The sequence below is a fragment of the Clostridium sediminicola genome (genome assembly GCF_050402865.1).
GTDB lineage: Bacteria > Bacillota > Clostridia > Clostridiales > Clostridiaceae > Clostridium_AF > Clostridium_AF sediminicola.
Genome location: NZ_BAABMF010000006.1, coordinates 1 through 57671, shown reverse-complemented (window position 1 = coordinate 57671; position 57671 = coordinate 1). Strand labels below are relative to the sequence as shown.

The following is a 57671-nucleotide window of genomic DNA, read 5'->3' as shown; positions in this document are numbered from 1 at the left end:
TCCTCTAGTTCTTTAGAAGAAAAATCTGAGAATATATCAAGTGTTTTTAATAATTGAAAGTAATTTTCTATTTTCATGTAAACCCCTCCCTAATAGACAAACTGATTCTAAATTTGCGTTAGCTAAAAAAATATCACAGAAAAATTATACCATTATTAAAAAAGAGTTACCATGGTAACTGTGTTAATCTATGAAATATTCTATCATTAACTTAATATAGAAAATGATTATGTTTAAAATAGTATTGAATTTTCCAGTTTACAATTCACAGGTGACAGATGCTAGGTGACAGTGTTCAGTTTACAGTTGACAGTAGTGGATACTTTCACTGACGTGAAAGGTTTTAATTTTAAAAAAATTAATAATTCCTTTTGCATCAGCAAAAGATCATTTACTGTCAACTGTATACTGTCAACTGATAACTAAAAGAAGGGGAGAGTTATATGGATATTTTCACAATTAGTTTATGGATTATAACGGGGAGTGCTTTCGCATTTTCAATGAAAAAGGATAAGAAAAAAACTTTGAATTCTATAAAAATGGCTAGAAGTATGATGGGAAACATGGTAGGTGAGATAGTTGGAATATTATTTTTGATAGGAATAATGCTAACATTTGTGCCACCAGAAACTATCAAAACGGTTTTGGGACAGTCTAATGTTTTTATTTCTACGATAGTTTCGGCTTTAGTTGGTAGTGTTACATTAATTCCAGCTTTTGTAGCATTTCCTTTAGTTGGTTCCTTCGTTGATATTGGGGCAAGTATAGTTCCAGCAGTAGCATTTTTGACAACATTAACAATGGTAGGAGTTGTTACTTTTCCACTGGAAAAAAAAGAATTTGGACTTAAATTTACATTAGTGAGGAATGGGTTAAGTTTTATATTTGCAGTAATTATTGCATTAGTTATGGGGGTGTTGATTTAAGATGAAAATGTCTCAGAGTCTAAAGTTACAAAGCTTTAAGAAGAATAAATTACTTATTTTTGTAGTATTAATATATATAGGTATGTTTATGGTTATGAGAGAAAAAGCTGTTCAATCTTTTCATAATAGTATGTATTATGTCATAGAAATGATAGAAATAATACCCGTTATTTTCATATTAACATCATTAATAGAAGCATGGGTTCCCAAGAAAGTAATCATGAATAGCTTTGGGAAAAATTCAGGGGCAAAGGGATGTATATATTCATTTTTGATAGGTAGCTTATCAGCAGGTCCGATATATGCAGCTTTCCCTATATGTAAAATGCTGTTGAAAAAAGGTGCAAGCATTATGAATATTGTAATCATTTTAAGTGCTTGGGCAGTTATAAAAGTGCCTATGTTAGCAAATGAAGCAAAATTTCTAGGTATCAAATTTATGGGTTTTAGATGGATACTTACGCTAATTTCAATAACAATAATGGGGTATGTGGTTTCAAAAATAATTGGAGACGGTTCACAAATTTTAGCAGAAAATAAGCAAAAAATTGGGGACGGTTCAGAAATTCTTGAAAAGGACAGGGGTTCTCGTATATTGATTGATAGGCAGTACTGTATTGGTTGTGGAGTTTGTGTTAGACTAGCGCCGAAGAAATTTAAGGTACAGGATGGGAAGGCAATTCTTATTGATGATTTGTATACAGAAGATATGAAGTTAAAGATAAAAAAAGTAGTTGATAATTGCCCTACTCATGCAATTTCATATATATAAAAATAAAATGCTAATATAAAAATTTTCATAGCCTTTAAAAGGACCTTGTTTACCCCTATTTGAAATTGAAGATTTGCAAAAATTCAAAAATGAAAATGGAGGTATAAAAACGAGGAAAAAAAGTGCATCAAGATATGTGAGAGTACTGTGGCTATTGATTATTTTATTTGTTATAGTTTCGGGCTTTAGACAATTTTTTATGGATCCGACAGAAATTCTAGAGGTATCTTATTTTGATGGTTTTGGCACTTTACGTATTAATAAAATAGATAAACTTCCAGCGGATAAATCCCTTGGTTTGGGAAAATTTATAACAAAAAAAGTAGATAATGATAGAAAATATTCATGGTATGTTAATCAAGGAGATACAGGGAAATTTTCTAGTACAAATTGTGGGCCAGCTTGTGCTGAAATGATTGGGAAGTGGATAGATAAAGATTTTCAAGGCACAGCAGAAGAAGCAAGAAAATTAGATTATTGCGATGAAGGTGGTTGGTTTACTGAGAATATACAAAATTATTTAGCAACGTATGAAATAGAATCTAGGATTGTAGCGAATGTATCTAAGGAAAAGATAATTATTAACCTCCAAAATGGAAATATTGTAGTTTTAGCTTTAAAAATTGGTGACATTTCTTTAAATGATCCGAAAAAGAACAGTGAACATACTGGAAGATTTTATGAAGCAGATGGAGGACATTTTATAATAGTTAAGGGTTATATAGTAGTTGATGAAGTTACTTATTTCAAAGTATATGATCCTAACAGCTGGGAATATGTTTATGGTGATGATTCCCCAATGGGAAAAGATAGATACTTTTTGGCTGATGAAGTGGTAGAAGCATCAAAAGTTTGGTATGATGAATTGTTACTGATAAGGCCAAAATAACAATAAATAAAATAGAAATGGTATAAATGAAAGATATATATCTAAAATTGCTAACGAAGTTATTTGTTAGCAATTTTTTTATAATATCTATGTTTTTACAACATAAAATACTTAAATATGATAATCGTTTACCATTTCAATGTGGCAATTAGTTTATAAGTTTTGGCATTTAATATAAACATTTTCAATGATATAATGAACCTACAATCTTAATTATCGATAATTAATTGTAGTATTAGAGAAGTGTGCTTTTCAACAAAAGAATATACTATATTATATTATGAGGTGAAAACATGAGAGATATGAAAGAAAAATTACAATCGTTTTCAGGTTCAATGATGATTCCTATTATTTTACTTGTAATAGTAGGTTTTTATGTAAGTATTGCTAGTTCATTCACAGGATATATTCTGACAGAGGGAACGCTTTTATATACATTATTCTCTGTTATTTCTAGTATAGGTTTTATGATTATGAGATATTTACCGTTTTGGTTTGCAGTTGGTGTTGCATTTGGTTTGGCTAAAAGAGAAAAAGGTTGGGCTGCTTTTAGTGGACTTATAATGTTTATGTCTTTTAATACAGTTATAAGCACTTATGCAGGTGCGCAAGGGTGGAATGCTGATACTACAACAGTTACTCACTTGGTTGAAAATTTAGGATGGGCGATGGAAAAAGCTCAAAACTATAATGCTTTATGGAAAGACGTTGCAGGGATTTTTACATTTGATATGGGAATTTTCAGTGGTATACTTACAGGTATTGTTACTGCAGCTATTCATAATAAATGGTACAAGAAAGAGTTACCAAATGTATTTTCATTCTTTAGTGGTCCAAGATTTGTAGTTATATTAATTACATTATTTGCAATTCCATTAGGGATAACTACTTATTATGTTTGGCCAGTAATTGCGGCTGGTTTGCAAGGGCTTACTAAGTTAATAACTACATCAGGATTGTTTGGAACTTTTCTTTTCGGAGCAATGGATAAAGCGTTATTGCCATTTGGAATTCATCATTTAATTGCGTTCCCAATAGAATATACACGTGTTGGTGGAGTAATGGAAATCGGTGGAATTGTTTATGAAGGAGTTAGAAATATTATTATTGGTCAAGCTGGTTCACCAGAAGCAACTGGCTATATAGTACGTAACTTTACTACAGGTAGAATTTTGTTCCAATTTGGTGGACTTCCAGGAGCAGCAGCGGCAATATATGCAACTGCAAAACCTAAAAATAAAAAAATGGTAGCATCTATAGTTATCCCTGCAGTAATCACTGCAATGTTTGTAGGAATTACTGAACCTATTGAATATACATTCTTATTTGTAAATCCTTTATTGTATTATTTAATACATGTACCATTAGCAGGGATTGCATATATATTAACTGAAATTACAAATGTATCTATCAATGGACACGCTGTGTTTTTTATGATACCAAACTTATTCCAACCGCATAAAGTACATGCATTGTCACTTTTAATATTAGTACCAGCTTATTTTGCAACATACTTCTTCGCATTTAAGTGGGCGATTCTTAAATTTAATATTCTTACACCAGGAAGAAAAGATGATGATAAAAATGTTAAATTATATTCTAAGAGTGATTATAAAGAAAAACAAAAAAACGATAAAGAGAATTCAGATAATTTAACCATTAATATAATTAAAAATTTTGGAGGAAGAGATAATATTGAAAGTGTTACTAATTGTGCGACTCGGTTAAGAGTTACGGTTAAGGATTCTTCATTAGTATCAGAAGACTCCATTTGGATCGAAAGTTTACAGGCTAAAGGGGTAGTGAGAAACAATAAAGGTTTTCAAATTATTTATGGTCCAAGAGTAATGACAATTGCAACAAATGTAAAGGATGAATTAAATATTAATTAAATTATAAATAAGAGGCATTCTTTCGAGAAAGCCTCTTATCTCGCTATAATTTATTTTATAATAAGGTGGGTGAATAATGACTGATATTGTCATGAAAAAGTTACAAGCTTATAGATTGGATATGAAAAAAGATATAGCTGAATTAATTGCTATTAACTCCGTAAGAGATTTAACGACCAAGAAAGATAATGCTCCATTTGGTGCTGGCATTAGACGGTGTTTTGATAAAGTGATAGAATTTGCTAAAAGGGAAGGCTTTAATGTAAAAGATTTTGATGGATATGCAATGCATATTGAATATGGACAAGGACTAGAAGTTCTTGGTATTCTATGTCACTTAGATATAGTAGGTATTGAAAACCGAGAAAAATGGAATAGTAATCCATTTGGTTTAATTGAAAACAATGGGTTCTGGTATGGTAGAGGCATCAATGATAACAAAGGTCCAGTGGTTGGCTGTTTGTACTTATTAAAGATTTTAAAAGAGCTAAATTATCATCCGAATAAAAAGATTAGACTTATTATTGGGGGAGCAGAAGAAACTACTTGGGAATGTATGACGCATTATTTTAAATATAATGAAATGCCGACTTATGGCTTTTCACCAGATGGGGACTTCCCAATTATTAATTGCGAAAAGGGTATTGGATACTATCATTACCATGGAAAAAAGAGAGCAATCAATAATGGGGTTTTTAACATTATTTCAATTAAATCTAATGAAGATATAACTAGAGTATGTTCACATGTTGAGATTTGTATAGAAACACAGCTAGCTGATAAGTTAGTAAATTCTATTTCATATAAAAATATAAATATTAGTATTGATAATAATAGAGTAACGCTTATTTATGAGGGAACATCAGCTATTGGTAGAAATCCTCATAAGGGCGATAATGCAATTTTTCAATTTGTACGAGATTTCAAAGAAATAGATGGTTTAGATTCACGAGGAAGAGAATTGGTTGATTTTTTATATCGATATTTTGTAGATTCCATTTATGGCGAAAAACTTGGACTTTATTATAAAGATGAAGAAACAGGACATACTACAAATAATCTTTCTTATGTATTATTAACTCAAAATGATTTTAAAGTTTCATTTGATTATAGATATCCAAAGGGTATAGACTATGTAAAGATTATGGAAAGGCTCAAAGAAATAGGAATTGAAAATGAATTAGAGTTAGTGACTATAAAGGAAATGCCTCTACTTTATGTATCACCTGATAGTGAGTTGATTAGCGCTTTGAAGACAGCTTATCAAAATATAACAGGTGATATACCACAATTGTATTCAAAGGGAGCAGCTAGTTATGCTAGAGCATTAACACAAGCAGTTGCATTTGGACCTACATTTCCATCTGAAATAGCCAACTCACATAAACCAAATGAATGTATCAAAGTAGATGATTTTATGAAAGCATTGAGCATATATGCTGAAGCGGTAAGACTACTAAGCTAGTGCTGTTAATATACTTATAAATGAATATTTTCAAAATTTTTAAAAATGAATTCAAATTATACGAGGTGATATTATGACTGCAAGAGTTTTTCAAATTATCAATATGTTAATTAATACAAATGATATTATGACGATTGATTACATTGCCAAGGAATTGAATTTTTCAAATAAAACTATTAGAAATGATCTGAAGAGTGTGGAAAATTTGTTAGCAGAAAATGATTTGAAGCTTATTAAAAAAACAGGAACTGGCATTTATATTGAAGGTGACGAAAAAAATAAATTAAAGATGATTTGTAATATTAAATCGTATAAACAAGTAAATTTACAATATTCATCTAGGGATAGGCAGTTATATATTTTAAATCAACTTTTGGCAAACAATAAAAAAACAACAACTAGTAGTTTGCAAAATGAACTTTATATTAGTAGACCATGTGTTTATAAAGATTTGGAAAAAGTTAAAGAATGGTTAATGGAAAAAGACATTGACTTGATATTTGATAAGGGAAAAGGATTCGTACTTCATGCTGGTGAGAAAAGAATTAGAAAGGCTATTTTTGATCTTTTTCTTATAAGTGAAGATTATGATGAAATAGTTGATATGCTTGAAAGAAAAAACAACTCTGATAATGTTAATTATGCTTCTATAAATTATTTTTCCTATTCACAAAAAGAAGATATTTTATGGATTGATTATGAAAAAGTGAAAAAAATTATTTCAGGTCTTGAAGAAAAGTTGAATGTTAAGTTTATAGGTACTGATTTAACGAGGTTAACAATTAAATATTCTTTGGCTATTACAAGGATGCTAGATGGCAAATTTGTAGATATGAAGGATTCTACTTTAAAAGGACTTCAGGAATTGAGTGAGTATGAAAAAATGTTCGAAGTAGCTAAAGAAATTGAAGAAGAATTTGATATTGAAGTATCAGAAGAGGAAATAGGATATCTATTTGGTATTACAATAGTATCAAAAACTCATTTGGAGGATATTGATTGGAATATAGATGAAAAAACATTAGTAATTAATAAAATTGTTACTCAAGAAATAGTTGAGTTAACAAAAGAAAGTTATAATATATCGGATGAAGTTAACTTTTATAATGGATTAAATCATCACTTAAAGTCTGTTACAAATAAAATTAAATATGGCTTGGATTTTGATAATACACTTGTTGATGAAATTAAAAAGAATTACCCAGATCCTTTTGATATTGCAATGAAGAGCAAATCTATATTTGAAGAATACTATAGTTTTGAAATTCCATTAGAAGAGGTAGGGTTTATTGCTTTGCACATTGCAGCAGCAATAGAGCGTAGTAAAAAACCTCTTTCTACTTATGTGATTTACCATTCAAGTTATAGTGAGATTAAGTTGATGATAGAAATTCTTAAAAATAATTTTAATCAACTTAAAGTTGAGAAAGTGATACCTATTTCTATGATAGATGATATTAATAAGAATGAAGTGGATTTAGTTATTACAACACAGAAATTAGAAGAAGAATTAGATAATAATACGGTGATTTTACCTACAGCATTAGTCTATGATGATATGCAGAAATTCTCCAAGATACTTCGAAATATCTACGAAGAGCAAAATGATAAAGATTTAAAAAAGTACCATAAGTAATGGTAATTACATTTACAGTAGAGAAATAATTATCATGATATACTATGAATATAGACAAAAGAAAATATAAAAAATATGGAATATAAAAATAAGGAGTGATAATATGAAGCACATAAAAATTGCTGCAGGACTAGCTCATGTTAATTATGGACATATTGCTGGTGTTGTAAAGGAAGCTGTAGATGCTGGTGCAGATTATGTACATTCAGATGCTGCAGATATGCATGATTTGAAAAATCTACAAATAATGGGTGGTCACCAAATTATAGAAGGAATTAGACCAGTTACTGATAAGATGATTGAATGTCATATTTATACAGAAACTTGTGATAGATTGTTTATAGAAAAACTTGCAGACGTTGGAACTGATATGTTGATATTACCAGCTGAACACTTTCTTGGTGCACAATTAGCATATATTATGAATTATTGCCGTGAATTTGGTATGAAATTTGGATTAACAGTTGGATGCTATACACCTTTATCTTTTGTTGAAGAATCAATTTATGATATTGATAGATTACACATAGTTACTCATGGAGTAGATGAAACAGATGGTAAGGACAACTGGGGATGGCGTAGAAGTGCAGTTGATCTTGTAAAAAGAGCTAGAAAATTGATTGATGAAAAGAATCCAAAATGTGAATTAGCAATAGATGGTGGATTAAGATATAACAATATGGAGCCATTAATTGAATGTAATCCAGATGTAGTTATACTTTCATCAGCAATCTTTAAACATCCTGATGGTATTGCAGCAGGAGTAAAATCTTGTAGAGAAGCGATAGATGAAGCAGCTAAAAAATTTAATTTATAGAGATAAATTTTTAAGGTGGTAATGAAGAAATGTTTAAAAAACTTTTTAAGAAAAATGAAAAATTATCTTGGTTGGTGCCTTTAACTGGTACGGTTAAATCAATTACTGCTGCGCCAGATACAGCTATTGCAAAAAGAATGTTAGGAGATGGCTTTTGTGTTGATCCTACAAATGGAAAAGTATATTCTCCTGTTAATGGAAGCATAGTGATGGTTTTCCCTACTAAGCATGCCATTGGTATCCAGGCAGATACTGGTCATGAAATATTAATACATGTTGGAATAGATACTGTTAACCTTAATGGCGAAGGCTTTGAAATTTATGTCCAAGCAGGAGATAAGGTACAAGCAGGAGATTTATTGCTTGATGTTGATATTGATAGTATAAAAGATAAAATACCATCTTTAGTTACTGCCGTTGTTATTACTAACTTAGAAGGTAAAACTGTTGAATTATCAAAACTTGGTGAAGCAAAACAAGGGGATGCTATTACTTTAGAAATTATTTAAGTGTTAGTTATCTTTTGACCATGCAAACATAAGTAAACATAGATTTAAATTTCATAATCTAATTGTAAAAATTAGAATGGAATTTAAATCTTTTTTAATTTCTAAATTTTAGTAATAATGTAGTTGATCTTAATAAAAAATACTCATATTAGGAAAATTATTGAAAAATGATTGACAAAATAATAAAGGCGTGTTAATATTATTACAACAAGTAAATAAATTAACATTATGTAATTAAATTAACGTTAGGAGGGGTTATAATGAAATTTATGACGGCAGAACCATTTAGAATTAAAATGGTGGAAAGAGTTAAGAAGAGTACAAAGGAACAACGTCAAGAATGGCTTAAAGAGGCTGGGTACAATGCATTTAAACTGAAAGCGGAAAATGTGTACATCGATTGTATTACAGATAGTGGAACATCAGCAATGAGTACTGAGCAGTGGTCAGCATTGATGCTTGGTGATGAATCATATGCTGGATGTAAAAGTTTTTACAAGTTCGAGGAATCAGTTAAAGATATATTTGGCATGCCATATGTTCAACCAACTCATCAGGGACGAGCTGCAGATTATATTATGTCCCAAATATACGCAAAAAAAGGAAAATACGCTATAGGAAATATGCATTTTGATACATTTAGAGGAAATGCAGAAATTTTAGGAGCCTTAGCAGTAGATTACGTTATAGATGAAGGTATGGATGCAGCAAGTGATCCTCATCCTTTTAAAGGAAATATTGATATAAATAAAATGCAAAGTTTAATAGATGAAAAAGGCCAAGAAAGTATATCTATAGTTATTATAACAGTAACATGCAATAACAATGGCGGACAACCAGTATCAATGCAAAATATAAGAGAAGTTAGCGCTTTAGCTAAAAAACATAATATCCCAGTTGTAATTGATAGTGCAAGATTTGCAGAGAATGCATATTTTATTCAACAAAGAGAAGAAGGATATAAAAATAAATCAATAAAAGAAATCACAAGAGAAATGTTTTCATATTGTGAGACAGCTACAATGAGTTCTAAAAAAGATGGATTAGTTAATATGGGTGGTTTTTTAGTAACAAGAAACAAAGATGTCTTTACAATGGCAAATACAATGGCAATTGTACACGAAGGATTTTTGACTTATGGAGGAATGTCCGGAAGAGATTTGGAAGCACTAGCTGTTGGTCTTCAAGAGGGATGCGATGAGCAATATCTAGAATATCGAATTAAGCAAGTAGAGTATCTTGGTAATAAACTTAAGGAACTAGGCATTCCTATAGTAGAACCTACTGGGGGTCATGGAGTATATGTTGATGGAAGAAGATTTTTTCCACAAATTCCACAGAGTGAGTTTCCATCACAAAGGCTTGTAACTGCACTTTATGAAGAAGCGGGAGTAAGAGCGGTTGAATTAGGAGCTTGCGCTTTTGGATCAAAAGATCCTGTTACCAAAGAACCAATTTGGCCTGAACTTGAAACTATGAGAATAGCAATTTCTAGAAGGGTTTATACCAATGATCATATGGATGTAATTGCAAATGCTCTTGGTGAAATCTATAAAAATAGAGATGAATATAGAGGATTGAAATTAGTATATGAAGGACCAGTTACAGCTTTAAGACATTTCACTGCTGGATTTGAGTTACTATAAATTCAAATTGTATTTCGACATAATGTTAAAGATTCTAGTTGAAAAGTTGATTTATACGTGTCCAAAGTTCGTTTATATTTAGAAATTTTGATACACGTATAAATCTAGTTTTGTTTTGGAATCTTTATAAATAGCGCTGAAGGAGACATTATATGAGACAATAGTTAACCATCATAGGAGAGAGAACCAATTGTCTAAAAGTAACGACAAGGTGTATGGTTTAAATCATATATATTCTGGAAGGAGGCTTTTTATGGAAATACACAGAAAAGAAAAATCTAATATTGGAACAGAAAGGGAACAATGGTCTTCAAGACTTGGTTTTGTTCTAGCTTCAATAGGGGGTGCTATTGGATTAGGGAATGTATGGAAATTTCCTTATACTGCTGGTAAATATGGAGGCGCTTCATTCATCGTAGTATACCTGATAGCTTTAATTTTTATTGCAACCCCATTATTAATAACAGAGTTTGCAATTGGAAGAAAAACGAAATTGAATTATACCGGAGCTCTCAAAAAACTATTTCCTGGTAAAAAATTATATTTATTTGGAATTGTTGGTGTTATAGTTTTAGTAATTCTATTATCATTTTATTTTGGAGTTGCAGGTTGGACAATAGCATACTTTTTTAAATCAATTTTTGGAACATATGCAGGAGCAGCACCAGATCAAGTAGGTTCACAATTTGGAGCTTTTTTAAATAATCCAATGGAATTGTTCTTTTGGCAATTTTTGATGGTAGTAATCACAGGATTTATTGTAGTTAAAGGAATTCAGAGTGGTATTGAAAAAGTATGTAAAATTCTTTTGCCTATACTATTTATTATGATTATTGGTTTGGTAATCAAGGCTGTAAGTTTACCAGGAGCAGGTGCTGGACTAGAATTCTACTTAAAACCTGATTTGAAAGCTCTTACACCTGAAGCAATATTAGCAGCCATTGGACAGGCATTCTTTACACTAGGGGTAGGTTGCGGTAATTTGGTTATATACGGAAGTTATCTAAACAGGAAGAAAACGATTGCAAGCAGTTCTATGATGGTAGCTATGGGTGATACTTTGGCGGCTATTTTAATGGGTTTCATTATATTTCCTGCAGTATTTGCTTTTGGTATTGAGCCTTCTGCTGGACCTCCACTCGTGTTTATTACATTACCTATTATCTTTGCTCAAATGAAGTTTGGTATGATATTTGGTGCAATATTTTATTTATTATTATTCTTTGCTTGTTTAACATCTACAATATGTATATTAGAAGCCATAATTGGATATTTTGTAGATGAATGGGGATGGAATAGGAAAAAAACTGTTTTCATAGGATGTAGTTTTATTTTCACCTTAGGAATTTTTCAGATGTTATCATTTGGTCCGTGGGCAGATGCTAAATTATTTGGAAAAACAATTTTTGAATTATCTGATTACCTAATAACTAATATTTTGCTTCCAGGTGGTGGATTGTTTATGTTGATCCTAGCTGGACATATTATGAATACTTCGGAATTACTTGAAGAGATTAATATTGGGGAAGGTATGAAAGTGAAAAATTACTATAAAATAACAATAAAATATATCGCTCCAATTGCAGTAACAGTAGTTTTTCTACAACTGTTGGGAATAATAAAATTCTAGATACGATTAACAATATATGGAGGTACAATGGTATAATACTATTGTGCCTTTTTATGTTATAATTTACTAGTAATGAATAAAGTTTATCTTTAAATAGAGGGGGAATTCACGTGAATAACTTATCATCATACTTACCAATTGTAAAATTTATGTCGGATTTCTTGGGAGCAGAAGCAGAAGTTTTATTATGTGATGCAGAAAAGAAGCAAGTGATATATGTAGAAAATCCACTTTGTTCTGAAACAAAAATTGGAAGTGAAATTGGTGATTTGGAACAAAAATTTATAGATCAGAATATTTATAAGGAAAAAGATTTTATTGGAAATTATAGAGCTTTTTCAAAAGAGAGAAAGAAATTAAGATCTTCAACTCTTTTTATTAAAGATGACCTTGGTGAGTTGAAAGGTTTGATAACAATTAACTTTAATGTAGATCAGTATTTAGAGTTAAGAGGATTGATTGATAAAATTATTAATGGTAATTCAAAGAATGCTGTTTTAACTGGCGAAAAGAACTTTTACGAAAGTTATAATATGTCATTTGAAGATATGATGAATTCTACCATAAGTGAAGCATTGAAAAAGTTTGATGTTTCTCCAGAGAGATTGTCATACGATGAAAAGATGGAGCTAATAAAAATTTTAGATGAAAAAGGAACATTTTTGATTAAGGGATCGGTAGCCGAGTTAGCTAGAGCATTAAACACTACTGAAACTACAATTTATAGATATATCAATAAATTGGATTAAACACTTTAATGCATATTTTGGTTAAACCACAAAAAGTAAGTTGAACTAATATCAACCACAATTTGTGGATTAACCATAGTTTGAGTAATCAAAATTATTTAGTAATTAGAAAAACCGTATAAAAGAATATATAGCGTAAAAGTTATCGTAACAAGCTTTAGAAATTCTTATTTAAGAAAATAAATTAGAATTTCTTAGTTAAGTGAAGTAGCTTTCTAGCTATATATGCCTTTGTTCTTTTAGCTAAAGATTAAGTTTGTCATAATTATTTAAGAATTTAATTAAGTCTTCTCTTATTATATCTGAGCCATTTTCTAAATTTGATTCGATGTTTATTGAAAGTACAGGATCATGTAGAGATAGTCTCATTAGGCACCAGCCATATTGATTTGCACAACTAATACGAATTCCTTCATAATTATTAGGTACAATACCCCAGCCATCAATGTTCGAAATGTAATCTTCAAAAGATTTAATTATATTATTTCCGTATTCAGTGAAATTATTGCAGTTTATCTTAATTCTAATTTCTTGGGATGACAAAGGTTCATTCAATGAACAAATTAAATCATGTAGATGTAAACCTTCCTTCTTTAGTTGAATCATTTTAATGAGTAACTTTACCACTATATAAGCACCATCATCTAAGAAGTAATTTTCTTTAAATGCAGCATGTCCACTTGTTTCAATGGCTAAATGAGTTTCTCTATTGCTTTCATTTAATCTTATAGCTTCATTAATAACATTTTTATAACCCCGCTTAAATCTATGATGAATTCCACCTAATGATTCAATATAAGTTGTAAGTCCATCAGAAGTTACTGAATCAGTTACTATTGTTGTATTTGGATATTGCTGAAGTATAATATTAGAAATCAGAGCAATAAGTTTATTTCTATTAATTATTTTTCCATTACAACCAACAATGGCAGCTCTATCAACATCTGAATCAAAAATTATTCCTAAATCAGCTTGATTCTCTAAAACACATTTCTTTATTGACAGCATAGCGTCTTTATCTTCAGGGTTTGGAATGTGATTTGGAAAAGAACCATCTGGTTCTAAAAATTGACTACCTTCTATATTGGCACCTAAAGATAATAATACTTTTTTTGCAAAAAAACCTCCGGCGCCATTTCCGGCATCAACAACAACCTTAGTGTTTAACAATGGTTTTTCTTCCCCAGTATCAACTTTTATTTTATTTATTAATAATTCGGAGTACTTAGATATTAAATCAAAATTTGTGACAAGAGTTTTAGTTTGTACTTGAGTATTGCCACAAGCTTCTGTATTATCTAATTTTTCAGTTAAAAGAAGGAGTTCTTTTATTTGATTTTTTTCTAAGCCGCCTTTTTTAGTAAAAAATTTAAATCCATTTCTATTAAAAGGAAGATGGGAAGCTGTAATCATAATAGCCCCGTCAGCTTTTATTCCATCAATAATAGTACTCATGAACATAGCAGGAGTAGAAGCAAGCCCACAGTCGAAAACTGTACAATTTTCATTTATGATACCTCCGATAAGGCTTTGTTTTAAAGGAAAAGCGGATAGTCTACTATCGTGGCCTACCGCTATTTTTATTGTAGATTTCTTTGTTTTTGATTTTAACCATTTAGCAAAACTTGCACCAATTAATTTAGCATGTGCAGGAGTTAAATTGACTTCTTCATTAATGTCACCATGCAAAGCAATTCCTCTTATATCCGTTCCATTTTGTAAATATAATAAATCTTGTTTCATTTGTATTACCTCCGTTTTAACCATATTGCTGTGATTAATTTGATTATAATATAGCTAAAATCCTAGTTTCAATAGAATGAATATAAGGAAAATTTCCTCATTGATATGGCAAATATAATAATTAATTTTTTACCATTTTGATATGGAAATAAAATTATAAGAAAATATTTCGAAAAAGTAGTATCCTTTATAGGTAAAGACAAAATGATACGACAGTGGAGGTAAAGTTATGGAATTAAATAAAAGATATCATGAACAGGGGATTTTATTAGATTACTTATATATTACTTCAGGAAGTTTTCTAATGGCTTTGGCGGTTAATTTATTTCTAAAAGAACATACATTAGCACCGGGGGGAATAACAGGTTTTTCTATTGTTTTGAACAGAGTTTTAGGGATACCTATTGATTTTGTTTATTTTGGCATAAGTATTCCTTTATTGATTTTAGGTATTAAATTTTTGGGAAAATCTTTTGGAATAAAGACTTTGTATATGACAGTTGCAGCTCCGGTATTCTTAAGAATTATACCTCAAACACATGTTACAAATAATATTGTGGTAGCATGTATTGGAGGGGGACTGCTTGTAGGAATAGGTATAGGCACAGCATTATTAAGAGGATGTACAACTGGAGGAACTGATTTAGCAGCAACCTTATTAAATAAAGTAATCCCAGTTATTAAAATACCTGTTTTCCTATTTATGTTTGATGGTTTAGTGGTTATAAGTTCGGGACTAGTAAGTGGTGATTATAGAACTGCTATTTATTCAATGATTTCTTTATTAGTCATTATAAAGACCATTGATTTTATGTTGAAAAAATTCTCGCAATAGTATAAATTTTGATTTAAATGAAACTTATTTTGAATTATAATATTAAATTGAAGGTAGGGGGTATATTGGAAAGAAATATTAAATTATTTGTAACAGATATGGATGGAACTTTATTAAATGATGAACATAAAATAAGTAGAGAAAATTTGATCGCACTTAAAGAGCTAAAGGAGATAGGAATAGATATTTTAGTTGCAACAGGAAGAGCAAATGCAGAAGTTAAAGCATATATAAGGGAATTAGGAATAGATGCTCCGGTTATTTGTTGTAATGGAGGCTATATTACTAACGTGATGACTAAAGAACATATAAGTATAAATGATATAAGTAAAGAATCTGTTTTTAAAACAATGGAATTATGTAGAAAATACAGGATGTCCTATATACTATACGGAGATGAAAATATTTACGTAGATGAGATATCTGAGTTTGTTTTAATGATACAAAACTATAATAAAACACTTCAAGATGAAGACAAAATACCATTGGTCATTGTTGATGATATTAATAAGGTAATAAATAGTGAAGAAAGAGTTGTGAAAATACTTATATCGTGTGAAGGACATGATTTATTCGGAATTGTTGAAAAAGAATTAGAAAAAATAGAAAATACCACAACCTATAAATCTATCGAAAAATCAAAGGTTATTATTGATATTGTGAGTCATGGAGTATCAAAAGGAAATGGAATAAAACAGTATGCGGATTTAAAAGGAATAAAGAAAAATGAAATTATGGCAATAGGAAATGATTTTAATGACATAAGTATGTTAGAGTGCGCAGGCTTTTCTGTTGCAATGGGAAATGCTGAGGAAATAGTTAAATCAAAAGCAGATTATATAACGAAGGATAATAACAATCATGGAGTAGCTCATGCAATAAGAGAACAATTAAGAGAGGGGGGAGTTTATGGACAAGGGTATTAAATTATTTGTTACAGATATGGATGGAACTTTATTGAATAGTGATCATAAAATAAGTAAAGAAAATATTGAGGCATTAAAAGAACTAAAAGAAAAAGGAACAGAGATTATGGTTGCAACAGGTAGAGTAGATACCATGGTTAAGGCATATATAAGACAATTAGGCCTGAAAGCGCCTGTTATATCGTGTAATGGAGGGTTGATCAGAAATATACTAACGAAAGAAACCTTGTATATAAATGAAATAAATAGGGATTCAATATTAAAGGTTCTTCAAATAAGTAAAAAATATAAAGTTCCTTATTTGATTTATGGAGAACATAATGTTTATGTAGATGAGATCACTCCAAGAGTTAAGTTTTTTCAGAAATATAATGAAACTCTTAACGATGAAGATAGAGTACCCATTGTTATAGTTGATAATATTAATGAAGTTATTAACAATGAAGAAAGACTTATAAAAGTTTTAATTGTATGTGAAGATGATAATATAATTAAAATGATGGGGGAAGAGTTAAGTGAAATAGAAGATATCGTAGCTTATAAATCAGCTAAAAATCTTTTTGATATTATGTGTAAGGGAGTATCAAAAGGGAATGCAATAAAACATTACGCAAAATTTAAAGGAATAAAGCATTCAGAAATTGTTGCAATAGGAGACAATCATAATGATATAAGTATGTTAGATGTAGCAGGTATTTCTATTGCTGTAGAAAATGCAGAAGATGTAGTTAAATCAAAAGCAGATTATGTTGCTAAGAATAATAATGATCATGGAGTAGCACATGCAATAAGAGAATATTTATTATATTAATATGAGTTAACTTTAATCGGCATTTTGAATCCATATAAATTAAAGAAAACAGAGAGAGTTTAAGACCTCCCGTCGTGAAACACGACGGGAGGTCTTTTTAGATATTTTTAGAAAAGATATTTGTTTTAATGTATTTAGTCATATTGACAATAGATAAACTTATTGATAAAATAATATCGTACCCTGATATCGAATCACGATATCGTAAAACGAAATTAATAAATAAATATCTTACTATAAAAGGAGAAACAAATGAAAGAGAAGATACTAAGAAAATTATTTTTAGGATTTATACAAATACATATATTATATCATGCCAAAAATGAACCCATATATGGCATATGGATGATGAAAGAGTTAGAAGAGCACGGATATAAGATTAGCCCAGGGACACTATACCCCTTGTTGAACAGAATGCAAAAGGAAGATCTATTATCTAAGACTGAAAAAAATGTTGATGGTAGAATAATAAAGTTTTATAGAACAACAAAGCTCGGAGAAGAAATTTTAAAGGAAGCAACAGAAAAAGCAACTCAATTGACACATGAAGTTAAGGCAAAAGGAGGAAATAATATTGATTAAATTTAAAGATATAAATTTAAGTTTTGATGATAAGACAATATTCAAAGATTTTAATATGAACATTAAGGAAGGAGAAAAAGTGCTTTTGAATGCTCCTTCAGGCAAAGGTAAGTCAACATTATTTAAATTACTTTTAGGCTTTGAGAAATGTGATAAAGGGGAAATATTGTTCAATGGAAAGAGACTAGGAAAAAATAACCTTGTATATTTTCGTAAAAATATAGGGTATGTAAGTCAAGATGTAGATTTGAGAGATAAAAATGTTTGGGATTTTATTCTTGAGATATTTTCTTATAAAAACAATAAACATATAAAAATTACTAAAGAGAAAGTTTTAGATATTGTTAAATATCTTAATCTTCCAGCTAATATTATTGAAAAAGAAGTAAATCAACTTTCAGGAGGAGAAAGACAAAGGTTAGGTTTGATTATATGTATATTGTTAGATAGGCAGGTATGGCTTTTAGATGAAATTACTTCTGGTTTAGATAAAGATATGAAGGAAAGAGTTGTAGATTACGTATTAAAGCAGGATAAGACGGTTTTAATAATTTCTCATGATAAGATTTGGAGTAAAAATGATGTTGTTAGAATAAGGGAGTGGTAAAAACATGAATGCAAATGAGGTTTCTTATTTATCCATACTAAGTTTGTTTTTCTTAATAATACCTGTTATTATAATAAATTATAAATTGAACATCCGCATAAACAAGAAGATTTTTTATGCTATAGGAAGAATGGTAATACAACTTAGTTTAGTAGGTATTTTTCTTCAATATATTTTTAACATTAACAATGCTTTTATAAATTTTTCTTACTTAGTTTTTATGATAGTAATTGCTAGTTTTTCAACAATTAAATCTTGTGGTTTTAAGATAAAAAGATTTATTATTCCATTATTATTAGCTTTTATAATTCCAAGTATAAATGTCTTATTATTTTTCAATGCCTTTGTTATAAGATTAGATAATTTATTTAATGCTCAATATATGATTACTATTGGAGGAATGATATTAGGAAACTGTTTAAGTGGAAATATAATATGCATAAATAATTTTTATAAAGCTATAAAACAAAATAAAAACGAGTACTTTTATACGTTAAGTCTTACTGGAAATAAAATAGAAGCATTAACACCTTATTTTAAAAATGCAATCTTAGCTTCGATAAACCCCACAATTGCATCTATAGAAACAATAGGATTAGTATCTTTGCCAGGAATGATGACGGGGCAGATTTTAGGTGGTTCAATACCATTAACTGCAATAAAATATCAAATAGCCATAATGATAGCTATTTTAATAGCAAGGTATTTCAGTGCTGTTTTATCAATATTATTTACAGCTTTTAAGGCATTTGATGAGTATGATGTTTTAATAGTTTAACTTTATTTTAGTTATAAAGTATGAGTTGCAAGTGGCAAGTTATACAACAAAAAATAAAAAAAGCTTAAGTTATATTTTTTATATAATTCAAGCTTTTTATTTTATTTATCTTTATGTGTAATATATTTAATGATGTATTTAGTAGGATTCTTTAATAATATTTTGTAAATCTTCTTTTGAGCCAAATGGTAAGAAATTCAATATCGGACAGTTAATAATTTCGTTAAATTGTTCCTCAGAAACATTAAAATCTTTTAGAGTTACAGATAAATTTATTTTTTTCAAGAAGTCAACAATTGCATCACTAGAGTTTTCAGCAGCTTTTTCATCTGAAACATTATTTAATGATGGATTGAATATTCTAGCAACCTTTGCGAATTTGGCTATGTTGTTTTTATACTCATGTTTCATAAAAGCTGGGAAGACTATTGCTAAAGCTTCGCCGTGAGAAATATGAGCCACACCACCAATTATTTCACTTAATGGATGAGGTGCAGCAGCACCAGCATTAGCTAAACAAGTTCCAGCTAATGTATCAGCTAAAGCTAGATTAGTTCTGTAATCAATATTACTACCATCTTTTAAAGCTTTTGGTAAGTTTTCTTTTATCAATTCAATTGCATTTAAAGACTGGTATTCTGTGAAGTACGAAGCTCTTGGATTTATATAGCTTTCAAATGCATGACAGAAAGCATCAAATCCAGTTGCAGCAGTTAATCTGGGAGGTAATGTTGTCATTAATTCTGGGTCAACAATACATTCATCTGAAAAATTATTTGGATGAAATATTGTGTTTTTATTATTTCCTTCAGAAATTACAGCTGCTTGTGTTACTTGTGATCCAGTTCCAGATGTAGTTGAAACAGCAATCAAAGGCAAACCTTGGTTTGAAAGCGGTTTATAATTTCCGAATGGATTTGTATAATTCTCAAAAATATGGTTCCAATCAATTTTCTTCAAACCATAAGTTAAAGCAACAACTTTTGCTGTATCTATAGAAGATCCTCCACCTACTGCTAGTACAAAGTCAACATTGTGTTCTTTTGCTAATAAGAAGCCTTTTTCAATAACTTCTGTTGAAGGATTAGGGGTAACTCCATCATAATGTATAACTCCAATTCCATCTTTTGATAGAAGATTAATAACTCTAGTATATAAAGAATCCAAGGGAGCCTCATTAATAGTTGTAATTAATAAGCATTTAGTACCATACACTTTAGCTATTTGTCCTATTTCATTTAATTTACCAGGGCCAAAGTGTATTTTGCTTGGTTGATAAAAAGTAAAATTCATTGTATTACCTCCTTATATTTTGGTGGGTTAACCATGATATATATTTACTATTAATTACAATTATATGTAGTGAGGTGTTAAAATTCAACGGCATGAATATAATAATAATTCACTTAAAGATGTGGTAAAGAGTAAACAGTAAATAGTTATGAATTACCGTTTTAATATGGAAATATAATTTTAAAAAAGTTTCCCCAAAACGTAGTATTCTAAGAATATGAATATAAATGGGAGATGAATTATATGAAATTTTTAATAGATTCAGCAAATGTGAAAGAAATAGATAGTGCTTTATTAATGGGAGTTCAGGGAGTTACTGCAAATCCTTCAATGTATGCCAAAGAAAAGGTTAATTTTTATGACTTTTTAGCTACTATGAGACAAAAGACAGAAGACATTTTAACTGCAGAAGTAATTGGAACTGATATAGAAGTAATGCGTGAGGATGTAGATAGAATTTTAGAGATATCTAATGATATTATTATAAAAATAAATTTTTCGGAAATTGGATTACGACTTGTAAAAGAGTTAAGAAGAAAAGGTGTCAAAACAGCAGTTACATTAATTTTTGATTTAAATCAAGCAATGCTTGCTATTAATGCTGGTGCAGATTATATCTTTCCTTTTATAGGTAGAAATGAAGGTATTGGTGTTGATGGATTAAAATTGATAAAAGATATTTGTGGTGTAATAAAAGAAAAAGGGTATAATACAAAGGTTGTAGCAGCTAGTATAAAAAATTTATATCATCTAGAAGAGATAGCAAAGCTAGGAGCAGATTATGCGGCAGTACCTTATAATTTATTAAAAGAAGCATGTTATCATTCTCTTACAGTATCAGGGGTAGAACAATTTCAAGTAGATTGGGATAAAGTAGATAAGAATTATAATAAGTAATCAATTTCATTGATTATACTTAGGTATGAAAATATAATAAGATTATAAAAATGCATAATTTAATATTCCTTAGACGAATAATAAGAGGTAGTTAGCTGTTAATCTTAAAAGAATTAAAGCTAACTACCTTAATTTTCTTTTTTGATTCCATTTAATAAAATTGAGTAGATTAATAATAACATAGTGAAAGAAGCAATTGCACCAGCAATCCAAAATTTATTTGCTAATATTATTGAACCAATTGAAACACCTAATTCAATTGTGTTAGATATTTTCCAAATCATATGTAGTTCCTCCTAAATAATAATATAAGAATAATTATAAGACCATAAATACGGACTTTCAAATGCGATTTTAGCTCATTAATCGTCATCTAAGGCGATTCTGGGTGTTTTAAACATTTACATATAAACAATTTGTTAATATTTAATGAATTGCTACTAAATCTATGTTTATATTTATATGATAAATCTAAACAAATGCAAAATTTTCTAACTATTATCCTTTTTTTTATATTATTTGTATAATTATTTTTCTATAACGAAAAATAATTATACGAACAATAAGGGAAGGTGATTTATTTGAAAAAACTTTTATATATCCCAGTGAACTCAAAACCAGAAGAATTATCTACAAGCAAAAAGGTAGGAAGAGAATTTGTAAACAGGTTTATGCAAAAGAACCCAGATTACGAACTCATGGAATTAGATCTATACAATGAATTTATACCAGAAATTAATTATAAACTTTTTAAAAGAAGAGCTGAACTTGTAACTGGCGAAGAATATGAAGCTTTGACTGATAATGAACGCAAAGAAGTTGATAGAATAAATCAATTATGTGATCAATTTTTAAGTGCTGATACTTATGTAATTGCCGCGCCAATGTGGAGTGTTATGTTTCCATCAAGGCTTAAAAGATATCTTGACTGTATTATCCAACATAATAAAGTTATTAAGGTGGATCCTGAAGAAGTAAAAGGTCTTTTGGATGATAAAGAGAGAAATATGGTTTATATTCAATCATCTGGAGGCGATTTTCCAATAATTTTAGGCTGGAAATATAATCATGGGGTGAACTATTGTCATGATATATTTAAATTTTTAGGTATAAATAAATTTGAAAAAATATTGGTTGAAGGAGTTGATGATCCTAAAATTGGTAAAGAAGTTGCTATAGAGAAAGCCTATAAAGAAATGGATAATGTAATAAACAAAATTTCTAGACAATTAGTATCATCAAATAGATAAAAAGTGGTATATTTTACTACTTTTTTCTTTGTTTGATGGTATAATGTTTGTATGTATAGCCGATATATAATGATATAATATTTATATACTTGCAAAATTTTATGAGGTGATTTTTTGATAACTAAGGGTAAGAAACCTGTTACAATAATTGGAGGAATATTTGATAAAAAACTAGAGAAAGAGTTTTTTGAAAGTGAAATAAGCAGTTTTAAGAAACATATACAGATTATACTATTAATAATTTCTATAGCATATATCGCATATGGAACTTTAAATAACGTTTTAGATGGTAAAGCAATTCTAAATATAACCACATATATGAGGATTGCTATTTTATTGTGTAGTATTTCTTTGATAATTGTGATAGAAAAATCTAAAAATTATAATGGTTTAAAAAAATGGTTTACATTTTATGAAGTGATTTTTTGTGTGGTTTACTTAGTAAGTACATATTTAAACGGATTTTCAGATTATTTTATTCATTGTTTTGAAGTTATTGTTATTATGATAGGAATTTTTTTGCTACCCAATAAATGGATAAATTCTTTAATAGTTTCATTGATGTTTGCAATATCTTATTTTATTTTTTCTTATGCAGTAATAGGAGATATCGAGGTTATGCATTTTTTGGCAACAATATCTTATGTTACGATAAACATTTTATTTATTGGTGTATTAACATTTAGAATTTCAAGCTATAAAAGGGTTCAATATTTAACGGAAAAGAAATTCTCGCAGGTTTCAATAATTGATCAATTAAGTGAAATAAGTAATAGATTTAAATTTGATGAGGAATATAGAAGATTATTTAATTATTATAAAAATCATAAAGGAAATCTTGCTATAGTTATGTTTGAAATAGATCATTTCAAAAAAATAAACCTAGAATTGGGACAATCTGTAGGAGATAAAGTTTTAAGAGAAATTACAAAGATGGTAAAGGTTTTTATAAGAGGTAATGATGTATTTGCTAGATGGGGTGAAGAAGAGTTTGTAATACTACTGTCTGGTGTAGATACAAGAATAGCTTTGAATGTAACTAAACGTATAAAAGAGGGTATTTGGGACCATTATTTTAGTAATGTAGGAACTATAACATGTTGTTTTGGTGTGGCGTCCCCTCAAGAAGGAGAGAGTATGGAAGACTTATTAGTTAGAGTTAATAAATATCTAAAAAGAGCTAAAAAAGAGGGCGGTAACGAAATTATTTTTAACTAATTATGACTTTATATATAGGAGATTATTATGAGAAAAAGACAAAACATATTTAGTAAAATATTATTTATATTAATGTTTTTATTACTTATAACTTCAGGTATAGGATTTAAATATTATTTTATGGAACCTATTGAAGTAGAAAAAATATCCTATATTGATGATTATAAGACTATAAATGTACAGTTTAGCACTGGTATAGTTTTAGATGAAAAGACCAAAAATAATATAAAAGTTCTGGATTCCAGTGGTAATTCAGTTGCTCTTAGCTATAGTTTAGTTTCAGATAGTGAAAATTTAGTTATTAAACCAGCTGAAAGTAATTATAATTTAGGAGAAAAATACACTTTTCAAGTTGACGATGTTCAAGGAAGATATTTCGGTAAGTTAAATGAGCAGATCAAAACAGAATTTTTAATAGATAAATTACCCATTGAACAATCTTTAGGTCTTGGAAAATATATGACTGAAAAGGTTAGCAATGATAAAGAATATGATTGGTATGTTGACCAAGCAAACACAGGAAAATATTCTAGTACAAACTGTGGACCAGCTAGTGCAGAAATGCTTGGTAAATGGGCAGATGAAAATTTCCAAGGATATGCTGAGGATGCTAGGAATTTACACTATGGCGATGATGGTGGATGGTTTACTGAAGATGTTCAAAATTATCTCAAAAGCTATGGTATAGAATCAAAAATGCATTTAAATGTAACAAAAGAATTTATAATTTCACAATTAGATAAAGGTAATATAATGCTATTAGGAATAAAATCAGGAGAAATATCTATAAATGAAGATTCCTATGAAGAGCATGTTGATAGATTTTATTGGGGTTCCAGTGGACATTTTATTATAGTAAAAGGATATATAGTAGTTGATGATAAGATGTATTTTGAAGTATACGACCCAAATAGTTGGAATGAAACTTATTCAGATGGAACATATAAAGGAAAAGACAGATATTACAAAGAAGAAGAAGTAATCAGAGCATCTAAAGTATGGTATGATAAGTTGTTAATTATAGAAAAAAATAATAATTTATAAATTATTATTTTTATTATTAATTTTAGCTTTATTTCTATTTATATATATAAATAATACAAAAAACTAAAATATATTTATTGTTTGGCGAATACTAATAATGTATAATGAAGTCATAATAGAATATTGAATAATCTTGGTACTTTTTATAAGTTTAATAGGGAAAGCAGTGAGAGTCTGCTACAGCCCCCGTTACTGTAAACAAAGACGAATCCCGGGACCACTGAACTTTTAGTTTGGGAAGGTGGGAGGAGAGTGATGTGTAAGTCAGGAGACCTGCCAGCGATTATTAAGAACAGATACTTCGGAGGGAAGTGAGTTTCACAGCTATAGTTATTAAAAAATATAATTATGGTATAAGTCATAGAATACAAACCTCTGTTTATAGCAGAGGTTTTTTGTTTTGGGAAATCAAAACTTAGACAGTTTACAGCAGAGAATTTTGCGCAGCAAAATTGATATTTATGGGGTGTTATCATGATTCAAATTATAGGTTTGAGACATAACCTAGATATTTCAATAAGAGAAAAACTTTCAATATTAAATAAGCAAATTGAGGGAGCTTTAGATAGCATAAATAAGTTTTCAAAAGGCTCTGTAATTCTTAGCACATGTAATAGAACGGAAATTTATTTTGATTCTGATGTAATAGGAGAAAGAGCTGTTGATAAAGTTTTTGAAGAATTGAATTGGGATAAAAGTCTTAAAGAATATACATTTTTTCGTGAAGAGGAAAGAGCAGTTCATCACTTAATGGAAGTGACATGTGGATTTCATTCAAAAATACTTGGAGAAGATCAAATACTCTCACAAGTAAAGACTGCTTTTGAGATATCAAAGAAAAATAAGAGTATCAGTAAAGCATTACATAGGCTTTTTCAGCTAGCAATAACTTGTGGAAAAGAATTTAGATGGAAAAGTGGTATGTACAGAATTCCAATATCATCTTCCTCTATTGTAGCTAAAGAGAGTTACAAAAGAAATGTGTCAAAATACATGTTAATTGGTTATGGTGAGGTAGGTAAGCTTGTTGAAAAATACCTGACCAATGATAGATTAGAGAAATTATATATAGTTGTAAGAAATAAAGAAATCTATAAATCACAGGATTCAAGAATAGAATATATCTCATTTCATGAAAAAGTTCAAAATTATAATAATGTTCAGTGCATAATAAGTTGTACATCATCGCCACATATAATTGTAAAGAAAGACGAATTACCCCATAAAAAATTCCTTGTTTTTGATATGGCAATTCCTAGAGATGTGGAAGAGGAAGTAAAAGAACTTCAGAAAGTAGAAGTAATTGATATAGATAGAATTTCTCTTATGGATAATGAGAACAAGCAAAAAAGAAAAGAAATAATGGAGCAAAACAGAGAAATATTAGATAAATATATTCACGAATATAGAGACTATGAACTAATAATGGATATAGTTCCTTATATAAAAGATATGAAAAACCTTAGTGAATCTGTAAGTCAGCGAAGATTCAATACTTTTAAAAATAAAAAGTATACAAAGAATCCAGATGAGTTAGCAAAAACAATGATAAAAAGTACATCAGATTTTTATATAAATCGAGCCATAGAAGTACTAAAAGAGGAACAATTGAAAGGTAGTGGCGAAGAATGCTTGAACATAATAGAAAAGATATTCTTTCCTCAAAAATAGATTATGCCACAATTTCATTAATATCAAATGGCATGAGAGTATTAATAATCGGTGCAGGAAAAGCAGCTCTTATAAAAGCCAAAACATTATTGAAAAAAACATGCTCAGTAACGGTTATATCTAAAAAAATTTCAGAAGAGTTTTATGAATTATCTCAAAATAATAATTTACAAATTATAAAAGATGAATATAGAAAAAGTTATATTAATGATAAGCATCTTATAATTATTGCGATTAACGATGATAAAAAACTTAAAGAAATTATAGAGGATTGCGAAAACCTTTCAAAATTATATTTAAATTGTACAGATTTTAAAAAGGGAAACTTTATAATGCCTATGAGTGGAGAAACTGAGAATATCGGATATAGTATTCACACAAAGGGAGGAAGTCCTAGAATTAGCAGATACTTAAATAAAGTAATCAAAGATAATTTAATGGAGTACGATGATTTTGTTGGTTATGCAGTAGGACTTAGAAAGAAAGCCAAAGAGAGTGAGTTCAAAAAAGAAATATTAGAGTTTATATCAAGTGAAGATTTTAAATACATGTTTTCAAAAGAAAAAGCGGATTTAGTTTTGAAAATGTTCTATGGAGGGAAAAATTTTGAATATAAAATTGGCGACCAGAAAGAGTAAGTTAGCACAGGTTCAAACTGAATATGTTATGGGGCTATTAAAGGAGAATTTTGATTTAGATAGTGAAAAACTCTTGATAGTTACAGAAGGCGATAAAAGATTAGATGTGTCTTTAAATAAGATTGGTGGTAAGGGATTATTTACAAAAGATATTGAATTAGCTCTTATAAATGAAGAAGGGGATGCAGCTATTCACAGTATGAAAGATGTTCCTTATGAAATGAATGAAATATTTGAACTTGCAGCTATGCCTGAAAGAGAAGATGTTAGAGATGTGTTTATAGGAAATAAGGGCATTCATTTTAGAGAATTACCACAGGGTGCTGTAATCGGAACTAGTAGCCTTAGACGAGAAAAACAATTAAAAATGTTAAGACCAGATATCAAAACAGTACCTATTAGAGGAAATGTTCAAACCAGACTAAAAAAAATTGAGACGGAAAATCTTCATGGAATTATACTAGCGGCGGCAGGACTTAAAAGATTAGGAATGGAAGATGTTATAACAGATTATTTTCACCCAATGGATATGGTTCCAGCAATCGGACAAGGAGCTTTAGGAATCCAAATAGTTTCAAAAAGTAAAAATGCAGATATATTTAGAAAACTAGATAATAATAAAGTTAGAATCTGTGTTGAAGCGGAAAGAGCATATATGAGAGAACTTAATGGTGGATGCCATATTTGTATAGGAGCTCATGCTACCCTTCATGGAGATAAAATGAATATCATAGGTATTTATGAATTGAATGGAGAAGTAGTTAAAAAACGAATATCTGGACACAAAGATAATGGCAAAGAACTTGGACGCGAACTTGCAAGAAAAATATTAGAAGGTTAAGGAGATAGATATGAGCAAAGTTTACCTTATGGGTGTTGGCCCTGGAGATGAAGAACTAATGACACTAAAATCAGCTAGAATTCTAGGTGAGTGTACTGCGGTAATGTACGATAGACTAGCTGGCGGTAATATTTTAAAACATATTAATGAAGATTGCGAAGTTTATTATGTAGGGAAAGAACCTGGTGCTCATTATAAGACTCAGGATGAAATAAATGACTTAATGGTTGAATTAGCTAAGAAAGGTCATATTGTAGGAAGAGTTAAAGGGGGAGACCCTTATGTATTTGGAAGAGGTGGCGAAGAAGCTTTAAGACTTATAGATGAAGGTATAGAGTTTGAAGTAGTTCCAGGGATCACTTCTGCTATTGCAGTTTTAAATTATGCAGGAATACCAATTACTCATAGAGGCTTGGCACAAAGTTTTCATGTATTCACAGGAATGAGTGCTAAAAAGCTAAACATCAACTGGGATGCAGTGGCAACTTGTGAAGGAACCTTAGTATTCTTAATGGGACTAGGAAGCTTGGATGGAATAATTGAGCAATTAGTTTCAAGAGGTAAAGACGAAAAAACTCCTTGTGCTGTAATTATGAGAGGTACAACGGCAAAGCAAAAAAAAGTTGTAGGAGACTTAACAAATATAAGCGTAAAAGTAAAAGAAGCAGGATTACAATCTCCTTGTATAATCGTGGTTGGGGATGTTGTTAAATTAAATTCAGAATTAAATTGGAAAGAAAAACAACCTTTATTTGGACTAAATGTTTGCGTAACAAGAACAAAAGAGCAAGCAAAGTCTTTAACAGAGAAATTAATAAAACTTGGAGCAGAAGTTACAGAAATAAATTCTATCAAAATACAAAGGACAGCTGAAAATCTTGAGGAGTACATATATAGATTAGAAAATTATGATCATATAATTTTTACTAGTGTTAATGGGGTAAATGCCTTCTTTGATTATCTAAAAGAAGTAAACTATGATATTAGAAAAATTAAAGCTATATTTTCATCAATTGGACCTGCTACAACTAAGGCTATAAAAGACAGAGGAATAATCCCAGAAATAGAAGCAGAACATTTTGTTGCAGAGTCACTGTTCGAAAGCTTGAAGACTGAAGTTGAGAGCGGAGAGAAAATATTAATTCCAAGAGCAAAAATTGCAAGACCATATTTAGTAGATGAATTAAGAGATTTAGAATGTCACGTTGATGAAGTACCAGTTTATGATACTTTAATGGGAGACTTAGTGAACAAAAGAGCATTTGAAGATGTAGATATTGTTCTATACACAAGTCCTTCAACAGTAAGAAATATGATTAAAATGATTGGATTAGAAGAACTTAAAAAGAAAAATTCACTAGCAATTGGACCAATAACAAATAAAGAGCTAATGGATAATGGAATAGAAGCCTTTGTTTGCGAGGAATACAGTAGTGAAGGGTTGATAGAAAAACTATTAGAAATTAAGAAAAACTGTAGAGGATAGAAATTAGTCCACAGAGATTAAAAAGAAATGCACAATTAAGGAGGATTTTCTTACAGAAAATCTACAACAATTGTGCATTGAATAGAACTGGAGGTAAGAAATTTGTTTAGTAGAAATAGAAGGTTAAGAGAAACAAGTGCAATTAGAGCAATGGTTAGAGAGAATAAATTAAGTCCTGATGATTTTATTTTGCCTATTTTTGTTGTTGAGGGCGAGGGAATTAAGGAAGAAATTACTACAATACCTGGCAATTATCATTATTCTATAGATATGCTTGATGGGATTGTAAAAGAGGTTAATGAAGCTGGTGTTAAAGGGGTAATAATATTTGGAATCCCAGATACAAAAGACGAGATTGCTTCTTCTGCTTTTGATCAAAACGGAATTGTTCAAAAAGCTGTAAGAAAAATAAAAGAATTGAGTCCAGAGCTTTATGTAATTACAGATGTTTGTATGTGTCAATATACTAGCCATGGTCATTGTGGAATAATTGATGGTCACAAAGTTGACAATGATAAGTCACTACCATACTTAGTTAAAATCGCATTATCACATGCACAGGCTGGAGCAGATATGGTGGCACCATCAGATATGATGGATGGTAGAGTTTACGCTATGAGAAAAGAATTAGATGAAAATGGATATAGTCATGTTCCTATAATGAGTTATAGTGCAAAATATTCTTCTGCATTTTATGGTCCATTCAGAGAAGCTGCTCATTCAGCACCAGGCTTTGGAGATAGAAAAACTTATCAAATGGATCCAGCTAATTCAAGAGAAGCTATAAGAGAAATGGAAGATGATATAGCAGAAGGTGCAGATATAATTATGGTGAAACCGGCCTTATCATACTTAGATATTATAAGACAGGCAAGAGATAGATTCGATTTTCCAATAGCAGCTTATAGTGTAAGTGGAGAATATTCAATGGTAAAAGCAGCTGCAGTACTGGGTTTGATTGATGAAAAACAAGTTGCTCTTGAAATGCTTCTTTCAATTAAAAGAGCGGGAGCAGATATGATAATTACTTATTATTCATTACAAGCTTCAAAATGGTTGAAGGAGGACTAAAGAATGAATTCACATGAAATATTTGAAGAATCAAAACAATATATGCCAGGGGGAGTAAATAGCCCAGTTAGAGCATTTAAAGATATGGAAATAAATCCACCAGTTATTAAAAAAGGTGAAGGTGCTTATATATTTGATGAAGATGGAAATAAATATATAGATTTCGTTGGTGCTTGGGGACCAATGATACTTGGACATTGTGATAAAGATGTAGTAAAAGCAATAAAAGAAACAGCAGAAAATGCAATTGCTTTTGGTACACCTACTGAACTTGAATTAAAACTTGCAAAGCATATGTGTACTACATTAGATAACTTTGATATGGTGAGAATGGTTAACTCAGGAACAGAAGCAACAATGAGTGCTGTTAAACTTGCAAGAGGATACACAGGAAGAGACAAAATCATAAAATTTGCAGGATGTTATCATGGTCACTTTGACGGATTCTTAATTAGCGCAGGTTCTGGAGTTATGACAGAAGGAATTCCAGGAAGTGCAGGAGTACCAGAAGAAAGCATAAAAAATACAGTAATAGCAAATTACAATGATATAGAAAATATAGAATTAATCTTCGAAAAATTAGGAGATGAAATAGCGGGAGTAATCCTTGAACCTGTTGCAGGAAATATGGGAGTAATTCCAGCTAAAAAAGAATTCTTACAAAGACTTAGAGAATTATGTGACAAAAACGGAAGTGTACTTATATTCGACGAAGTAATGTGCGGATTTAGAGTAGCCTATAAAGGAGCTCAAAGCATATACGGAATAAAACCAGACTTAACTACATTCGCAAAAATCATGGGTGGTGGACTTCCATGTGGTGCTTACGGTGGAAAGAGAGAAATCATGGAGAAATTATCTCCAATGGGACCAGTTTACCAAGCAGGTACAATGTCAGGAAACCCAATAGTAATGGCAGCAGGACTGGCTACATTAACTAAACTATACGAGAATCCTGATCTATATGTGAAGTTAGAAGCATTAGGAGATAAATTAGAAAAAGGTGCAATGAAAATTGCAAAAGAGAAAAATCTTCCTCTATTCATAAATAGAGTTGGCGCAATGATGACTATGTTCTTCAACGAAGAAGGAAAAGTTGAAAACTACGAAGACGCTAAGAAATGTGATACAGATATGTTCAAGAAATTCTTCTTACATATGCTAAAAGAAGGAATAAACATAGCACCATCACAGTTTGAAGCAATGTTTATAAATACTACGCATACGGATGAGGATATAGATGCATTTTTAGCTGCAATGGATAAGTTTGAGGTATAAAAAAGATTAAAAGGAATAGTGACAAGTGACAAGAACTTGTCACTCTTAACTTGTCACTTGTCACTAAATTTTTGGGGGTTTTAGAGGATGAAAAAAGCAATACTAGTGGTTAGCTTTGGAACTACACATGATGATACTATGAAATTAACCATAGGAAGAATAGAAGATAGAATAAGAGAAGAGTTTCCAGATTACGAAATAAGAAGAGCTTTTACAGCTCATATAATTATAAATGTTTTAAAGAAGAGAGATGGAATACACGTAGATACTCCGGAAGAGGCTCTTGAGAAATTAAAGAATGAAGGCTATGATGAAGTATTTATGCAACCTCTTCACGTTATTCCTGGAACAGAGTTTGATTATATAAAACTTATAGCACATCAACATACTCATATGGGAACTTTCAAGAAAATCAGAGTTGGAAGACCGGCATTATACTTCAAAGGAATCGACGAAGAAGCTCCTGATGATTATCAGATTGTTATAGATGCTATAAAAGGAACTATCAATAAAGAAGATAATTTCATTTTTATGGGTCACGGAACAATGCATTTTGCCAATGCTTGCTATTCTTGTCTTCAAAATGTATTAGAAGATAACGGCTATGACAATGTATTTATTGGGAATGTTGAAGGTTATCCAACAATAGATGGTGTTGTTGATTGGGTTAAGAAAAAGAATATAAAAGAAGTTACATTAATGCCATTAATGTTAGTTGCAGGTGAGCATGCTAAAAACGATATGGCATCTGATGATGAAGATTCATGGAAATCAATTCTAGAAGAACTTGGAGTTAAAGTTAACATTCATCTTCATGGACTTGGAGAAATAAAAGAATTCCAAGATATTTATATAAACCATTTATCAGATATTATTGAAGATAAGCACTTAGAAGTTGGGAAGAACCAAAAGGGAAGGAAAAAATAGTGCGCAGTTCACAGTGATTAAAAAGAAATAATTGTGAATTCATAATTGTGCATTGGATAAAGTCTGTGTACTAAAATAAGCCAGTAAAGCTAAGAGGGAGAACTAAATGAAGAGTTTACTAATATCCTCCAACTCCAGCGGTGGAGGTAAAACTACAGTTACAATTGGATTAATGAAGGCTTTGATGAATAGAGGTTACAAAGTTCAAGGATTTAAGGCAGGTCCTGATTATATAGATCCCGCTTTTCATAGTCATGTACTCCAAAATAAATCTAGAAATCTTGATTTATTTCTAATGGGAGAGGAAGGGGTTAAAGCTTCTTTTGCCAGAGGAGAGGGAGATTTGGCAGTTATTGAAGGTGTTATGGGTCTTTATGATGGAAAAGGAATAACATCAGAGTACTCAACAGCTCATTTAGCTAAAACATTAGATGTACCTGTTGTATTGGTTCTTTCACCAAAGGCTGTATCTAATACTTTGTGTGCTGAGATATTAGGAATAATAAATTATAGTGATGTAAAAATTGCTGGGGTTATCCTAACTAATATTGCTGCAGGTTATTATAAGCTTTTGAAAATAGCTATTGAGAAGAATTGTGGAATTAAGGTATTTGGATATGTTCCAAAGAATGAAGAGTTGGTTTTAGGAAGCAGACATTTAGGATTGATTCAAAGTAGTGAAATAGAAGATTTAGATAGTAAGATTGAATTGTGTGCAAGGCTTATTGAAGAGCATGTAGATTTAGATGGATTGATAGAAATATTCCAAGATAAAAGCTTTCATAATGAAGATTTTAAGCTTCAGAACAAAGATATAAAAATAGGTGTTGCCTACGATAAAGCATTTAGCTTTTATTATAAGGAAAACTTAGAACTTTTAAGTGAAGCTGGTGAAATAGTATTTTTCAGTCCACTAAATGATAAAGAACTTCCGAAAGATATTGACTTCTTATATATTGGAGGGGGATATCCTGAGGTATTCATTGAAGAATTAAGCAGAAACAAAAGTATGCTAAAAAGTATAAAAGAAGCATTAGAAGAAGGTCTTCATTGCTATGCTGAGTGCGGTGGATTGATGTACCTAACAGAAGCAATAGAAGGACATGAGACAGTTGGATTCTTCAAAGGTGAAGCTCATATGACTAAAAGACTTCAGAATTTCGGATATTCAGATATCGAAGTAGTTAATGAAAATCACTTATTACCGACAGGACTTAAAATAAGAACTCACGAATTCCATAAATCTTATGTTGACCTTAAGGAAAACAGCGTTTATAAGTTGGAGAAAGTTAATTATGAAGGAATACTTAAAACTTGGGAATGCGGATACGTAAAGAAAAACACGGTGGCGGCATATGGGCATGTGCACTTTTTTAGTAATGTAGAGTTTATTAGAGAACTGATTGAGAAAATAGTGACAAGTGACAAGTGATAAGTTAAGGGAAGGGATCGTTTAAGAATAATTTCTACTAATTTCTTTTAAAAAATGATTAAAGCCTCATATTTTTAAAAGAAAAGTAGAACTAATTCTTAAGCCGACCCATAGGATGATTCTCTTTCAGAAAATCTTAAATTAAAAGTTTTCGATTTTATACAAAAGTTAGTTTGAAACACAACACTAAAAGAAGAGGTGGAAGTAATGCAATCTTACATAAAGAATCCCATGGGTATAGAGGTTAAAAGTTTTGAAATGATTGGGGAGGAAATGGGTCCTCACAGTTTTGATGAGAGAGAGTTATCTATCATTAAGAGAACTATACATACAACAGCAGATTTTGAGTATAAGGATATTGTTTATATTAGAGAGGGAGCTATTGATGCTGCTCTTGACATACTTAAAAAAGGTACTAAGATTTACACTGATACAAACATGGCTTTGTCTGGTATTAATAAAAGAGCGCTAAAAATGTTAGGTTGCGAAGTTATATGTTATGTTGCAAGAGAAGATGTTGCAAAGATAGCAAAGGAAAGAGGAATTACAAGAAGCATGGCAGCTGTTGAAATAGCCGTTGAAGAGGGCGTGGAATTCTTTGTTTTTGGTAATGCACCTACTGCATTATTTAAGTTGAAAGAATTAATATTAGAAGGAAAAGCTAAACCAGGATTTATTGTTGGTGCGCCAATTGGATTTGTTGGAGCTGCTGAATCAAAAGAAGAGATTGAAGAATTGGATATGCCAATGATTACTGTGAGAGGCAGAAAAGGTGGAAGTAGTGTAGCAGCGGCAATCGTTAATGCCTTGATGTATATGCTTGTGAAGAGGGATTAAAATGTTAGATTTATATGTAAATAGTGATGGGAAAAAATTAAGATGTGGATACACCACAGGTTCCTGTGCAACAGCGGCAAGCAAAGCAGCTACATATATGCTATTTAATAATTGTGATATTAATGAAGTGAAAATAGATACCCCAAAAGGCATTGTTTTGAATTTGGAAATCACTAAGATTAATCGAGGAGAAGATTTCGTTGAATGCTGTGTTATAAAAGATGGGGGAGATGACATAGATGCTACCCACGGTCTTGAAATATGGTCTAAAGCTAGAAAGATTCCTGAAGGCTATGTTTTAAAAGGTGGAGAAGGTGTTGGAGTTGTAAATGGTGAAGGTTTGTATGTAAAAAAAGGTGAGCCAGCTATAAATCCAGTACCAAGACTAATGATTGAAAAAGAAGTTAAAGAAGTTCTTCCAGAAAATATGGGAGTTGAAATAATCATATCTGTTCCAAGAGGAGCCGAAGTAGCAAAGAAAACCTTTAATCCAAGACTAAATATTGATGGCGGTATTTCAATTCTAGGAACGTCAGGAATAGTAATGCCAATGTCAGAAGAAGCCCTGAAAGCCTCTGTAAAACTTGAAATTCAACAGAAGGTAGCGAAGGGATATGACGAACTCTTATTAGTATTTGGTAATATGGGTGAGGCAAAAGCTAAAGAACTTGGAATATCAACAGAAAATGCAGTTGTAATTTCAAATTTTGTAGGATTCGCCTTAAACTGCTGTGTGGAGAACAAAATAAAAAAAGTAACCATAATAGGTCACATAGGAAAACTATGCAAAATATCTGCAGGATGTTTTCATACTCATAGTAGAGTTTCAGACGTAAGACTAGAAATCGTGGCCCTAGAATTAGCCCTTGCAGGTGCTGATATGGACCTTGTAAAAGAAATATACGCAGAAAAAACAACAGAAGGTGCAGTAAACCTTCTTGGAAATAGACATAATGAGATTTATAAAAGCATAGGAAACAAGGTCATAGCAAGAATGGAACAATACACTTATGGGGAAATTGAAGTGGAAGCTGTGATGTATGCGATGAAACGAGGAGTACTTTTTAACAGCAGAACTTTTTAAAGAAATGCACAATGCACAATTCACAATGCACAATTAAGGTTGATTTTCTTGCAGAAAATCTTTAATTAAGCTTTTATCATCTTCGATGATGGAAATAAGGTGCTTTTGCTACGCAAAAGAGAACATTTTATCTTTTATTAAATTAAAAGCTTTCGCTTGCGAAAGGTGTCCATAATTGTGAATTGTGCACTGTGAATTGTGCATTGAAAGAAGTTCGCCAACCTTTGCAAGAATCAAAACCAACGAATAAGAACAAAAAGGAGAGATTTCATTGATAAACATAGTCGCTCTTGGTCCAGGACACAAGGATTACATACTGCCAGTAGCAACAAAGCAAATAGATAAAAGCGAATACATTCTTGGATTTTCCAGAGCAGTGGATTGTTTTGAGGATTCAAAAGCTATTAAGGTTAAGGTGAAATCTCTTAAAGAAATCTCTGATTTTATCCTTGAGAATGATGATAAGGAAGTTTCAATCCTGGCTTCTGGTGATCCATTATTTTATGGGATAACAAATTATATTAAGAGTCATTATAATGGAAAAGTTAATGTAATTCCTGGTATCAGTTCTTTTCAATATTTCATGGCAAAGCTTGCTAAACCTTGGCAGGGGGCTGAACTTGGAAGTCTTCATGGAAGAGAAGAGGCATTTTTAGATGTGGTAGGAGATAAAAAACTTTCTATATGGCTTACGGATAATAAGAATACACCGCAAAGTTTATGCAAAAGATTATTTGAGAATAAGATAGAAGCTAAAATTTACATAGGTGAGAACTTATCTTATGAAGATGAGAGAATAACTTCAGGAACACCAAGCGAACTTATGAATGGAGAATTTACTATATTAAGTGTTTTTGTAGTTGAAAGGCCGGGTGAATAAAATGAGATTTATAAAAGATGAGGAATTCATCAGAGGTAATTGCCCAATGACAAAAGAAGAAATTAGAATACTTAGCATAGCAAAATTGGAATTAGATGAAGATTCAAATGTACTTGATGTAGGAGCCGGAACAGGTTCAATTAGTATTCAGGCAGCAAAGATTTGTTCAAAGGGAAAAGTTATTGGAATCGAAAAAAATGAAGATGCTTTAGAAGTAATATATAAGAATAAAGAAAAGTTCCAAACCAACAATTTTGAAATAATTGAAGGGGAGGCAATGGAAAAATTAAATGAGATAAACCAAAGTTTCGATGCTGTTTTCATAGGTGGAAGTGGTGGAAACCTGAGCGAAATCATTAATATAAGTTTAGAAAAATTGAAGCCTCAGGGTAGAATAGTGTTGAACTTTATTACTATAGATAATTTGTACATAGCATTAAACACTCTTAAGGAGTTGGGAGTAGAGACTGAATGTAATCAAATTGGAGTGAGCAGAACTAAAGGCAGAACTCATATGTTGCTTGCAAATAATCCAATATTCATAATAAGTGGGAGGAAGTAAATGGCTAAATTAATAGGAATAGGCGTTGGCCCAGGAGATAAAGAACTTTTAACGATAAAAGCTGCTAGAATTATTGGTGAATCAGAAGTAATCGTAACGCCAAGTGGTATGAAAGGCGGAAAGAGTATAGCCTTAGAAACAGTTGAGGATTATATTAATGAGGGTTGCGAAGTATTAGTAAAGCATTTTCCAATGGGAGGACCAGAGCAAGAAGATAAGATTTATGAAGCTTTTGAAGCTATTGAGGAAAAACTTTTAGCAGGGAAAGATGTAACATTCCTAACTATTGGAGATCCTTTTGTATACAGTACATATATATATCTTTTGAAATACATAGAGGAAAAAGGGTACGAAACTGAAACAGTGCCAGGTATAACTTCTTTCTGTGCATGTGCAAGTATAGCAGGAACACCACTTGTTATAGGAAATGAGCCACTTAAAATAGTGCCTGGAGATAGAATTGATACTGTAACAGATGAAAAATTTGTTGTAGTTATGAAAGTTTATAGAAGAGAAGAAGAAGTATTAAACTACTTAGAGGATAAAGGTTTCAAGTATGTTTATATTAAAAAAGCAGGCAGAGACGGACAGGAAGTTTTAACTAATAAGGAAGAAATAATCAAAAATAACGAGTATATGGCGCTAATCATAGCAAATAGAGACTAGGGGGAAATTAACATGGTATATTTTATAGGAGCAGGTCCAGGTAACGTTGATTTAATCACAGTAAAGGGTAGAGATATTTTATCTAAAGCAGATGTTGTAATATATGCAGGATCATTAGTTAATAAAGAACACATGGATTTTTGTAAAGAAGGCGTAGAAATTCATAATTCAGCATCAATGACTTTGGATGATGTACTCCAAGTAATGAAGAAGGCTAAGGCAGAAGATAAAGAAGTAGTAAGACTTCACACTGGAGACCCAGCAATCTATGGTGCTATAAAAGAGCAAATGGATGAACTTGTGAAGTTAGATATTAATTTTGAAGTGGTGCCAGGAGTTAGTTCTTTCACAGCAGCTGCAGCAGCAATTAAGAAAGAATTTACACTTCCAAATGTAACACAAACGGTTATACTTACAAGAATTGAAGGAAGAACTCCAGTACCAGAAACTGAAGATTTAGAAAAACTAGCATCAGTTGGTGCTTCAATGGCTGTATTCCTTTCAGTATCAATGATTGAAAAAGTTGTAGCTAAATTAAGAGCAGGTTACGGAAGAAACGTTCCAATAGCAGTTATCGAAAAAGCAACATGGCCAGATGAGAGAGCTATCTTAGGAACTTTAGATGATATAAGCGAAAAAGTTAAAGTAGCAGGTATCACAAAAACAGCTCAAATATTAGTTGGTGACTTTATAGATTGTGATTATGATAAGAGTCTATTATATGATAAGACATTCTCACATATGTTTAGAGACGCGGAAAAATAGAGAGGTATTTTATGAAAACAGCTATTGTAACATTTACGAATCAAGGTGATTTAATAGCAGAAAAACTAAATAAACACATGGATATTGATTTGTATTCTAAAAAGAAGCAAGAGGATTTCAATTTCAAAGAAGTCTCTAAGAAACTTATGAAAGAGTACGAGGCAATAATATTTATATCATCCACTGGTATAGCAGTGAGGGCTATTTCACCCTATTTGATAAGTAAAACGGAAGACCCAGCAGTGGTTGTTATAGATAACTCATCAAAATATGTTATAAGTTTGCTTAGTGGACATTTAGGTGGAGCGAATGAACTAACATTGAAACTAGCAAAGATTTTAGATGCTGCACCTATTATCACAACAGCAACGGATAATTTGAATAAAGTTGCTCCTGATATGATTGCTAAAGATAATAATCTTATTATTAATGATATGAAAGAAGCAAAGGTTATAGCGGCTGATTTAGTTCAAGGTAAAAAAGTGGCATTTCTTGATGAGAAGAATCTTATAGGGTTACCTAAAGGATATATAAGCGATTTAGAAAAGCACTCTTCGTTGGTTTGTGTGACTAATAAAGAAATGCTTTCTTGTAATAAGGATAAATTTATATTGAAATTAATAAGAAAAGACATTGTTCTTGGAATTGGGTGTAGAAGAAATTACGACCCAGAAATAATGATTGTAAATGTACTTAGAACTCTAAAAGAAAATAACATAGATAGAAGAAGTATAAAATCAGTGGCAACAGTGGAAATAAAAAAAGATGAAAAAGCAATAATTGCTTTGGCTAAGGAACTAAATGCCGAGCTTAAGATATTTACAGTAGAAGATATTAGAAAAATACAAGATAAATTCGATGGAAGCGACTTTGTTGAAAAAACCATTGGAGTAAGAGCGGTAGCGGAACCCTGTGTTGAATTGGCAGGAGGAATGGTTACCATAGAGAAGCTGAAACTAAATGGAATGACATTTAGCGCAGGAGAACTGAAATAGGTGTAAATAATGAGGAGTGAAACGAAAAAAATGGGAAAATTATACGTAATCGGTATTGGTCCAGGTGGACTTGATCATATAACAGTAAAAGCATTAAACGCAATTAAAGAATGTGATGTAATCGTAGGATACACAAAATATTTAGAGTTTTTAGAGCCATTAATAGAGGGTAAAGAAACTTTATCTACTGGTATGATGGGTGAAGAAGAGAGATGTAAAAAAGCTTTGGAACTTGCAAAGGATAAAATAGTTGCTGTTGTAAGTACGGGTGATGCTGGTATTTATGGAATGGCTGGGCTTATATTAGAACTTAGAAAAGATGAAGAAGTTGAAATTATTCCTGGTGTTACAGCATCATCTTCAGCAGGTTCAGTAGTTGGAGCGCCATTAATGCATGATAACTGTAATATTAGTTTAAGTGATTTGATGACTCCTTATGAAGATATAAAGAAAAGAGTTAGACTTGCAGCAGAAGGAGATTTTATAATTTCTCTATACAATCCTAAGAGTAAAAAGAGAGTTACTTACTTAAGAGAAGCAATTGACACTATAAAAGAATTTAGACCTTCCAATACTCCAGTTGCGGTAGTGAAGAATGCTTTAAGAGATGGTCAATCAGTAGATATTTTCACTATAGATAATTTTGATGATAGTATAGTTGATATGTTTTCTATAGTTATTGTTGGAAACAGTAAGAGCTATATGAAAGATGGATTTTTTATAACACCGAGAGGCTATAAGCTCAATAAATAAATTACTGCGTAGATTTATTTATTGAGCAGTTAAGAGTTAAGAGTTTAGTTAAGAGTTAAAAGTTAAGAGTGACAAGTGATAAGTTACAAGTGACAAGTTAAGGTTGATTTTCTTGCAGAAAATCTTAAACTAAGCCTTTGTTATCTTCGATAACTGGATAATGATCTTTTGCTGTGCAAAAGGAATTATTTTATCTTTTTTCAATTAAAAGCTTTCGCTTGCGAAAGGTATCCACAACTTGTCACTTATCACTTGCCACTTGTCACTAATAAAGTATCTCTGAATAGGGGGGAATACATGATCGGATTAATTTTAGGTACTTCAGAGGGTAAGAATATTGTTTCTTTACTAAATGAGTTCACTGATGATTTATTTATAACTACAGCAACTTCTTATGGTGGAGAGCTTTTAAAAGAGTTTAAGTATAAAGAATTAAATTCTAAGCCACTTGCTAAAGAAGAGCTGAAAGAGATAATTCAGGAAAAGAATATTAATATAATAATTGATGCTACTCACCCTTATGCAGTGGAAATTACAAAGATGACTAAGTCAATCTGTAGGGAGTTATCTATTGATTATTTGAGATATGAGAGGGCTTCTGTTATTGATAAGTATAAGGGCGAAAAGAATATTGTACTTGTAGATGATTATGAAGGGGCATTTGAAAAATTTCAAGAAATTGAAGGAACAGTATTAAATACAACTGGGAGTAGAAATCTAGATAAATTCGTTAATTCGGATTTGAATAATAGAGTGATTCATAGGGTACTTCCTAGTGTTTCCGTTATGGAGAGATGTATCGGGTTAGGTATTGATATTGGTGATATTGTTGCAATGAAAGGTCCTATAGGTTATGATTTGAATCGTGGTTTTATTAATGAATATTCTGCTGTGGCTATGATACTAAAGGATAGCGGAGTTCAAGGTGGAACTGAAGAAAAGGTGAAAGCGGCTTTGGATTCAAATATTTTGGCTATAGTTATTAAAAGAGCGGATGAGGAATATTCTAAAGTGTTTAATAAAGAGAAAAATCTAGTGGATTTTATATATAATAATTATTTTGTGAAAGGAAGAGTGTGATGAAAAAGAAGTATATGTTTATAATGGCGGCTATTTTAACTTTATGTATGCCTTACACAGTTCAAGCTATGCATATTTCAGAAGGTTTTTTACCTCCTATGTGGTGTTTGTTCTACTTTGTAATTTCTGCTCCATTTATTATTAAAGGAGTAATGGAAATCAGAAAAAAAACTATGAATAATAAGGATATAAAAATGATGCTAGGGCTTATTGCTGCATTTGTATTCTTGTTATCAGCTATGAAATTGCCATCAGTTGCTGGAAGTTCATCACATCCAACAGGTACAGGGCTTGGAGCTATAATATTTGGACCTTTTGTAATGTCTGTTATAAGTTTAATTGTTCTATTATTCCAAGCGATTTTCCTTGCACATGGAGGACTTACTACTCTTGGTGCGAATGTATTTTCAATGGGAATTATAGGGCCAATAGTAGCTTTTGTGGTTTATAAATTACTTAAAAATAAAAATATGAGAGTTGCCGTATTTTTAGCAGCATTTCTTGGAGATATAGTGACATATTTAGTTACTTCTACTGAACTGGCATTTGCAATACCGTCAACAACAGGTGGAGTATGGGTTGCTTTTATAAAATTCTTAGGAGTATTTGCAATAACTCAAATACCTATTGCAATAGTTGAAGGATTCTTTACTGTTATTGTGTTTGAGTTTATACAAAAACATTCTAAAAAAGAACTTGAAATCCTTGAGGTGGAGGTTTAGATATGAAGAAAAGTATGAAGATTATAGTTGGGTTATTTATAGGATTAATGATGGTTTTGTTTGTTATGGGGCTAGTAGGAGATTTTACAGGATCTGATGATTCTGCAAATGATGCTATAATGGAGTTAAGAGAAGGTTATGAACCTTGGTTTGAAAGTGTATGGGAACCACCAACTGACTTAGCGGAAAAAGGAATATTTGTGTTACAAGCATCTGCTGCGGCTGGGTTTATAATATTTTACATGGTTAGGACGAAGAAGAAAGCAGTTAATTAAAATACGAAAGAATAAAAGGAAGTGACAAGTGATAAGTGACAAGTTACAAGTTATTGATACCTTTCGAGAACTCGAAAGCTCTTAACTTAAAAGGATTAAAAGATTTTCTGTAGGAAAATCAACTGCAACTTGTCACTTGTCACTAATATGATAAATCTACGAAGTAGATTATCTATTTGAAAGGGATAGTTATGTTTCGATTAATCAGCGCATACTCAAAAAACAGTAAATATAACTTAATACATCCAATTGAGAAATTGATTTTAACTATTTTTCCTATATTAATTTTAGGTTTTACTAAGTCAGCTATTCCTTTATTAATAAATATTGCTTTTTTTGCTTTGTTGCATTTGTTATGCAAGAATCCTATTAAAATGGTGGTTAAATTTGCAGTAACTTTAACTTTGTTCGGATTAATCTCTACAATTACCTTTGTTTTTGATTATGGGATTTATTATAGTCTGGTGGTTGTTTTAAAAACTTTATCAGGGGCTATGTCTCTTAGTTTTTTAGTTTTAACAACGCCAATAGATGATATTTTTTATCTTACTTCTAAAGTGAATTGGCTTAGTGATATTACGGATATTGCTAAAAATATGGAGCGGTTTATTGTATTGATTGAAGATGAGTATCAGATAATGTATAAAGCCATGTTGGTGAGAGGTGGATTTAGTGGTTTTAAAGCTAAGATTACCGATACGGCAAAAATGGCAGGGCTTTTGTTTGTGAATACTATGAAGCGATGGCGTGAGATTAAGGATAGTATAGATGCGCGGTGTTCTAGAGGGTGTGTTGTTTATATGGGGAAGGAATTTGGGGTTTCGGTTTGGAGAGTTTTGGGGTGTTTGGGGTATTGTTTCGTGTTGGTTGGGAGTTTGGTTTTGGTTTAATAATTAGATTTTGGAGCTTCGCCGATTTGGGTGGGGCTTTTTTGCGTGTTCTTTTATCTATTAGTGTGGTAATATTCAACTAATATATAATTCATTTAAAATAAAAAAAGAATCAAGCTTTACTAAATGGATAAAAACATGCAATTACTATGAAAGACTTTCATTTATAAGAATATATAAGTTTTTGAGTTTTGTATTTCAGTTATAAGGGGAGTAATAAGCATATAAATTGATATATTTTTAATGGATAAACAGTCAAGTTGGAAGTTGAGAAATATGAGGTACGGAACCTGTAGATAAATTATAAGAAATTCATATAGATTTAATTTGGTCCGTACCTTTTAGCGATGAGTAGTAGCTGTAGGAATTTAGTATTGATATTATATATCCCATTTGAAATTACTCATCTTAATAGTAGGTATATACACAAGTTTTATTATTATACCTTGTATAAACGTCAATATTACAATGATAATAATGAGTATTGGTTTGTAATTTTTTAAATTCATAACATTTAATTTTAGAATACTTAAGATATTTACTACCAAGGCAGTAGGAACAAAAAAAACAGTTACTTTACTTATTATTTTCATTAAATTATCTAACGTGTTATTCTCCTTAAACATAGTTAATTCTTTATATTCACTAACCTTATCTAATACCCTTTTGTGCAAAGTATTTATTTCTTTATCAATAATATCAGAATAAACTAATTCATTATCGTTTATGCATAAAAATAATATTTTATTTTTATTTTTAATTATCCATAAATCACCACAATTAAATTTTATACCATAATAGCATAGATTATCTGAGCAAATTAGCTTATAAATAATCTCAGCTTGTTTTTTGTTGAAATCAATAATTTCTTTACTTTTATTAATAAAATAATTTTTAATGGAAACATTAAAAATCTCACTAACATGTTTTTCATCTATTCCTTCAAATATATCAATATTTCTATATATAAGTTTATTTACAGAAGTGATTTCTTTTTTTAAATATGAATAGAACATCTTTAATAAATTTATATTGTTCAATAATTCTAACCAATATAATCTATCTTCATATGCATTAGGAGTACACATAAAAATTAAATCTTCTTGATATTTATTATCTATTTCATTTTTATCTAATACTAATCTGAATAACTTTGAAGAACCGTTTAATTTTAATTCTACATAAAATTGTTTATTATGTCCTTTATATTTGATTTCTTTTTCACATTGTACATCTAGATTATTATATGTAAAGATTTTTTTTAGATTATTTATAAAAAAATCAATCCATGATTCTGCATTTATAATGATTTTATTGGCTGTTAAAGTTATTAGAGTTTTATAATCCAATATTTGAAAATAAGAATCCATGTCTTCATCTATATCATCATTAATTCTACTTAAATTAATTACTATATCACCATTTAATTTATTAATTCCCTTTGACGCAATGAATGATAGTAATTCATATTCATACTTGATTAGCATTTAATTCACCCTTTAGCTTAATAAATTTATCAAATACTTCTAAAATATTATCGCTATTATTAATAGCTAAATCCATAATATGGCTAAATATATTGTGGATTTTTTTTATATCTATTTCTAATAGTTTAGATAATAGCTTTACTATTCTTTCATCTAGTTTGAATTTGATTTCTGAATTATTTTCAATAAAAATATCATTGATTAAACAATAAATGAAAGTGTTTCTTGTAATTGATATTGTATCTATATCATCATTATTGCCTAAAAGTGTATTTATGTTTCTTCTAATCTCTAAAAACATATCGTCTACTTGAGATACTTTCATTAACGAAGGTCCTAGTAACTTACGTTTTGCAATTAATTTGATTTCTTTTATATAATTTGTATTTAAATAATCATATTTTGTAACATCTTTTAATAGATTAATAAATTCATCAACATCTTTAACTTCCATACTTTTAGATCTACATATTAACTTACCCTTATCACCATCTATTGTAATATACTTATCTTCATTGGAACTCATAGATATTTTTATTAATGATATAGGGTGTTTATCATAAAAATCTCTTAAACTAGTATGTTGCAATGGATTATCACCAAAATTATCTATGATATTAAAATCCACATTCATACAATTATCAACGGAGAATTTGAATTTAGAAGCATATTTATTACTTTTTTTCAATAAGACTCTAAGAGCTATATCACTTAAGCAATAGGGAGTAATATCATCATATGTATCGGTAAGCAAATTTTTGATATTATCCATCAACTTCATTTTTACAGTCTTTGTATGAGTATACTCATTAAAATCAGTCATTAATATAAAACCTAGATTAAAATATATTCTTAGCTCTGTATTTATGAACTGTTGGTTATCATTATCTTTATAATCATTTATCTTTATGCTACTCAATCTAATATCAATACAATTTATATCTTTTCTTAAAAAGACACATGTATGTATATCAGACATTTCATATTCTCTATCTTTTTCACTTAACTTTTGTAACTTTATATATCCTAAATCTATACTGATATAACTTAAATCTATTTTAAATAAACTTGCATTAAAATCAGATTTCTCTATGTGCTCGTTAGAAAAAGATTGATTAATCAAAGTTTCTAGTATTTGATTAGTGTTATATCTAGATTTATAGACTGTGTAAATTATTCGTTCTTTTGTAGAATTTGTGAATTCTATGCTATTTAAATTTATATTCATAACATCTTCTATATGTTTTATTATTAACTCTAAATTTTTTTTATCTATTAAATTGATTTTTTCCCATATAGTGTACTCACCATTTCTTGTAAAAAATAATTTTTGCTCTATCACTCTGATCACCTCATTTAGATATAAAGATCATTAATAAATTTACTTGTTTTAAATACTGCTGCACTATTATTCAATTCTTTAAGGTTTTTAATATCTTCTTTGAGCATTTCCAAGATGGTGTCTATAGCGCTCGAGTTAGCCAAAATCTTATCTAATGCTTTATCCACATCAGTAGGTTTAATTTGTTTTTTATTGCTATGTCTTAATTGGTCAATAATATTATATATGAGCATAATTGTTAAATATTTGCTTGTGGCTTGTAATCTATCAAACCCATCTTTTGTTGATTGTATTCCAACGAAGTCATCTGATTCAGCTACATCCGTAATTAGTTTTTTTAATCTTTTCTTGTATAAAAGACACTCTTGATTATCACTTTCATCATTTTCAGTAGTGAGTTCGTCTATAATTTCAATTTCAGTTAATTCCATCATCAATTGCTTTTTCATAATTCCATCACCTTATTGTATATATTTATAATAAAACCATATTATATTTAATTATACATTAATAAACATGTTAGTGTATACATTATAAATAATCTATAGGTTTGTTTTTACGGAAGTTTTCATATTTCCAAAAGTAAGCTCGTCAGCAAAGCTTCCTCGCAAAATGCCCCGGACCTAAAGAAATTTATGTGAATTTTATATAAATAATGTATAAAAAAATGTTAAATAATACAAGTATATTAACATCAGGGAAACCTGATGTTTTTTTAGCTAAATAACTTATTAGCGAAATATGAATACACCTAAAAAGTTATATTGATAGCTTTAGTTAAATAATAATTAAGAATGTTAAACATCAATTGCAAAAAAAATTGTTTGTAAAATGACGGGAAGCTTTGCTGATGGAGATTTAGTCAAAAACTCTAAATGTAAAATAATTACAAATAAATCTTGAATATATATATTAATCATGATACAATTATACCGAACGAATATAATTCGTTCGGTATAATCTATTATGAAAGGAAACGATAATGAAAAAATTAATTGCTATTGGAGAAACAAAGTTTATAGAGTTTAAAAAAGAGTATACAAAAACGTTATTAAAAACTATTTCTGCATTTGCAAATTATCATAACGGAAATATTCTTATAGGAGTTAATGATGATGGCTCTGTTATTGGTATAGAAAATCCTGATGCAGTAAGATTAAGTATAGAAAATGCTATTAATGATAATATTTTTCCGAAGCCTTATTATGAAATAGAATATGATGAAATTGAGGAGAAAACTATAATTAGTATAAAGGTTTATAAGGGTGAAAATACACCTTATACGTTGAATAACAAAGCATATAAACGTATGGATACTTCTACAGTTCAGGTTGATAAATGGGGTTATGAGGATTTGGTATTAAAGGGAAGAAACTTAAGTTTTGATTCTTTAAACTGCTCATATGAAAATCTTAGTGTTGATTATTTGGAAAGAAAGCTTAGAGAAAAGCTGGGTATAGGGAAGTTATCAGAAGATATGTTGAAATCATTAGAGCTTATTAAAAATGATAAATATACTAACGCTATGGCGCTACTTTCAGATAAAAACCCTCTAGTAAATTCTACATTAGCATTAATCAGATTTGATGGGGATTCTATACTAAACATTAAAGATAGATTAATATTATCAAAAATATCTATAATAGAACAGTTTGACAGAAGCATGGATTTTTATATAAAGCATATTAATACACAGGAAATAATAAATAATGCATATAGAAAAACAATTGAGGAGATTCCTAGAGTTGCATTTAGAGAGGCTATAGCTAACGCAATTGTGCATAGAGATTATTCAAAACAAGGGGATATAAAAGTTGAAATTTATGATAGTAGAATTGAAATTATATCACCAGGAGGTCTTCCAATAGGCATATCAGAGGACGAGTTTTTAGAAGGTAGAATATCTATTCCTAGAAATAAAATACTATCTGATATATTCCTAAGAATAAATATAATTGAAAGACTTGCAACTGGAATTAGAAGAATTAAAGAGTACTACAAAGAATATGATGCTAATCCTGTTTTTGATATTTCAGAGAATACAATAAAAATTGTTTTACCTAATATTGCTTGTAAGAGTAATGATATTTATTCCATGAATAACATGAATAATTTGAAAGGTAAAATTAAAAACCTGGGTAATAATGAAAAGATACTTGCTGAATACTTAATAAAGAATAAAACTATTAATAGAGTAGAGGCTGAGCAAGTTCTTAATTTGAAGAAGACACAAACTGTTGAGATTCTTAAAAAACTACAGAGCACAGGTATTGTTGTTAAAATTGGAAGCGGTAAAGAGACTAAGTATACTTTAAATGAATAGGTATAGAGAATCCATTGTGAAAATTAATTTATACTTGTATCAAAATATCGACGATTCAACGAGCTTTGGACACGTATAAATTAATAGTTGAATTGGAGTCTCTGTAAAATGAGTTTATAATATTCGACCGGTTTTCGTTCGGGGTACGAACGGAATCAACTCCGGCCATTGCATGTCCTAATATAACCAAGAAAAGTAGCAAGCTAAAACTAAAGGTTTCCACACTACTCAGGGGTGTAAAATATTCCAATGACAAGATATAATAAATAAAATATAAATACTTAAAAGCATGTACGAAGAGGACCAATTGGTACTTTTCACATGCTTTATTTTGGTTAATCAACCATTTAGTAAATGTTAAACACCTGCCGTGGACGTTAGATATTTCCTAGAGCTCAAAATTGAGTTATCAAAAATACTTTCAAGAACATTTTAGAAAACTTAAAAATGGATTCTCTAAAATAATATATATAGATAAATTTGAAACTAAATTTAAAACTTAAGTATTAAGATATAACAATTGGACAAAAATGATTAATGAGTAGTGATTTATGTAAATAAAATTTCACTTATTGAGAAAGGTTGTAATTTACAATTTAGTATTAGGATAGCATAGAATATATATAAATGCTGGGTTATTATATAAATATAAGTATTGTGGGTTGTGGCTCTATTGGATAAAAAGGTATTGGAGTTTGTTATTTTCTGTGTTGAGAGCTTAGCTGAACAGATGAAGATGAGTGCAAAAGATGTATATAAATTAGTAGATGAAGATACACATATTTACAAGAGTATATTGTTCCTTGTTATGAACCGTTACATTCCCAGAGTAAGCATTATATTGTTGAAGACTTAATGGAAGTATTGAAAGAGAGAGGAACGATAAAATGATAGTATACCACGGCTCATTTTGTTTAGTTAATAATCCTCATGTGTCTTTTCCTAGAGATGTTTTAGATTTTGGAAAAAGGTTATTATAGGTGGTATAGCAGATGATAGAGTATATAATACAATAGAACTTTATAAAGATAGCTTAATTGATAAAGGTGAAGCACTTAAAAGATTGCAATATTATAAACCTGATCATCAGATATGCATTGTTAATCAAGAAATAATAAACAAATATTTAAAGTATAAAGAGTATAAGGAAGTGTAAATATGGAGGCAAATAAAATATTATTACAATCTCTATATAAAGATATAATTCTTGAGTTTTCCAAAGAAACTGGAAAAGAATTAGATGAAAGTATGAGGTTTTTTTATACATCTGAAACTTATGGATTAATAAGTGAAGGAGTAGGGGATTTACATTGTAGAGGGGCTAAATATTTAGCACAGGAATTAATGTTAGAATATGGGCTAATGGAGCATAAAAGTTATCCAAAGGACTTTGTCCATTAATAGAGTTAATCAAAAAAACATCAATTTGATGTTTTTTTGATTATATAGGCATTTATAATTTAATACCTTAAGTCGTGAATCCCGATGGTAGATGTTTCAGAGAACTCAAAATTGAATTCTCTGAAATACTTTCAAGAACATTTTAGAAAAGCCAAAAATGGATTCTCTAAAATTATATATAATTAGACAAATTTTGAACTTATTTCACCACTTAAGTATTAAGATATAATAATAGGACAAAAATGATTAAAGAGTAGTAATTTTTTGAAAGTTGCTATACAATTTTTATATAGAGGCTTAAGGGAGTTGAGGTAGTTTGGTACATAAAAATGGGATAAATATTAAAGATGAAAACTTATACGATAATATAAAGACAACTTTAAGTAGAGCAAGAGAAAAAGCATATAAAGCTGTTAATTTTGCAATTGTGGATGCATATTGGAATATTGGAAGAATGATTGTTGAAGAAGAGCAAAATGGAACAGATCGGGCTAATTATGGAGATTATATAATAAAATATTTATCAGAAAAATTAACAAAAGATTTTGGTAAAGGTTTTTCAACTACTAATCTGAAGTATATGAGAAGATTTTATAATGCTTTTTCAATAAGTCAGACACTGTCTGACCAATTGAGTTGGAGTCATTATTTGCTTCTATCTAAGATAGATGAAACACAAAAGAGAAAATTCTATTTTGAAGAAGCTATTTCAGCAAATTGGTCAGTTAGAGAATTAGATAGACAGATAGCATCATTATTGTTTGAAAGGTTGTCTTTGAGCAAAGATAAAAAGAGTATTTTACAATTAGCAAATGAAGGTCATAAAATATCTAAACCAGAGGATTTAGTGAAAGATCCTTATGTTCTAGAGTTTTTAGGGTTGAAGCAAAATTCTGCTTTTTATGAGAAGAATTTAGAAGATGCGTTGATTGAGCATTTACAGGAATTTCTTTTAGAGTTGGGAAAAGGTTTCTGCTTTGTTTCTAGACAACAAAGAATAACTTTAGATGGAGAGCATTATTTTATAGATTTAGTTTTTTATAATAGAATTGCGAAGTGTTTTGTGCTTATAGATTTAAAAATTGGCAAATTAACTCATCAGGATATTGGACAAATGCAGATGTATACCAATTACTACAAAAGGAATGAAATGATGGATGGAGAAAATGAGCCTATTGGTATACTGTTATGTTCAGAGAAAAATGAAGCAGTAGTCAAATATACTCTTCCCGAAGGTCAAAAGCAAATATTTGCATCAAAATATAAGATATATTTGCCTTCAGAGGAAGAACTAAAAGAAGAGTTGATTAAAGAAAGAGATATTATTGAAATTCAGAAGAAAATCAAATAACGTTTCTAATTAATCTAAAAAAAGTTTCGCTACTATCCCTGGTGTGTAAAATTTACCAGTAACGAGCTATAATAAATAAAATATATATATTTAAAAGCATGTACAAAGATGACTAATTGTTACTTTTTACATGCCTTATTTAGGGTACTTAAGCATTTAGTAAATGTTAAGTACCTGCCATCGGAAATCAAGACTTCAGGTATTCCAATCCCCTAATATTCTGTATATTCAAATCTTAAATTCTGAAAGCTCAAAATTGAGTTTTCAGAAATACTTTTAAAAACATTTTAGAAAAGCCAAAAATGGATTTTGAATATTATTTACATTTAGTTATAAATAATGTATAATTATTACAAAAACATGATTAGAAATTTAGCTAGAAGAGAACAATATTTTTTAGAGGGAGAGTTTCATGAATGACATAGTTACTCAAATAGGAAAATTAAAATTACAAGGAAATATTGTTGATTCTGGTTGGTTTCAAAATATAAGATATAAAAATGGCAGAGTTAATATGAATGCTATTTTTATATTATCTGAAATTATTTATTGGTATAGACCTACAAAGGTTATTGATGAAACTACAGGGGAAGTTATTGAGTATAGGAAGAAGTTTAAAGGAGATAAACTTCAAACGAGTTATAAATTTTATGAAGACAAGCTTGGTCTTACAAAAGGTCAAGCTAAATTGGCTTGTAAATTTTTAGTAATGACAATTCTTTAAACTAGGAGGGTTTATGACTGAAAATAATAATGAAATTGTATTAACTATGAGTATGAAAAAATATATATTAACAGTAGTTTTTTGCATATTTATAATAGCTACTGGCGGAATAGCTGTTTTGCGTTTAGATTTTGATTGTAGTGATAGCCTAGTGGTAATAGCAGTAGCTATTGGAACATTATTATCTCAAATCCATAGAATTGAAAAGATAAAAGAATCAAAAATTGATACTAATAAATATTTCAACTTTAAATATGATGTCTTGACGAGCATTATAATATTTTCAGTTCTTATTTTAGATGGAATGTTTTTCAAGAATATACTTATTCATATTTTAGCAATACTTATGTGTATATTTGGGCTGCAGTTGTTAGTATCTACTACTATCAAATATTTTAAAAAGAGGCCTATTGTGTTAATTAATTATTATGGTATAAAACGTGATTTTGATATTTTTTCACCGGAATTAGATATATTAAAATGGGAAGAAGTTAAAGAGGTATTTAAGTATGAAGATATTTCAGGTAAATGTATTGGAATTCTACCAGAAAACATGAAAAGTATTCTAGGTGAGAGAAGTTGGATTAGAAGACTTTTGATAGGTAAACCTAAAATATTAACTATCTGCCAAAGAGAAATTACTACAGATATTGATGATTTGTATACTGAAATTAAAAATCGATTGATAGTAACTTGAATATCAATGAATACTAATAAGCCAAATGTGATATAAATATAATCTAACTTACTTTAGATTATATTACTTTAGAGTAAGTTAATCTAAAGTAAGTTAGATGAGGTAATTTTTATAATTTACTTTCCCATATAAATCCAATAAAATATGAGTAAACTCATAAAAGGAAAGAGGAAATGATCATGAAAATATTGATATTATATTTTAGTGGCACTGGAAACACAGAATTTGTTTCGAGATATATAAAAGATCATTTAAATGCTGATGAACACGATATAACGCTATCTCCAATAGAATACTTTAAGAAGGAAAATATATCACAATATGATACTTTGTTTTTTGGTTTTCCTGTATATGCTTGTGGTGTGCCAAATTTTATAAAAGATTATTTAAAAGGTATAACTGTTACAACTACAAAGACTGTTTTTATATTTTGCACCAAGGCTTTTTTTAGTGGAGCAGCTGTGGAACAGGCCTTTAAATTATTCAGAGAACAAGGGTATAATCGACTTTCATATGCAGATGTAACCATGCCAGGCTCAGATGGACTAGCTTTTTCAAGAAAAGATTCTAAGATAGTAGATAAAATAGGAAAAATGGATTTTTCCAAACTTGAAGAAGTAGATAAAATGCTTGATAAAAACAACATAAATCAAAAGGGTATAAATATAAAATATGCAATTAGTAATCGCTTTATTAGTAAACTTTTAGGTGTAGGATTTAAAGTTGGTGAAAAAATCATAGCAAAGAAATTTTGGGTAAATGAGAATTGCATTAGATGTGGAAAATGTGAAAAAATTTGTCCATCAAAGAATATAAAAGTAAATGATGATGGAATATCATTTGAGGATAAGTGCTATCTTTGTATGAGATGTTTACATCAATGTCCCAAAGAAGCTATTCAAATAGGCAAAGGAACGATTGGAAAGTTTAGATGGAAAGGGCCCAAGGGAGATTATAATCCTCTTAAAATTAAAATTTAGGGAGGAATTTAATACCTGAAGTCAGGAAATTCTAAAGCAGGGTATTTCTGAGAGCTCAAAATTGAGCTTTCAGAAATACTTCAAAGTATACTTTTACCATACAACAATGTTTTCCACCCATATACAGTGAATAAGTGGATTATCTTTAAGGTTTAAGAGCTCCTTGCTGTCAGCAGTAATATACATACCTACATATTGGGCGCCATTATTTTCAACATCTTTAATCAGATTATCAAAATTAATATCATTAAATATATCGTCATAGTACATTACCTGTAGCAGTTGGAGGTTATTCTTTATAAGATTCAGGTTACCAATTAAAGAGTCCTTGTGAGCTTGGTCGTCCATATTCTCATATTGAGTTTGCTTTAAACTGTTATCTTCCATCTGTTTATCATTATCTTTATTCTTATCGTATGGATAAGTACGTGTGAATCCATAATATGAAGGATTTGCTAAAACAAGCTTCGAGTCCACCGCTACAATAGGGGTAATGTCCATATTATTTATTTGATTTATAGAATAATCTTTTAGCTGTTGAGCAGTTAAAGTTTTATTGAATTCAACAAATATTTTTGACACTGTCCCTTGAGGGGCATTTTCTAATATTTTAAAACCTGATATGGGGTCAGATTCATGGCTATTTAACAAGGAATAATGCTCAGTTGGAAAAAATGGAGCTTCTATTAATTGCTTTGATTGAACAAGTCTGCCCAAACTATATTTAACCTTTAGCTCAGTTTCATCTACTATTGTATGCCCAACAGTATTGTTAAGGTGGACATCAATACTTTGTTGTGCAAAAAGTGATGTAGCTTCACTGCTTGAAGTGTACTCATATTGCGGATGAAATATCTGAGCTAATTGAACAATTGCTGCTCTTTTTACGTAGGATTCTTTATAATTTAGTCCAAATAATGACATTGTTATATTTGATGTTAAAAAAATTAGTAAGATAATAATTATAGAAGCAGAAAGAACTGTAATTGTCGTCATCATGGCAATCCTTAGATTAACTCTACGTTTGAAAAGTTTAGCAGATTTACTCTGATTATCTTTCCTTTCGGGCATATCTAGCTTCAATTCTTCGAAGAATGCCTTATCATCGTCGTTAAGATAATCCCATATAGCAGAGAATTTATCTATTTCACATTCTATTTCTGGGATTTCATTCTGGTTCAATTTACCTTCTTTATATAAGTGCAGTTTTTCTTGAAAATCACTATTCATTAATATTCCTCCTTAAGACTCTAAGAGTTTTTCTAGCCCTGTAAATTAAATTCGTTACTGCTGAAACACTGATGCCTAAAATTTCTCCTGCTTGTTGATATGAAAGTTCATTTACCAAGCATAACAGTACTGCCTGGCGCTGATTTTCAGGAAGTTGTCCAATTAATTCAAAAGCTAACCGTGTATTTTCCTTATGTATTATACCCTCAGTAAAATCTTCTACCTTTATTTGATTTAAAAAGCTGTCTTCTCGAAAATCCAATCTTTTGTTTTTTCTAACATAATCAACGTAGAGGTTATGGGCTACGGTTAAAAGCCAGGATTTAATACTTTCCTTAGGGGATTGAAGAACGCATAATGCTTTAATAAAGGCCTCTTGTGTCAAATCCTCTGATATTTGATGATTATATGTAAGTCCATAAAGGTACTTATAAACGTATGATGAATACTCTTTATAGATTTTAATAAAAGTGTCGTCCTCCAAACAATCACTCCCATCCATGGATTTAAACAGTGTCATTATATATACGATTAAGTTGACCAAATATCGCGGTACTTTATAAAAATATTATATAGTAGTTAATCCACAAAAAGTAATTTAGTTGAACTTCAACCACAGTAAATAGCGTCAGAAATGTTCAATCTGCGGTATATATTGCGGTTGATGTTAGTTCAACTTACTTTTTGTGGTTTAACCATATAGTAAGATTAATGGAGTAACACTATTCTTTTAAAAAATCAGAAGGTGGGTCTAATTTAACACCAGAAGTAGTAAATTACGTATGGTTTTGAACAAAATTTATTCGGACATTTTAGTTTTATATTCTACGATATAGTAGAATAATTGGAAAAATATTGACTGGTATAGTAACTATTGTTAATATGTACAAGTATATGTTTTTGAGATAGTAGCGTATATTCAAAAGAGTATTAAAATGTTGGGAAGAGTTTACGCTTACTATAATATAAATAATTTTATATCGTAGCAGTATATGAAAAAAATTAAGCTAATCAGGAGGAGCTATTGAATGAAAGTTAATAAACTATTTTGTATAAGTGTAGTAGGAGTGCTACTTCTTTTGTTAACAAGTTGCGCCAATAATGTACAAGTAATGAAGGAATACAAAACATATTCGAATATATTATATAATATTAGTTATCCAAGTGATTGGGAAGAACCAAACGTGGATAAAAAGCTTATAAAAAATAGTAGGGTGTATTTTGATACTAACGATAGTAAAATACTTGGTTTAAGTATTTCAATAGATTTTTTTGGAACTAATACGGTCGCTATAATGGAGGAAAGAATAAACAATATAAAAAAGACTCCAAACTTGCTTTGTGAAGTTAAAGAATATACTATATCGGGAAAACAAGGGTACAATATCAAAATAAAAGAAGATGGAAAAATAAATGAGGTATACGTTGTTGAAAATAAGGGTTTAGTATATGAATTGAACTTTGAAACTAAAGGAACAATTAATAAGGAATCTCAAATAAAAATTGATAAAATATTAGACACATTTACGTTTCAAAACCGTAAATCGATAAATGAATTATGGCAAAATTGGAATAAATATAGTGAGGGGAATCTGGAGGTATATTATCCAAAACATAGCATTATTAGTAATGATGTAGAAGGATGGACTAAAGGTAGAATTAAAGCCTTTGATTATATAATAGAGTATTTAGGTGTTGAGTCTACTGATGAAATAATAAAGATATATGTATTTGATTCACAGGATCAGGCAGATGAGTATGGTTTAACATTGGGATTTGCTTTAAGTGAATATAATGAGATATATACTAAGTATAGCCAAAGTGAAGGACATGAAATAGCACATTGTATTTCATGGTGGATTAATAATGGTGAGCGTTTGACATCAGATCTAATTAATGAAGGATTCGCAACATATTTTGATATGTCAGGAAGAAACTATGATAGAATAAGTGCTGAAATATTAAAAGAAAAAAATTATAATGTTAAGTTATTTGGAAATGACTTTAGAAAAAATGAAGACGGCGAGGCATATACTTTGGGTGCTTCATTTGTAAAATACTTGATAGACGAATATGGAATTGATTTATTTAAAGAATTCTTTGCTCAAAATCAATACAATGAAGCAGAAAGTTTTCAAAAATTCTATAAAAAATCAGGTGAAACACTTATAAATGAATGGGTGGAAAAAGAAAAATCTATAATTATGAAATAGATTAGGTAAAAGGGAGTCTGCTCAATTTGAGACTCTAGATAGTTTTGTGTAGTTTAATATTTTATAATTATAATATTACTGGAAATTCTTAATTCCAGTAATATTATTTTTTATCTTTGAAATACTAATACTGTTGGATTATGTTTATCTATATT

59 protein-coding genes, 1 pseudogene and 1 riboswitch (1 of these 61 running past the window's edge) are annotated in these 57671 nt (G+C 29.9%); of the genes and pseudogenes, 51 read left to right on the top strand and 9 right to left on the bottom strand.

Translation table 11 applies throughout. The features are described from left to right. Positions 1-77, bottom strand: the 5' portion of a protein-coding gene (locus ACQ3F0_RS11925; RefSeq protein WP_428865483.1) for a Crp/Fnr family transcriptional regulator. Its footprint begins 598 nt before the window's first position; only the first 77 of its 675 coding nucleotides appear in the window; its start codon is at positions 75-77; the stop codon falls past the left edge of the window. A 366-nt stretch (positions 78-443) separates the two neighbouring features. Between ACQ3F0_RS11925 and ACQ3F0_RS11920 the strand changes: the two genes are divergently transcribed. From ACQ3F0_RS11920 to ACQ3F0_RS11870, 11 genes are all read left to right on the top strand, one after another. Beyond that, positions 444-926, top strand: a complete 483-nt coding sequence (locus tag ACQ3F0_RS11920) for a permease (protein WP_428865482.1) — start codon at positions 444-446, stop codon at positions 924-926. A 1-nt stretch (position 927) separates the two neighbouring features. Beyond that, positions 928-1698: a permease gene (locus ACQ3F0_RS11915; protein ID WP_428865481.1), complete on the top strand. Its 771-nt coding sequence runs from the start codon at positions 928-930 to the stop codon at positions 1696-1698. Positions 1699-1771: 73 nt separating this feature from the next. Further along, positions 1772-2587, top strand: coding sequence for a C39 family peptidase (locus tag ACQ3F0_RS11910; protein WP_428865480.1), 816 nt, complete (start codon positions 1772-1774; stop codon positions 2585-2587). Positions 2588-2880: 293 nt separating this feature from the next. Further along, complete coding sequence (locus tag ACQ3F0_RS11905; protein ID WP_428865479.1) at positions 2881-4479, top strand: PTS transporter subunit EIIC; 1599 nt, start codon at positions 2881-2883, stop codon at positions 4477-4479. A 76-nt stretch (positions 4480-4555) separates the two neighbouring features. Beyond that, positions 4556-5944, top strand: coding sequence for a Sapep family Mn(2+)-dependent dipeptidase (locus tag ACQ3F0_RS11900; RefSeq protein WP_428865478.1), 1389 nt, complete (start codon positions 4556-4558; stop codon positions 5942-5944). 73 nt (positions 5945-6017) lie between these two features. Next, positions 6018-7580 (top strand): BglG family transcription antiterminator, encoded by a 1563-nt coding sequence (locus ACQ3F0_RS11895; protein WP_428865477.1) that lies wholly within the window; start codon positions 6018-6020, stop codon positions 7578-7580. Positions 7581-7683: 103 nt separating this feature from the next. After that, on the top strand, positions 7684-8397 hold the full coding sequence (locus ACQ3F0_RS11890) for a ribulose-phosphate 3-epimerase (RefSeq protein ID WP_428865476.1): 714 nt from the start codon (positions 7684-7686) through the stop codon (positions 8395-8397). A 29-nt stretch (positions 8398-8426) separates the two neighbouring features. After that, the gene (locus ACQ3F0_RS11885) at positions 8427-8906 is read left to right on the top strand and encodes a PTS sugar transporter subunit IIA (protein WP_428865474.1); all 480 of its coding nucleotides are present in this window, start codon (positions 8427-8429) and stop codon (positions 8904-8906) included. Positions 8907-9166: 260 nt separating this feature from the next. Continuing rightward, positions 9167-10552 (top strand): tryptophanase, encoded by a 1386-nt coding sequence (locus tag ACQ3F0_RS11880; protein ID WP_428865473.1) that lies wholly within the window; start codon positions 9167-9169, stop codon positions 10550-10552. Positions 10553-10805: 253 nt separating this feature from the next. After that, entirely contained in the window at positions 10806-12182 is a 1377-nt protein-coding gene (locus ACQ3F0_RS11875) for a sodium-dependent transporter (protein ID WP_428865472.1), read from the top strand. A gap of 110 nt (positions 12183-12292) precedes the next feature. Then, entirely contained in the window at positions 12293-12931 is a 639-nt protein-coding gene (locus ACQ3F0_RS11870) for a helix-turn-helix transcriptional regulator (protein ID WP_428865471.1), read from the top strand. A gap of 243 nt (positions 12932-13174) precedes the next feature. Here the strand turns inward: ACQ3F0_RS11870 and ACQ3F0_RS11865 are convergent, their stop codons facing one another. Then, a complete protein-coding gene (locus tag ACQ3F0_RS11865; protein ID WP_428865470.1) occupies positions 13175-14674 on the bottom strand; it encodes a phosphohexomutase domain-containing protein in 1500 nt (499 codons plus the stop codon). Between the two features lie 229 nt (positions 14675-14903). Between ACQ3F0_RS11865 and ACQ3F0_RS11860 the strand changes: the two genes are divergently transcribed. The 6 genes from ACQ3F0_RS11860 to ACQ3F0_RS11835 all read left to right on the top strand — a co-directional run bounded on the left by ACQ3F0_RS11860 (position 14904) and on the right by ACQ3F0_RS11835 (position 19213). Next, a complete protein-coding gene (locus ACQ3F0_RS11860; RefSeq protein ID WP_428865469.1) occupies positions 14904-15509 on the top strand; it encodes a YitT family protein in 606 nt (201 codons plus the stop codon). 65 nt (positions 15510-15574) lie between these two features. Beyond that, positions 15575-16435: a Cof-type HAD-IIB family hydrolase gene (locus tag ACQ3F0_RS11855; RefSeq protein ID WP_428865468.1), complete on the top strand. Its 861-nt coding sequence runs from the start codon at positions 15575-15577 to the stop codon at positions 16433-16435. After that, the gene (locus ACQ3F0_RS11850) at positions 16419-17246 is read left to right on the top strand and encodes a Cof-type HAD-IIB family hydrolase (RefSeq protein ID WP_428865467.1); all 828 of its coding nucleotides are present in this window, start codon (positions 16419-16421) and stop codon (positions 17244-17246) included. The genes ACQ3F0_RS11855 and ACQ3F0_RS11850 overlap by 17 nt, the downstream gene beginning before the upstream one ends. Before the next feature lie 252 nt (positions 17247-17498). Beyond that, a complete protein-coding gene (locus ACQ3F0_RS11845) occupies positions 17499-17828 on the top strand; it encodes a PadR family transcriptional regulator (protein ID WP_428865466.1) in 330 nt (109 codons plus the stop codon). Further along, entirely contained in the window at positions 17821-18435 is a 615-nt protein-coding gene (locus ACQ3F0_RS11840; protein ID WP_428865465.1) for an ABC transporter ATP-binding protein, read from the top strand. The genes ACQ3F0_RS11845 and ACQ3F0_RS11840 overlap by 8 nt, the downstream gene beginning before the upstream one ends. A gap of 4 nt (positions 18436-18439) precedes the next feature. Beyond that, positions 18440-19213, top strand: coding sequence for an ABC transporter permease (locus ACQ3F0_RS11835; RefSeq protein WP_428865464.1), 774 nt, complete (start codon positions 18440-18442; stop codon positions 19211-19213). A gap of 138 nt (positions 19214-19351) precedes the next feature. On the opposite strand, the gene ACQ3F0_RS11830 is transcribed toward ACQ3F0_RS11835, so the two are convergent. After that, the gene (locus tag ACQ3F0_RS11830) at positions 19352-20506 is read right to left on the bottom strand and encodes an iron-containing alcohol dehydrogenase (protein ID WP_428865463.1); all 1155 of its coding nucleotides are present in this window, start codon (positions 20504-20506) and stop codon (positions 19352-19354) included. Between the two features lie 243 nt (positions 20507-20749). Between ACQ3F0_RS11830 and ACQ3F0_RS11825 the strand changes: the two genes are divergently transcribed. Beyond that, positions 20750-21403, top strand: coding sequence for a transaldolase family protein (locus tag ACQ3F0_RS11825; protein ID WP_428865462.1), 654 nt, complete (start codon positions 20750-20752; stop codon positions 21401-21403). A gap of 128 nt (positions 21404-21531) precedes the next feature. Here the strand turns inward: ACQ3F0_RS11825 and ACQ3F0_RS11820 are convergent, their stop codons facing one another. After that, positions 21532-21687 (bottom strand): hypothetical protein, encoded by a 156-nt coding sequence (locus tag ACQ3F0_RS11820; protein WP_428865461.1) that lies wholly within the window; start codon positions 21685-21687, stop codon positions 21532-21534. Between the two features lie 297 nt (positions 21688-21984). On the opposite strand from ACQ3F0_RS11820, the gene ACQ3F0_RS11815 reads away from it, so the two are divergent. The 23 genes from ACQ3F0_RS11815 to ACQ3F0_RS11705 all read left to right on the top strand — a co-directional run bounded on the left by ACQ3F0_RS11815 (position 21985) and on the right by ACQ3F0_RS11705 (position 43768). Beyond that, the gene (locus ACQ3F0_RS11815) at positions 21985-22653 is read left to right on the top strand and encodes an FMN-dependent NADH-azoreductase (protein WP_428865460.1); all 669 of its coding nucleotides are present in this window, start codon (positions 21985-21987) and stop codon (positions 22651-22653) included. Between the two features lie 114 nt (positions 22654-22767). After that, on the top strand, positions 22768-23871 hold the full coding sequence (locus ACQ3F0_RS11810; RefSeq protein ID WP_428865459.1) for a GGDEF domain-containing protein: 1104 nt from the start codon (positions 22768-22770) through the stop codon (positions 23869-23871). A gap of 27 nt (positions 23872-23898) precedes the next feature. Beyond that, entirely contained in the window at positions 23899-24915 is a 1017-nt protein-coding gene (locus ACQ3F0_RS11805) for a C39 family peptidase (RefSeq protein WP_428865458.1), read from the top strand. A 118-nt stretch (positions 24916-25033) separates the two neighbouring features. Further along, positions 25034-25210: riboswitch (cobalamin riboswitch) on the top strand. Positions 25211-25389: 179 nt separating this feature from the next. Continuing rightward, positions 25390-26586, top strand: coding sequence for a glutamyl-tRNA reductase (hemA, locus tag ACQ3F0_RS11800; protein ID WP_428865457.1), 1197 nt, complete (start codon positions 25390-25392; stop codon positions 26584-26586). After that, positions 26544-27224, top strand: a complete 681-nt coding sequence (locus ACQ3F0_RS11795) for an NAD(P)-dependent oxidoreductase (protein WP_428865456.1) — start codon at positions 26544-26546, stop codon at positions 27222-27224. The genes hemA and ACQ3F0_RS11795 overlap by 43 nt, the downstream gene beginning before the upstream one ends. After that, positions 27193-28065: a hydroxymethylbilane synthase gene (gene hemC, locus ACQ3F0_RS11790; RefSeq protein ID WP_428865455.1), complete on the top strand. Its 873-nt coding sequence runs from the start codon at positions 27193-27195 to the stop codon at positions 28063-28065. Before ACQ3F0_RS11795 ends, hemC begins: the two co-directional genes overlap by 32 nt. A 10-nt stretch (positions 28066-28075) precedes the next feature. Then, on the top strand, positions 28076-29551 hold the full coding sequence (gene cobA / locus ACQ3F0_RS11785; protein ID WP_428865454.1) for a uroporphyrinogen-III C-methyltransferase: 1476 nt from the start codon (positions 28076-28078) through the stop codon (positions 29549-29551). A 102-nt stretch (positions 29552-29653) separates the two neighbouring features. Beyond that, the gene (hemB, locus tag ACQ3F0_RS11780; protein WP_428865453.1) at positions 29654-30622 is read left to right on the top strand and encodes a porphobilinogen synthase; all 969 of its coding nucleotides are present in this window, start codon (positions 29654-29656) and stop codon (positions 30620-30622) included. 3 nt (positions 30623-30625) lie between these two features. Next, positions 30626-31900: a glutamate-1-semialdehyde 2,1-aminomutase gene (gene hemL, locus ACQ3F0_RS11775; RefSeq protein WP_428865452.1), complete on the top strand. Its 1275-nt coding sequence runs from the start codon at positions 30626-30628 to the stop codon at positions 31898-31900. Between the two features lie 87 nt (positions 31901-31987). Continuing rightward, positions 31988-32827: a sirohydrochlorin cobaltochelatase gene (locus tag ACQ3F0_RS11770; protein ID WP_428865451.1), complete on the top strand. Its 840-nt coding sequence runs from the start codon at positions 31988-31990 to the stop codon at positions 32825-32827. 106 nt (positions 32828-32933) lie between these two features. After that, complete coding sequence (locus tag ACQ3F0_RS11765; RefSeq protein WP_428865450.1) at positions 32934-34259, top strand: cobyrinic acid a,c-diamide synthase CobB; 1326 nt, start codon at positions 32934-32936, stop codon at positions 34257-34259. Between the two features lie 207 nt (positions 34260-34466). Continuing rightward, a complete protein-coding gene (locus tag ACQ3F0_RS11760) occupies positions 34467-35096 on the top strand; it encodes a precorrin-8X methylmutase (RefSeq protein WP_428865449.1) in 630 nt (209 codons plus the stop codon). 1 nt (position 35097) lies between these two features. After that, positions 35098-36180, top strand: a complete 1083-nt coding sequence (gene cbiD, locus ACQ3F0_RS11755; RefSeq protein WP_428865448.1) for a cobalt-precorrin-5B (C(1))-methyltransferase CbiD — start codon at positions 35098-35100, stop codon at positions 36178-36180. Between the two features lie 271 nt (positions 36181-36451). Next, the gene (gene cbiE / locus ACQ3F0_RS11750; protein ID WP_428865447.1) at positions 36452-37060 is read left to right on the top strand and encodes a precorrin-6y C5,15-methyltransferase (decarboxylating) subunit CbiE; all 609 of its coding nucleotides are present in this window, start codon (positions 36452-36454) and stop codon (positions 37058-37060) included. Position 37061: 1 nt separating this feature from the next. Then, on the top strand, positions 37062-37622 hold the full coding sequence (gene cbiT, locus ACQ3F0_RS11745; RefSeq protein WP_428865445.1) for a precorrin-6Y C5,15-methyltransferase (decarboxylating) subunit CbiT: 561 nt from the start codon (positions 37062-37064) through the stop codon (positions 37620-37622). Continuing rightward, complete coding sequence (locus tag ACQ3F0_RS11740) at positions 37623-38288, top strand: cobalt-factor II C(20)-methyltransferase (RefSeq protein ID WP_428865444.1); 666 nt, start codon at positions 37623-37625, stop codon at positions 38286-38288. A 12-nt stretch (positions 38289-38300) separates the two neighbouring features. Beyond that, positions 38301-39053, top strand: coding sequence for a precorrin-4 C(11)-methyltransferase (gene cobM, locus ACQ3F0_RS11735; protein WP_428865443.1), 753 nt, complete (start codon positions 38301-38303; stop codon positions 39051-39053). Between the two features lie 11 nt (positions 39054-39064). After that, positions 39065-40048 (top strand): cobalt-precorrin 5A hydrolase, encoded by a 984-nt coding sequence (cbiG, locus tag ACQ3F0_RS11730; protein WP_428865442.1) that lies wholly within the window; start codon positions 39065-39067, stop codon positions 40046-40048. Between the two features lie 30 nt (positions 40049-40078). Next, on the top strand, positions 40079-40801 hold the full coding sequence (cobJ, locus tag ACQ3F0_RS11725) for a precorrin-3B C(17)-methyltransferase (RefSeq protein WP_428865441.1): 723 nt from the start codon (positions 40079-40081) through the stop codon (positions 40799-40801). A 297-nt stretch (positions 40802-41098) separates the two neighbouring features. Further along, entirely contained in the window at positions 41099-41881 is a 783-nt protein-coding gene (locus ACQ3F0_RS11720) for a cobalt-precorrin-6A reductase (RefSeq protein ID WP_428865440.1), read from the top strand. Further along, positions 41881-42603: an energy-coupling factor ABC transporter permease gene (locus ACQ3F0_RS11715; RefSeq protein ID WP_428865439.1), complete on the top strand. Its 723-nt coding sequence runs from the start codon at positions 41881-41883 to the stop codon at positions 42601-42603. The genes ACQ3F0_RS11720 and ACQ3F0_RS11715 overlap by 1 nt, the downstream gene beginning before the upstream one ends. 2 nt (positions 42604-42605) lie before the next feature. Further along, positions 42606-42878 carry an energy-coupling factor ABC transporter substrate-binding protein gene (locus ACQ3F0_RS11710; RefSeq protein ID WP_428865438.1) on the top strand — a complete coding sequence of 91 codons (273 nt, stop codon included), beginning with the start codon at positions 42606-42608 and terminating at the stop codon, positions 42876-42878. Between the two features lie 191 nt (positions 42879-43069). Then, a complete protein-coding gene (locus ACQ3F0_RS11705) occupies positions 43070-43768 on the top strand; it encodes a CbiQ family ECF transporter T component (RefSeq protein ID WP_428865437.1) in 699 nt (232 codons plus the stop codon). 380 nt (positions 43769-44148) lie between these two features. Here the strand turns inward: ACQ3F0_RS11705 and ACQ3F0_RS11700 are convergent, their stop codons facing one another. Genes ACQ3F0_RS11700 through ACQ3F0_RS11690 form a run of 3 tightly spaced genes read right to left on the bottom strand, consistent with a single transcriptional unit; the run spans position 44149 to position 47046 of the window. Then, complete coding sequence (locus ACQ3F0_RS11700) at positions 44149-45255, bottom strand: hypothetical protein (protein WP_428865436.1); 1107 nt, start codon at positions 45253-45255, stop codon at positions 44149-44151. Continuing rightward, a complete protein-coding gene (locus ACQ3F0_RS11695) occupies positions 45239-46597 on the bottom strand; it encodes a hypothetical protein (RefSeq protein ID WP_428865435.1) in 1359 nt (452 codons plus the stop codon). The genes ACQ3F0_RS11700 and ACQ3F0_RS11695 overlap by 17 nt, the downstream gene beginning before the upstream one ends. 14 nt (positions 46598-46611) lie before the next feature. Then, on the bottom strand, positions 46612-47046 hold the full coding sequence (locus ACQ3F0_RS11690) for a hypothetical protein (protein ID WP_428865434.1): 435 nt from the start codon (positions 47044-47046) through the stop codon (positions 46612-46614). A 533-nt stretch (positions 47047-47579) separates the two neighbouring features. On the opposite strand from ACQ3F0_RS11690, the gene ACQ3F0_RS11685 reads away from it, so the two are divergent. The 9 genes and pseudogenes from ACQ3F0_RS11685 to ACQ3F0_RS11645 all read left to right on the top strand — a co-directional run bounded on the left by ACQ3F0_RS11685 (position 47580) and on the right by ACQ3F0_RS11645 (position 54073). Next, positions 47580-48920, top strand: coding sequence for an RNA-binding domain-containing protein (locus ACQ3F0_RS11685; RefSeq protein ID WP_428865433.1), 1341 nt, complete (start codon positions 47580-47582; stop codon positions 48918-48920). A 664-nt stretch (positions 48921-49584) separates the two neighbouring features. Further along, positions 49585-49656 (top strand): annotated as a pseudogene (locus ACQ3F0_RS11680) (hypothetical protein); the annotation flags it as partial. Between the two features lie 59 nt (positions 49657-49715). Next, on the top strand, positions 49716-49811 hold the full coding sequence (locus tag ACQ3F0_RS11675) for a DUF3791 domain-containing protein (RefSeq protein WP_428865676.1): 96 nt from the start codon (positions 49716-49718) through the stop codon (positions 49809-49811). 82 nt (positions 49812-49893) lie between these two features. Continuing rightward, positions 49894-50076: a DUF3990 domain-containing protein gene (locus ACQ3F0_RS11670; RefSeq protein ID WP_428865675.1), complete on the top strand. Its 183-nt coding sequence runs from the start codon at positions 49894-49896 to the stop codon at positions 50074-50076. 2 nt (positions 50077-50078) lie between these two features. Further along, positions 50079-50321, top strand: a complete 243-nt coding sequence (locus tag ACQ3F0_RS11665; protein WP_428865431.1) for a hypothetical protein — start codon at positions 50079-50081, stop codon at positions 50319-50321. Positions 50322-50637: 316 nt separating this feature from the next. Further along, positions 50638-51672 carry a PDDEXK nuclease domain-containing protein gene (locus ACQ3F0_RS11660; protein ID WP_428865430.1) on the top strand — a complete coding sequence of 345 codons (1035 nt, stop codon included), beginning with the start codon at positions 50638-50640 and terminating at the stop codon, positions 51670-51672. 412 nt (positions 51673-52084) lie between these two features. Further along, positions 52085-52396, top strand: coding sequence for a hypothetical protein (locus ACQ3F0_RS11655; protein ID WP_428865429.1), 312 nt, complete (start codon positions 52085-52087; stop codon positions 52394-52396). Positions 52397-52409: 13 nt separating this feature from the next. Next, the gene (locus tag ACQ3F0_RS11650; protein ID WP_428865428.1) at positions 52410-53093 is read left to right on the top strand and encodes a hypothetical protein; all 684 of its coding nucleotides are present in this window, start codon (positions 52410-52412) and stop codon (positions 53091-53093) included. Positions 53094-53272: 179 nt separating this feature from the next. Next, positions 53273-54073: an EFR1 family ferrodoxin gene (locus ACQ3F0_RS11645; protein WP_428865427.1), complete on the top strand. Its 801-nt coding sequence runs from the start codon at positions 53273-53275 to the stop codon at positions 54071-54073. A gap of 93 nt (positions 54074-54166) precedes the next feature. On the opposite strand, the gene ACQ3F0_RS11640 is transcribed toward ACQ3F0_RS11645, so the two are convergent. Further along, a complete protein-coding gene (locus ACQ3F0_RS11640; protein WP_428865426.1) occupies positions 54167-55303 on the bottom strand; it encodes an anti sigma factor C-terminal domain-containing protein in 1137 nt (378 codons plus the stop codon). Next, positions 55296-55787 carry an RNA polymerase sigma factor gene (locus tag ACQ3F0_RS11635; RefSeq protein WP_428865425.1) on the bottom strand — a complete coding sequence of 164 codons (492 nt, stop codon included), beginning with the start codon at positions 55785-55787 and terminating at the stop codon, positions 55296-55298. The genes ACQ3F0_RS11640 and ACQ3F0_RS11635 overlap by 8 nt, the downstream gene beginning before the upstream one ends. A 544-nt stretch (positions 55788-56331) precedes the next feature. On the opposite strand from ACQ3F0_RS11635, the gene ACQ3F0_RS11630 reads away from it, so the two are divergent. Further along, positions 56332-57516 carry a PsbP-related protein gene (locus ACQ3F0_RS11630; RefSeq protein ID WP_428865424.1) on the top strand — a complete coding sequence of 395 codons (1185 nt, stop codon included), beginning with the start codon at positions 56332-56334 and terminating at the stop codon, positions 57514-57516. Positions 57517-57671: the final 155 nt, after the last annotated feature.

What these genes read in the sequence shown, in the direction of transcription:
- ACQ3F0_RS11920 (WP_428865482.1), top strand. Translation starts at nt 444, where the DNA reads ATGGATATTTTCACAATTAGTTTATGGATTATAACGGGGAGTGCTTTC.
- ACQ3F0_RS11915 (WP_428865481.1), top strand. Translation starts at nt 928, where the DNA reads ATGAAAATGTCTCAGAGTCTAAAGTTACAAAGCTTTAAGAAGAATAAA.
- ACQ3F0_RS11905 (WP_428865479.1), top strand. Translation starts at nt 2,881, where the DNA reads ATGAGAGATATGAAAGAAAAATTACAATCGTTTTCAGGTTCAATGATG.
- ACQ3F0_RS11900 (WP_428865478.1), top strand. Translation starts at nt 4,556, where the DNA reads ATGACTGATATTGTCATGAAAAAGTTACAAGCTTATAGATTGGATATG.
- ACQ3F0_RS11895 (WP_428865477.1), top strand. Translation starts at nt 6,018, where the DNA reads ATGACTGCAAGAGTTTTTCAAATTATCAATATGTTAATTAATACAAAT.
- ACQ3F0_RS11890 (WP_428865476.1), top strand. Translation starts at nt 7,684, where the DNA reads ATGAAGCACATAAAAATTGCTGCAGGACTAGCTCATGTTAATTATGGA.
- ACQ3F0_RS11885 (WP_428865474.1), top strand. Translation starts at nt 8,427, where the DNA reads ATGTTTAAAAAACTTTTTAAGAAAAATGAAAAATTATCTTGGTTGGTG.
- ACQ3F0_RS11880 (WP_428865473.1), top strand. Translation starts at nt 9,167, where the DNA reads ATGAAATTTATGACGGCAGAACCATTTAGAATTAAAATGGTGGAAAGA.
- ACQ3F0_RS11875 (WP_428865472.1), top strand. Translation starts at nt 10,806, where the DNA reads ATGGAAATACACAGAAAAGAAAAATCTAATATTGGAACAGAAAGGGAA.
- ACQ3F0_RS11865 (WP_428865470.1), bottom strand. Translation starts at nt 14,674, where the DNA reads ATGAAACAAGATTTATTATATTTACAAAATGGAACGGATATAAGAGGA.
- ACQ3F0_RS11860 (WP_428865469.1), top strand. Translation starts at nt 14,904, where the DNA reads ATGGAATTAAATAAAAGATATCATGAACAGGGGATTTTATTAGATTAC.
- ACQ3F0_RS11850 (WP_428865467.1), top strand. Translation starts at nt 16,419, where the DNA reads ATGGACAAGGGTATTAAATTATTTGTTACAGATATGGATGGAACTTTA.
- ACQ3F0_RS11845 (WP_428865466.1), top strand. Translation starts at nt 17,499, where the DNA reads ATGAAAGAGAAGATACTAAGAAAATTATTTTTAGGATTTATACAAATA.
- ACQ3F0_RS11835 (WP_428865464.1), top strand. Translation starts at nt 18,440, where the DNA reads ATGAATGCAAATGAGGTTTCTTATTTATCCATACTAAGTTTGTTTTTC.
- ACQ3F0_RS11830 (WP_428865463.1), bottom strand. Translation starts at nt 20,506, where the DNA reads ATGAATTTTACTTTTTATCAACCAAGCAAAATACACTTTGGCCCTGGT.
- ACQ3F0_RS11825 (WP_428865462.1), top strand. Translation starts at nt 20,750, where the DNA reads ATGAAATTTTTAATAGATTCAGCAAATGTGAAAGAAATAGATAGTGCT.
- ACQ3F0_RS11820 (WP_428865461.1), bottom strand. Translation starts at nt 21,687, where the DNA reads ATGATTTGGAAAATATCTAACACAATTGAATTAGGTGTTTCAATTGGT.
- ACQ3F0_RS11805 (WP_428865458.1), top strand. Translation starts at nt 23,899, where the DNA reads ATGAGAAAAAGACAAAACATATTTAGTAAAATATTATTTATATTAATG.
- hemA (WP_428865457.1), top strand. Translation starts at nt 25,390, where the DNA reads ATGATTCAAATTATAGGTTTGAGACATAACCTAGATATTTCAATAAGA.
- ACQ3F0_RS11795 (WP_428865456.1), top strand. Translation starts at nt 26,544, where the DNA reads ATGCTTGAACATAATAGAAAAGATATTCTTTCCTCAAAAATAGATTAT.
- cobA (WP_428865454.1), top strand. Translation starts at nt 28,076, where the DNA reads ATGAGCAAAGTTTACCTTATGGGTGTTGGCCCTGGAGATGAAGAACTA.
- hemL (WP_428865452.1), top strand. Translation starts at nt 30,626, where the DNA reads ATGAATTCACATGAAATATTTGAAGAATCAAAACAATATATGCCAGGG.
- ACQ3F0_RS11770 (WP_428865451.1), top strand. Translation starts at nt 31,988, where the DNA reads ATGAAAAAAGCAATACTAGTGGTTAGCTTTGGAACTACACATGATGAT.
- ACQ3F0_RS11765 (WP_428865450.1), top strand. Translation starts at nt 32,934, where the DNA reads ATGAAGAGTTTACTAATATCCTCCAACTCCAGCGGTGGAGGTAAAACT.
- ACQ3F0_RS11760 (WP_428865449.1), top strand. Translation starts at nt 34,467, where the DNA reads ATGCAATCTTACATAAAGAATCCCATGGGTATAGAGGTTAAAAGTTTT.
- cbiD (WP_428865448.1), top strand. Translation starts at nt 35,098, where the DNA reads ATGTTAGATTTATATGTAAATAGTGATGGGAAAAAATTAAGATGTGGA.
- cbiT (WP_428865445.1), top strand. Translation starts at nt 37,062, where the DNA reads ATGAGATTTATAAAAGATGAGGAATTCATCAGAGGTAATTGCCCAATG.
- ACQ3F0_RS11740 (WP_428865444.1), top strand. Translation starts at nt 37,623, where the DNA reads ATGGCTAAATTAATAGGAATAGGCGTTGGCCCAGGAGATAAAGAACTT.
- cobM (WP_428865443.1), top strand. Translation starts at nt 38,301, where the DNA reads ATGGTATATTTTATAGGAGCAGGTCCAGGTAACGTTGATTTAATCACA.
- cbiG (WP_428865442.1), top strand. Translation starts at nt 39,065, where the DNA reads ATGAAAACAGCTATTGTAACATTTACGAATCAAGGTGATTTAATAGCA.
- cobJ (WP_428865441.1), top strand. Translation starts at nt 40,079, where the DNA reads ATGGGAAAATTATACGTAATCGGTATTGGTCCAGGTGGACTTGATCAT.
- ACQ3F0_RS11720 (WP_428865440.1), top strand. Translation starts at nt 41,099, where the DNA reads ATGATCGGATTAATTTTAGGTACTTCAGAGGGTAAGAATATTGTTTCT.
- ACQ3F0_RS11715 (WP_428865439.1), top strand. Translation starts at nt 41,881, where the DNA reads ATGAAAAAGAAGTATATGTTTATAATGGCGGCTATTTTAACTTTATGT.
- ACQ3F0_RS11710 (WP_428865438.1), top strand. Translation starts at nt 42,606, where the DNA reads ATGAAGAAAAGTATGAAGATTATAGTTGGGTTATTTATAGGATTAATG.
- ACQ3F0_RS11705 (WP_428865437.1), top strand. Translation starts at nt 43,070, where the DNA reads ATGTTTCGATTAATCAGCGCATACTCAAAAAACAGTAAATATAACTTA.
- ACQ3F0_RS11700 (WP_428865436.1), bottom strand. Translation starts at nt 45,255, where the DNA reads ATGCTAATCAAGTATGAATATGAATTACTATCATTCATTGCGTCAAAG.
- ACQ3F0_RS11690 (WP_428865434.1), bottom strand. Translation starts at nt 47,046, where the DNA reads ATGAAAAAGCAATTGATGATGGAATTAACTGAAATTGAAATTATAGAC.
- ACQ3F0_RS11685 (WP_428865433.1), top strand. Translation starts at nt 47,580, where the DNA reads ATGAAAAAATTAATTGCTATTGGAGAAACAAAGTTTATAGAGTTTAAA.
- ACQ3F0_RS11665 (WP_428865431.1), top strand. Translation starts at nt 50,079, where the DNA reads ATGGAGGCAAATAAAATATTATTACAATCTCTATATAAAGATATAATT.
- ACQ3F0_RS11655 (WP_428865429.1), top strand. Translation starts at nt 52,085, where the DNA reads ATGAATGACATAGTTACTCAAATAGGAAAATTAAAATTACAAGGAAAT.
- ACQ3F0_RS11650 (WP_428865428.1), top strand. Translation starts at nt 52,410, where the DNA reads ATGACTGAAAATAATAATGAAATTGTATTAACTATGAGTATGAAAAAA.
- ACQ3F0_RS11645 (WP_428865427.1), top strand. Translation starts at nt 53,273, where the DNA reads ATGAAAATATTGATATTATATTTTAGTGGCACTGGAAACACAGAATTT.
- ACQ3F0_RS11640 (WP_428865426.1), bottom strand. Translation starts at nt 55,303, where the DNA reads ATGAATAGTGATTTTCAAGAAAAACTGCACTTATATAAAGAAGGTAAA.
- ACQ3F0_RS11630 (WP_428865424.1), top strand. Translation starts at nt 56,332, where the DNA reads ATGAAAGTTAATAAACTATTTTGTATAAGTGTAGTAGGAGTGCTACTT.